Annotated in this window: 49 protein-coding genes and 1 riboswitch (1 of these 50 running past the window's edge); of the genes, 30 read left to right on the plus strand and 19 right to left on the minus strand. The window is 64.9% G+C overall.

Going from position 1 to position 57,671, the window contains the following annotated elements:
* The first annotated feature begins 580 nt into the window (after window positions 1–580).
* Complete coding sequence (locus ACSU1L_RS12980) at window positions 581–1,126, plus strand: hypothetical protein (RefSeq protein ID WP_439256082.1); 546 nt, start codon at window positions 581–583, stop codon at window positions 1,124–1,126.
* A gap of 210 nt (window positions 1,127–1,336) precedes the next feature.
* Here ACSU1L_RS12980 and ACSU1L_RS12985 read toward each other — a convergent pair whose 3' ends face one another.
* The 4 genes from ACSU1L_RS12985 to ACSU1L_RS13000 form a co-directional block, all read right to left on the minus strand.
* The gene (locus ACSU1L_RS12985; RefSeq protein ID WP_438253689.1) at window positions 1,337–2,407 is read right to left on the minus strand and encodes an alkene reductase; all 1,071 of its coding nucleotides are present in this window, start codon (window positions 2,405–2,407) and stop codon (window positions 1,337–1,339) included.
* A 719-nt stretch (window positions 2,408–3,126) separates the two neighbouring features.
* Window positions 3,127–3,348 (minus strand): sortase domain-containing protein, encoded by a 222-nt coding sequence (locus tag ACSU1L_RS12990; protein ID WP_439256083.1) that lies wholly within the window; start codon window positions 3,346–3,348, stop codon window positions 3,127–3,129.
* Window positions 3,349–3,522: 174 nt separating this feature from the next.
* Entirely contained in the window at window positions 3,523–4,029 is a 507-nt protein-coding gene (locus ACSU1L_RS12995; RefSeq protein WP_439256084.1) for a GNAT family N-acetyltransferase, read from the minus strand.
* 255 nt (window positions 4,030–4,284) lie between these two features.
* Window positions 4,285–5,055 (minus strand): helix-turn-helix domain-containing protein, encoded by a 771-nt coding sequence (locus tag ACSU1L_RS13000; protein WP_439256085.1) that lies wholly within the window; start codon window positions 5,053–5,055, stop codon window positions 4,285–4,287.
* 89 nt (window positions 5,056–5,144) lie between these two features.
* Here ACSU1L_RS13000 and ACSU1L_RS13005 point away from each other — a divergent pair, with 89 nt between their 5' ends.
* The 5 genes from ACSU1L_RS13005 (at window position 5,145) to ACSU1L_RS13025 (ending at window position 8,838) form a co-directional block, all read left to right on the plus strand.
* Complete coding sequence (locus ACSU1L_RS13005; RefSeq protein WP_438253245.1) at window positions 5,145–5,651, plus strand: VOC family protein; 507 nt, start codon at window positions 5,145–5,147, stop codon at window positions 5,649–5,651.
* Window positions 5,652–5,703: 52 nt separating this feature from the next.
* Window positions 5,704–6,666, plus strand: coding sequence for an ATP-binding cassette domain-containing protein (locus tag ACSU1L_RS13010; protein WP_438253244.1), 963 nt, complete (start codon window positions 5,704–5,706; stop codon window positions 6,664–6,666).
* Window positions 6,663–7,544 carry a hypothetical protein gene (locus ACSU1L_RS13015; protein WP_438253243.1) on the plus strand — a complete coding sequence of 294 codons (882 nt, stop codon included), beginning with the start codon at window positions 6,663–6,665 and terminating at the stop codon, window positions 7,542–7,544. Before ACSU1L_RS13010 ends, ACSU1L_RS13015 begins: the two co-directional genes overlap by 4 nt.
* Window positions 7,545–7,801: 257 nt before the next feature.
* The gene (locus ACSU1L_RS13020) at window positions 7,802–8,413 is read left to right on the plus strand and encodes a LysE family translocator (protein ID WP_438253242.1); all 612 of its coding nucleotides are present in this window, start codon (window positions 7,802–7,804) and stop codon (window positions 8,411–8,413) included.
* A 215-nt stretch (window positions 8,414–8,628) separates the two neighbouring features.
* Window positions 8,629–8,838, plus strand: a complete 210-nt coding sequence (locus tag ACSU1L_RS13025) for a hypothetical protein (RefSeq protein ID WP_438253241.1) — start codon at window positions 8,629–8,631, stop codon at window positions 8,836–8,838.
* Window positions 8,839–8,993: 155 nt separating this feature from the next.
* Here the strand turns inward: ACSU1L_RS13025 and ACSU1L_RS13030 are convergent, their stop codons facing one another.
* The gene (locus ACSU1L_RS13030; RefSeq protein WP_438253240.1) at window positions 8,994–9,893 is read right to left on the minus strand and encodes a DMT family transporter; all 900 of its coding nucleotides are present in this window, start codon (window positions 9,891–9,893) and stop codon (window positions 8,994–8,996) included.
* A gap of 45 nt (window positions 9,894–9,938) precedes the next feature.
* Between ACSU1L_RS13030 and ACSU1L_RS13035 the strand changes: the two genes are divergently transcribed.
* The 3 genes from ACSU1L_RS13035 to ACSU1L_RS13045 all read left to right on the plus strand — a co-directional run bounded on the left by ACSU1L_RS13035 (window position 9,939) and on the right by ACSU1L_RS13045 (window position 11,746).
* Window positions 9,939–10,418 (plus strand): MarR family winged helix-turn-helix transcriptional regulator, encoded by a 480-nt coding sequence (locus tag ACSU1L_RS13035; RefSeq protein WP_439256086.1) that lies wholly within the window; start codon window positions 9,939–9,941, stop codon window positions 10,416–10,418.
* Window positions 10,419–10,489: 71 nt separating this feature from the next.
* Window positions 10,490–10,984 carry a VOC family protein gene (locus ACSU1L_RS13040; RefSeq protein WP_438253238.1) on the plus strand — a complete coding sequence of 165 codons (495 nt, stop codon included), beginning with the start codon at window positions 10,490–10,492 and terminating at the stop codon, window positions 10,982–10,984.
* Window positions 10,985–11,020: 36 nt separating this feature from the next.
* Window positions 11,021–11,746 (plus strand): MerR family transcriptional regulator, encoded by a 726-nt coding sequence (locus ACSU1L_RS13045; RefSeq protein ID WP_439256238.1) that lies wholly within the window; start codon window positions 11,021–11,023, stop codon window positions 11,744–11,746.
* 51 nt (window positions 11,747–11,797) lie between these two features.
* Here the strand turns inward: ACSU1L_RS13045 and ACSU1L_RS13050 are convergent, their stop codons facing one another.
* Window positions 11,798–13,663 (minus strand): FAD-dependent monooxygenase, encoded by a 1,866-nt coding sequence (locus tag ACSU1L_RS13050; protein WP_439256087.1) that lies wholly within the window; start codon window positions 13,661–13,663, stop codon window positions 11,798–11,800.
* 129 nt (window positions 13,664–13,792) lie between these two features.
* Between ACSU1L_RS13050 and ACSU1L_RS13055 the strand changes: the two genes are divergently transcribed.
* The 6 genes from ACSU1L_RS13055 (at window position 13,793) to ACSU1L_RS13080 (ending at window position 20,335) form a co-directional block, all read left to right on the plus strand.
* Entirely contained in the window at window positions 13,793–15,244 is a 1,452-nt protein-coding gene (locus ACSU1L_RS13055) for a fumarylacetoacetate hydrolase family protein (protein WP_438253235.1), read from the plus strand.
* A complete protein-coding gene (locus ACSU1L_RS13060) occupies window positions 15,241–15,918 on the plus strand; it encodes a GntR family transcriptional regulator (protein WP_438253234.1) in 678 nt (225 codons plus the stop codon). The genes ACSU1L_RS13055 and ACSU1L_RS13060 overlap by 4 nt, the downstream gene beginning before the upstream one ends.
* A 13-nt stretch (window positions 15,919–15,931) precedes the next feature.
* A complete protein-coding gene (hpaE, locus tag ACSU1L_RS13065; RefSeq protein ID WP_439256088.1) occupies window positions 15,932–17,428 on the plus strand; it encodes a 5-carboxymethyl-2-hydroxymuconate semialdehyde dehydrogenase in 1,497 nt (498 codons plus the stop codon).
* Between the two features lie 144 nt (window positions 17,429–17,572).
* A complete protein-coding gene (gene hpaD, locus ACSU1L_RS13070) occupies window positions 17,573–18,739 on the plus strand; it encodes a 3,4-dihydroxyphenylacetate 2,3-dioxygenase (protein WP_439256089.1) in 1,167 nt (388 codons plus the stop codon).
* A gap of 16 nt (window positions 18,740–18,755) precedes the next feature.
* The gene (locus tag ACSU1L_RS13075; RefSeq protein ID WP_439256090.1) at window positions 18,756–19,541 is read left to right on the plus strand and encodes a 2-keto-4-pentenoate hydratase; all 786 of its coding nucleotides are present in this window, start codon (window positions 18,756–18,758) and stop codon (window positions 19,539–19,541) included.
* Complete coding sequence (locus ACSU1L_RS13080; protein ID WP_439256091.1) at window positions 19,526–20,335, plus strand: HpcH/HpaI aldolase family protein; 810 nt, start codon at window positions 19,526–19,528, stop codon at window positions 20,333–20,335. Before ACSU1L_RS13075 ends, ACSU1L_RS13080 begins: the two co-directional genes overlap by 16 nt.
* Before the next feature lie 136 nt (window positions 20,336–20,471).
* Here ACSU1L_RS13080 and ACSU1L_RS13085 read toward each other — a convergent pair whose 3' ends face one another.
* On the minus strand, window positions 20,472–21,836 hold the full coding sequence (locus tag ACSU1L_RS13085; RefSeq protein ID WP_439256092.1) for a short-chain fatty acid transporter: 1,365 nt from the start codon (window positions 21,834–21,836) through the stop codon (window positions 20,472–20,474).
* Window positions 21,837–22,040: 204 nt separating this feature from the next.
* Here ACSU1L_RS13085 and ACSU1L_RS13090 point away from each other — a divergent pair, with 204 nt between their 5' ends.
* Together ACSU1L_RS13090 and ACSU1L_RS13095 are read left to right on the plus strand one after the other, a co-directional pair.
* Window positions 22,041–23,090 (plus strand): M24 family metallopeptidase, encoded by a 1,050-nt coding sequence (locus tag ACSU1L_RS13090; protein WP_438253228.1) that lies wholly within the window; start codon window positions 22,041–22,043, stop codon window positions 23,088–23,090.
* A complete protein-coding gene (locus ACSU1L_RS13095) occupies window positions 23,087–23,989 on the plus strand; it encodes a glycoside hydrolase family 43 protein (protein ID WP_438253227.1) in 903 nt (300 codons plus the stop codon). The genes ACSU1L_RS13090 and ACSU1L_RS13095 overlap by 4 nt, the downstream gene beginning before the upstream one ends.
* On the opposite strand, the gene ACSU1L_RS13100 is transcribed toward ACSU1L_RS13095, so the two are convergent.
* The 3 genes from ACSU1L_RS13100 to ACSU1L_RS13110 form a co-directional block, all read right to left on the minus strand.
* Window positions 23,970–25,607 carry an MGH1-like glycoside hydrolase domain-containing protein gene (locus ACSU1L_RS13100; protein ID WP_438253226.1) on the minus strand — a complete coding sequence of 546 codons (1,638 nt, stop codon included), beginning with the start codon at window positions 25,605–25,607 and terminating at the stop codon, window positions 23,970–23,972. The genes ACSU1L_RS13095 and ACSU1L_RS13100 overlap by 20 nt on opposite strands.
* A gap of 67 nt (window positions 25,608–25,674) precedes the next feature.
* Window positions 25,675–26,997, minus strand: a complete 1,323-nt coding sequence (locus ACSU1L_RS13105) for an ABC transporter substrate-binding protein (RefSeq protein ID WP_438253225.1) — start codon at window positions 26,995–26,997, stop codon at window positions 25,675–25,677.
* Between the two features lie 244 nt (window positions 26,998–27,241).
* On the minus strand, window positions 27,242–28,255 hold the full coding sequence (locus tag ACSU1L_RS13110) for a LacI family DNA-binding transcriptional regulator (RefSeq protein ID WP_438253224.1): 1,014 nt from the start codon (window positions 28,253–28,255) through the stop codon (window positions 27,242–27,244).
* Between the two features lie 165 nt (window positions 28,256–28,420).
* Here ACSU1L_RS13110 and ACSU1L_RS13115 point away from each other — a divergent pair, with 165 nt between their 5' ends.
* The 7 genes from ACSU1L_RS13115 to ACSU1L_RS13145 are packed head-to-tail and all read left to right on the plus strand — an operon-like array spanning window position 28,421 to window position 36,054.
* On the plus strand, window positions 28,421–29,362 hold the full coding sequence (locus tag ACSU1L_RS13115; protein WP_438253223.1) for a carbohydrate ABC transporter permease: 942 nt from the start codon (window positions 28,421–28,423) through the stop codon (window positions 29,360–29,362).
* Entirely contained in the window at window positions 29,352–30,263 is a 912-nt protein-coding gene (locus ACSU1L_RS13120) for a carbohydrate ABC transporter permease (RefSeq protein ID WP_438253222.1), read from the plus strand. Before ACSU1L_RS13115 ends, ACSU1L_RS13120 begins: the two co-directional genes overlap by 11 nt.
* Before the next feature lie 16 nt (window positions 30,264–30,279).
* Window positions 30,280–31,629, plus strand: a complete 1,350-nt coding sequence (locus ACSU1L_RS13125) for a Gfo/Idh/MocA family protein (protein WP_438253221.1) — start codon at window positions 30,280–30,282, stop codon at window positions 31,627–31,629.
* Window positions 31,630–31,637: 8 nt separating this feature from the next.
* Window positions 31,638–32,612, plus strand: a complete 975-nt coding sequence (locus ACSU1L_RS13130) for an NAD-dependent epimerase/dehydratase family protein (protein ID WP_438253220.1) — start codon at window positions 31,638–31,640, stop codon at window positions 32,610–32,612.
* Window positions 32,605–33,516: a 5-dehydro-4-deoxyglucarate dehydratase gene (locus tag ACSU1L_RS13135; RefSeq protein ID WP_438253219.1), complete on the plus strand. Its 912-nt coding sequence runs from the start codon at window positions 32,605–32,607 to the stop codon at window positions 33,514–33,516. The genes ACSU1L_RS13130 and ACSU1L_RS13135 overlap by 8 nt, the downstream gene beginning before the upstream one ends.
* Window positions 33,513–34,586: a mandelate racemase/muconate lactonizing enzyme family protein gene (locus ACSU1L_RS13140; RefSeq protein ID WP_438253218.1), complete on the plus strand. Its 1,074-nt coding sequence runs from the start codon at window positions 33,513–33,515 to the stop codon at window positions 34,584–34,586. Before ACSU1L_RS13135 ends, ACSU1L_RS13140 begins: the two co-directional genes overlap by 4 nt.
* Window positions 34,587–34,599: 13 nt before the next feature.
* Window positions 34,600–36,054 (plus strand): aldehyde dehydrogenase (NADP(+)), encoded by a 1,455-nt coding sequence (locus tag ACSU1L_RS13145; RefSeq protein ID WP_438253688.1) that lies wholly within the window; start codon window positions 34,600–34,602, stop codon window positions 36,052–36,054.
* 213 nt (window positions 36,055–36,267) lie between these two features.
* On the opposite strand, the gene ACSU1L_RS13150 is transcribed toward ACSU1L_RS13145, so the two are convergent.
* The 6 genes from ACSU1L_RS13150 to ACSU1L_RS13175 all read right to left on the minus strand — a co-directional run bounded on the left by ACSU1L_RS13150 (window position 36,268) and on the right by ACSU1L_RS13175 (window position 44,649).
* Window positions 36,268–37,431, minus strand: coding sequence for an ROK family protein (locus ACSU1L_RS13150; protein ID WP_438253217.1), 1,164 nt, complete (start codon window positions 37,429–37,431; stop codon window positions 36,268–36,270).
* A gap of 73 nt (window positions 37,432–37,504) precedes the next feature.
* Entirely contained in the window at window positions 37,505–39,061 is a 1,557-nt protein-coding gene (locus tag ACSU1L_RS13155) for a family 43 glycosylhydrolase (RefSeq protein WP_438253216.1), read from the minus strand.
* Complete coding sequence (locus ACSU1L_RS13160) at window positions 39,061–41,394, minus strand: beta-glucosidase (RefSeq protein WP_439256093.1); 2,334 nt, start codon at window positions 41,392–41,394, stop codon at window positions 39,061–39,063. Before ACSU1L_RS13160 ends, ACSU1L_RS13155 begins: the two co-directional genes overlap by 1 nt.
* Before the next feature lie 50 nt (window positions 41,395–41,444).
* The gene (locus tag ACSU1L_RS13165; RefSeq protein WP_438253214.1) at window positions 41,445–42,335 is read right to left on the minus strand and encodes a carbohydrate ABC transporter permease; all 891 of its coding nucleotides are present in this window, start codon (window positions 42,333–42,335) and stop codon (window positions 41,445–41,447) included.
* The gene (locus ACSU1L_RS13170; protein WP_438253213.1) at window positions 42,332–43,342 is read right to left on the minus strand and encodes a carbohydrate ABC transporter permease; all 1,011 of its coding nucleotides are present in this window, start codon (window positions 43,340–43,342) and stop codon (window positions 42,332–42,334) included. Before ACSU1L_RS13170 ends, ACSU1L_RS13165 begins: the two co-directional genes overlap by 4 nt.
* Window positions 43,343–43,350: 8 nt before the next feature.
* Window positions 43,351–44,649 carry an ABC transporter substrate-binding protein gene (locus tag ACSU1L_RS13175; RefSeq protein ID WP_438253212.1) on the minus strand — a complete coding sequence of 433 codons (1,299 nt, stop codon included), beginning with the start codon at window positions 44,647–44,649 and terminating at the stop codon, window positions 43,351–43,353.
* Between the two features lie 162 nt (window positions 44,650–44,811).
* Here ACSU1L_RS13175 and ACSU1L_RS13180 point away from each other — a divergent pair, with 162 nt between their 5' ends.
* Entirely contained in the window at window positions 44,812–45,846 is a 1,035-nt protein-coding gene (locus tag ACSU1L_RS13180; protein ID WP_438253211.1) for a LacI family DNA-binding transcriptional regulator, read from the plus strand.
* A 21-nt stretch (window positions 45,847–45,867) separates the two neighbouring features.
* Here the strand turns inward: ACSU1L_RS13180 and ACSU1L_RS13185 are convergent, their stop codons facing one another.
* A complete protein-coding gene (locus tag ACSU1L_RS13185; RefSeq protein ID WP_439256096.1) occupies window positions 45,868–50,136 on the minus strand; it encodes an endo-1,4-beta-xylanase in 4,269 nt (1,422 codons plus the stop codon).
* A 230-nt stretch (window positions 50,137–50,366) separates the two neighbouring features.
* On the opposite strand from ACSU1L_RS13185, the gene xylA reads away from it, so the two are divergent.
* Genes xylA through ACSU1L_RS13205 form a run of 4 tightly spaced genes read left to right on the plus strand, consistent with a single transcriptional unit; the run spans window position 50,367 to window position 54,318 of the window.
* On the plus strand, window positions 50,367–51,554 hold the full coding sequence (xylA, locus tag ACSU1L_RS13190; RefSeq protein WP_439256097.1) for a xylose isomerase: 1,188 nt from the start codon (window positions 50,367–50,369) through the stop codon (window positions 51,552–51,554).
* Between the two features lie 2 nt (window positions 51,555–51,556).
* The gene (gene xylB / locus ACSU1L_RS13195) at window positions 51,557–53,008 is read left to right on the plus strand and encodes a xylulokinase (RefSeq protein WP_439256098.1); all 1,452 of its coding nucleotides are present in this window, start codon (window positions 51,557–51,559) and stop codon (window positions 53,006–53,008) included.
* Entirely contained in the window at window positions 53,005–53,724 is a 720-nt protein-coding gene (locus tag ACSU1L_RS13200; protein WP_438253207.1) for a DUF6882 domain-containing protein, read from the plus strand. Before xylB ends, ACSU1L_RS13200 begins: the two co-directional genes overlap by 4 nt.
* A gap of 51 nt (window positions 53,725–53,775) precedes the next feature.
* Window positions 53,776–54,318 (plus strand): hypothetical protein, encoded by a 543-nt coding sequence (locus tag ACSU1L_RS13205; protein WP_438253206.1) that lies wholly within the window; start codon window positions 53,776–53,778, stop codon window positions 54,316–54,318.
* A 105-nt stretch (window positions 54,319–54,423) separates the two neighbouring features.
* On the opposite strand, the gene ACSU1L_RS13210 is transcribed toward ACSU1L_RS13205, so the two are convergent.
* The gene (locus tag ACSU1L_RS13210) at window positions 54,424–55,311 is read right to left on the minus strand and encodes a bifunctional methylenetetrahydrofolate dehydrogenase/methenyltetrahydrofolate cyclohydrolase (protein WP_439256099.1); all 888 of its coding nucleotides are present in this window, start codon (window positions 55,309–55,311) and stop codon (window positions 54,424–54,426) included.
* Window positions 55,308–56,582: a serine hydroxymethyltransferase gene (glyA, locus tag ACSU1L_RS13215; RefSeq protein WP_439256100.1), complete on the minus strand. Its 1,275-nt coding sequence runs from the start codon at window positions 56,580–56,582 to the stop codon at window positions 55,308–55,310. Before glyA ends, ACSU1L_RS13210 begins: the two co-directional genes overlap by 4 nt.
* A 62-nt stretch (window positions 56,583–56,644) precedes the next feature.
* A riboswitch (ZMP/ZTP riboswitch) is annotated at window positions 56,645–56,729 on the minus strand.
* 74 nt (window positions 56,730–56,803) lie between these two features.
* Here glyA and ACSU1L_RS13220 point away from each other — a divergent pair.
* On the plus strand, window positions 56,804–57,671 hold the 5' portion of the coding sequence (locus ACSU1L_RS13220) for a beta-N-acetylhexosaminidase (RefSeq protein WP_438253203.1). It continues 632 nt past the right edge of the window; only the first 868 of its 1,500 coding nucleotides appear in the window; the start codon lies at window positions 56,804–56,806; the stop codon falls past the right edge of the window.

Below are 57,671 nucleotides of genomic sequence, written 5' to 3' on the forward strand. Positions count from 1 at the left end.
ACGCCGCGACCACCACCCCGTATCTCCAGGGTCCGCTGAACCAGCCATCCCGACAAGGCACCAGACGCGCAAGCATCTGCGCGTCCTCAAGAAAACGCGCCGCAGGCGCGCGGGACCGCTCATAACCTCGGTGTCTCAGAACCCATGCGATACGAGACATGTCGGTGCACGTGTTTGGAGCGCTCGTGCACTCGTCGAGAGCGCACCTGCGTAGACGCTCTGGACGTCGGCGTGGGGGAATGGCATCGTGGACGGATGCGAACGTCTGAACGCGGAATTAAGATTGCCTGGGGCGGATTGATCTTCGCAAGCATCTTTGCCATTGTCTGTTTGGCGTTGCTCCTTCTCGGTGCAGTCGGGGGTGGTGTCTGGTTCACCTTCGCTGCCATGGTCTTGCTCGCTTTGTCTCACGCGACCACCCTCCTTCGGGATCGTCGTCAGCGACTGCGCGACTGACTGCCGCTTCGAGCACGCATGTCGCACTGATCACTCTCGTTGGTGGTCATCGTTCCCCGCTTCTTCGAGCAGATCCCGATAGATCCGCCAGTACGTGAGCGGAACCGACATGTATCGTGCTGCCATGGACGAAATGACGGACGCGACCTTGGTACCCAGTCCGGAATCGGTTATCGCGTTGATCGAACTGGTAACAACGTTGGGGTGGCCGGACAGGGATGCTGATCAGGGCAGCTACTTTCGTCAGCTGGGCTTCCATCAGGGAGAAGGGCAAGAAGGCTTTCACCGGGGATACGGGGGCGAGCTCGTCAGTACTGGCTTGCCCGTCCTTCATGCCTCTTGGGCGTCACACAAAGGTGAGCTGTTTTCGATAAATTTCTTCCTGTACGAGGGAATCAATGGCCAGGACAAGAGTGCGGCCCTCGGATACCGCTCCATCTTCTCCCGGCTTCGATCTGTGTATGGTCCACCCGCCGACATCACTGCCAGCGAATTCGACGAGGCATCTTCGGTCTGGGAAATCAACGGAACCACGATCGAGATGTATTGCTTCACTCGGCCCTCGCCTGTGCTGCAGCTCGGATTCAGCCATAAATCGCGGAACGCTGCCTTCGAAGCAAGTCTGACGAGTTTGAACCTTCCCCTGCCCGGTGCCCGGGACCGCTCATAACCCATGGGATGCGAGACGCTGGCTGTGATTCGGCTGACGTCACGGTCCACGCGTCGTCGAGGACTCCAGCGAAATCCTCGTCGTATGAACCCGCGGACCACGCCGTGGCGCTAGGACAGACCTCGGGCGTAACTCCGTCTGGCCTCCTGGCTGCGCATTCAGACTGCCTATGCTGGCACCGTAACCGTGTGGCTTCTGAGCGAGAATGTTTCAGTTAGTCACTGACATGTCAGACATCGTGGGGTAGTCGGTGTAGCCGACGGCGGGGTCTTTAGCACTGTCCGGGTAGAACGTCGAGGGAATCGGCGTGTTCAGAGCAGCGCCCACGGCGATACGCTCTGCGAGGTCTGGAGTGGCGATGTAGTCACGGCCGAATGCCACCGCGTCAGCACTCCCGCTCTCGATGTGGCGCGCGCCATCGTCGGCGGTCATCTCCTCGTTAGTGATCACCGGCCCGTCGAACAGTCGGCGAAGATCACCCACGAGGCTGTCCGAGCCTTCGGTCTCGCGGACGAACAGGAAGGCGATCCGGCGCTTTCCCAGTTCCTCAGCGACGTAACCGAACAGAGCACGGGGATCGCTGTCACCCATATCGTGCTCTTCACCGCGCGGACGCAAATGCACACCCACGCGATCCGGCCCCCAGACCTCCTTCACAGCATCGGTGATCTCCAGCAGGAACCGGGCGCGGTTCTCGACCGTGCCCCCGTACCTGTCGGAGCGGTGGTTCGTGCTGTCCTGCAGAAACTGGTCGATCAAATACCCGTTGGCCGCGTGGATCTCCACACCGTCGAAGCCGGCGCGCTTAGCGTTGTCCGCCCCGCGGCGGAAATCCTCAACGATGCCGGGGATCTCTCTGAGCTCAAGTGCGCGAGGCTGAGTGTACGCCCGCTTGGGACGCAAGCGACTAACCCGTCCCGCCGCGGCAACAGCGCTAGGAGCAACGGGGAGTTCGCCGCCTAGGAGTTCCGGATCAGAGATCCGCCCAACGTGCCACAGCTGGAGGACTATGCGCCCACCGGCCGCATGCACCGCCTGCGTGACCTTCTGCCACCCGGCGACCTGCTCGTCGTTCCAGATACCCGGCGTGCCGTAGTAGCCGACTGCCTGCGGGCTGACGGAGGTCGCTTCACTGATAATCAGACCCGCTCCGGCTCGCTGCGTGTAGTACTCGGCCGTGAGGTCGTCGGGGACACGCTGGTCACCGGCCCGCGCCCGGGTCAGGGGTGCCATTACGATCCGGTTAGGGATCGTAATGGAGCCAAGATCGAGCGGACTCATCAGTAGGGACACGCGGGTACTCCTTCACTCACGGCATGCATCAGACAGCACAGGACACTCTCAACCCGATCAGCAGACGACTCACGGCGAGCACCCCCAGAACCCAACCGGAAGAGGGGCGCGCGTATTCCACCAACGGGGTCAAGGTCACAGCCTCAGGCCGCAGTCCGCCGGTGGATCTCCGCCGCGCATGACCACGAACGAAGCGCCTAGAAGCGCCAGCCAAACCAGCAGACCGAAAACCCCAAAGGCAACCCCGATCCCGCTCTCCGACTCATCCCAGTAGATCCTCTTGAAGAAGCCACCTGACCAACCGAGGCCGGTCAGATTTAACCACCCTGCGCCGAACACCCCGCCTACCGTCGCCACGGCCCATAGCAGGATCCCGGTTATCTGACGCATGCAGCAGAGATGATCTGATCAGCGGCATCGTTGTGCGGCCGCGGATTTCGGAGCGAAGGGCCACCACATCTTGGTAAGCGTGGGCGATAGCTCTCGTGATTGAAGGCAAATTCCGGGCAGCCTGCTCGCAATCCAAACGATCGTCCCGGCGATGGTGACGGCAGCGACTAGTCCGGCAATGTGGCCGACAAGCGAGCCGATACCGCGTTCTGGGAGAAGGAATCCATAGGGCACCCAGCCATCTGTCACACCGCGAACAAGAACAACCGCGAGCCACACAGTCGGATACGGCAAGAGCAACCAGAGCCAGCGCCAACTCAGATGCGCTCGGCGAGCGAGCCCAATGGAGAACACGCAGTGAGGGTGATGTAACGATCATCGGTCTGCATCTCGGGCATTTGGGGTACATCGAGGAGTACGCCGATTTCGCTGGGTTTGACGTACTCAAGGTTGGGGAAGCGGTAGGTGTACCAGCCGTCTGGAGTCTCGACAACGATCGCGTCATTCAACTTCAACTGGTCGATATACCTGAATGGCATGCACACCCGCCGTCAGCAGCAATTCTCCGAGCACGCTGGCGAACGTCGCACGAGGGTGTCTATGACTGCGCTGACGTCTTGTCTCGGACACAGCACGCAGCGAGCCCGATCCGCAATGCAGTGCTGTTGCGTTCGACGTACGGCTAACGGGACGGGCCAAACGCAAGCAAATGACTACCCGGCATCAATCGACTCGTGGAGTCGCAGAAGCATGGTCAGTGACCCGCCCACCTCGTCCACCTTCCGGAAGCCCACGCGCTCGTACAGGTGCCTCGCGTAGTTGTCCGGCTCCACGCTCAGGCTTAACGCCGTCAGCCCTTGCTCGCGTGCGGCATCAATTAGCGCGTCGAGCAAGCGGAATCCGATCCCGCGTCCCCGCCAGGCCCGCACGACACCCATCGATAGCTCGGGTGTGGCGGCGTCCACGAAGCCGTAGCCACGGTCACTCTCGGACAACAATCGAACCCAGGCGGCTCCTATGGGCTGCTGTTCGTCCAGCGCGATGACACCAAGATCATCCGGGCGTTGCCAGCCCGTGATGTAGTGCGCGAGCTCCGGCTGGCTCAGAGCCTGTGCGACGCTGCCGTTCGGCCCGTCAGGTCGCCAGAAGGCCGCTGCAACGAGTATCTCGGCGAGAAAGGGGCCATCCGAAGCATCAGCACGGCGAATGATTAGAGACACCACACCATTGTGGCTGCTCACCGATCCATTGCGGACACCCCGAGCGGCCCCGCAAGGGTTCCGGTCAACGGAACGGTTTGTCTGGTCGGCTTGGGACCTGCGCAAATTTGCGGCCCTCTTCGGGGATGCGGGATGGCAGCACGTGGCGGGCTCGCGCGAGAGCGGCGCCCAGCACTTGGCATCGTTCTCGGGCGGTGCCAATGCCGGCATCTTCTCGGACCGGGCGTCGAAGGCCCAGCGCTATGTCATCCTCTCTCATTGCGAACGACTAGCGGTGCGATACTCCGATGCGGTCAGTCCAAGCACCGCGCGGAAGTCGTTTGCGAGGTGCGCCTGATCGGCGTAGCCGAGCTCGGCGGCGACATTCGCGAGCGACGCGTCGGCGTCATCGCGCATGCGCTGCGCCGCCTCCTGCAGCCGTCGGCGGCGAATGACAGCGGCCGGCGATACTCCCACGGTCCGGTGGGCGAGCCGCTGGAGGGTGCGTACTGAGACGTGCAGCCGCTCGGCCGCGTCTTCCACGCGCAGCATGGCGGCATCCGTCATGAGCAGATCTGCCATCTCGTTCGCAAGGCGGGATTCGTGGGTCGGCGGTCCCACCCGATCGACGAGCCAGGCCGCCATAGCGGCGACCGCGGCGTCGGCGTCGGGCATCGCGGCTGCGACGAGGCAGTGAACCTCGGGCGCATCGAGCGTCGTGAACGTGTCGACGAGCGTGCTGGGCGTGTCATAGAGCCGCGCGAATGCCGCTGGTCGCAGCAGGGCACCCACAGCCCACCCGCTTCCGCGGAGAACGCGTTCCGACACCCGCGTGGTGGCGCCCCACAGCGTCACACCGGTCGGCTCGACGACCAGATTCGCGGCGGGGTACGAGAGGATCGGCTGGCGCGACTCGACTCCTGCGGGCAGGTTCCACTGCGGGATCCAGAACCACGCCACGAGATCGGATGCCGCATCCGGTGGCGGCATCCGCGTGAACCGTGGAAGTCGATCCCGGTACAGCACCCCGCGGGTCGGGTCGGTCACGCACTCCAGTGTAGAACGTGGGGCCGACATCGCGCGGGTTGTCGCGAATCTCCAAGCCGCAGGCGCCCTTCACCCCACACGATGGGGTCATGACAACGACCAACCGCACCGGGGTGACCGGTGCCCACACCATTGACGGCCGCCCAAATGTCGCGACGACGCTCACCCCGTTCCTCGCGATCGCCGGGGCAAAGGTGGCTCTGGACTTCTACCGTGACGTCTTCGGAGCTCGGGTGACTGATATTACCGAGTTCGACGGGCTCGTCGTGCACGCCGGCCTCGACTTCGGACTGGGGCTGCTGCAGATCGGAGAGCCGAGTCCGGCCTACGGGACCGTGCGCGCGCCGGAGGGTGATGAGAACTGCTACTCGATCGGGATCTACGTTTCCGACGTCGACGCAGTCACCGCCCGCGCTGTGGCGGCCGGTGCCGCTGTGCGCGAGGAGCCGTCGACGTTCGTGTCGGGCGATCGGTTCGCCAGCATCCGAGATCCGTTCGGCGTCCGCTGGTCGGTGATGACACGCGTCGAGGACCTCTCCGAAGAGGAGAGTGCCGCGCACATCGCCGAGTGGGCGGCGTCGGTCGCCGCGGAGTGACGCGGGCGAGTCGACCGGCTTGTATATGTTGAAGCTCTGGAAAGGAGACAACATGAACCCTTGGGCGATCGAAGCAGATGCGATCACCAAGACCTACCCGCGCGGGATCCGGGCCGTTGACGGCGTGACACTGCGGGTGCGCCCCGGCGAGGTCTACGGTCTGGTCGGACCGAACGGCGCGGGAAAGACGACGCTCCTGCGGATGCTCACCGGGCTAGTATCCCCCACAAGCGGGAGCTTCCGAGTCCACGGCAGCACACTCGGTTCGCTCATCGAAGGACCGGCGTTTTACCCGTCGATGTCGGGGCACAGCAACCTCACCCTGCTCTGCGAGTACTGGGGGATGCCGCGCTCCGATGCCGACCATGCACTCGACCGGGTCGGGCTGAACACGTCGGATCGGCACCGCCCCTACCGGCAGTACTCGCTCGGCATGAAGCAGCGGCTCGGCGTCGCGGCCACACTGCTGGGTGACCCCCGCATCGTCGTGCTCGACGAGCCGACCAATGGCCTGGATCCGGAGTCGATCGTGGGTATGCGTCAGATCGTGCAGGAGTTGCGTGCAGACGGATGCGCGGTGATGCTGTCTAGCCACCTGCTCAGCGAGGTCGAGCTCGTCGCTGATCGGGTCGGTGTGCTTGCGGAGGGCCGACTGATCGCGGAGGGAGATGTGGACGACTTGAGGCGTCGACTTTCCGGGGGACGCTGGGTCAAGGTCGAGGTGGACTCACCCGACCGCGCTGTGGCCGTCGCCGAAGAGCTCGGGCTGACCTCATCCGAGGAGACGGCGATGCGCATCCAGGTTCGGCTCGACGACCGGGTCGAGCCCCACCTACTGAACAAGGCGTTGGTCGCCGCGGGTGTGGAGGTCAGTGCGCTCGTCGAGGTTCGGGAGTCGCTGGAGACAGCGTTCCTCGGACTCATCTCCGAACCGACCCGGGGCGAACTCGCTGAACAGGCTGGGCCCGACGCCCGCATCCAGACTCAGACCCAGTCCGCGAGGAGTCGGTCATGACCACAGGGCCTGTCACGCTCGTCGCAGTACCCCCGCGAGCGCCCCACTTCGGCAGCGCGCTTCGCGGTGAAGTCGTACTCACCGGGCGCCGCGTGGCGGTGTGGGTGTCGCTGGGCGTGTGGGCGGCATGCATTGTGGTGTTCGCCTACCTGGCGAGCTACCTCACCACGGTGGGTGCCGAGTGGTATACCGCCCAGCAACAGGAGCAGATCCTGCAGACGATGCTTCCGCGGGGTACCGCCTACTACCCGCTGGCATCTTTGCCGCTGTATGGTGCGCCCCAGTTCGCGATTCTCGGCGCGGTCCTGGGCGCTTCGGACTACGCACGTGGCACGATCCGCACGATCGTGTCCCGATTCCCGCGCCGTGCATCGCTTCTGGTGGCGCGACTGGTCAACGTGGCGCTCATCGCGGCGCTGGCCGCGGCCGTGACGTTGCTGACCAGCGTGCTCAGCAGCGTCGGAGTCGCCGTCGTCGCCGATCGCGGCATGGAGTTTCCGCCCGTCGGCGATCTCATCGTCGCGTTGCTTATGGTCTGGCTCACAGCCACCGCGTTCATCGCGCTGGGCTTCGCGATCGGCAGTCTCACCCGAAGCGTTCTGGCAGCCGTGGCGATCGCGGTCGGTTGGGTGCTGGGCGTGGAATCCCTGGCGATCGGCCTACTCGCGCCGGTCGTGCCTTTCTTGGAAACCGTGCAAGGGCTGTTGCCGGTCGGGGCAACGTCATCGCTGGCCGCCGGTCTCGTTCCGGACGGACAAATGGTCGCGGGCGTCACGGCGGTGACCACGCCAGGCGCCGCCATCGCGGTGCTCATCGGCTGGACCGTGATCGCCGGCGCCACCAGCTGGATCCTTTTCGCGCGCCGCGACCTCGGCTGACGTGTCATGTTCCGCCGGATCCCATAATGGCCCCGCATGCCGGGGGACTATCCCCGGCCAAGAGGATGGCTGACCCGGTGTCGTCGGGGAACGCGGGCGTCGAAGCGATCGGCGATTTGACGCCGCCGTTGACCTTGAGAGGAGGCTCACAATGGTAATTTCGCCGATCATCCTGCGTGGCTGTCATACATCGCCTCCCCATTCGCTCTGGCGCTGGTCGTCGTGGCCGCCACACTCAACGACTGAACGGACGATTGATGAGCATTGCATTCCTGCTGACCACGCTCGTGGTGGTCGCCACCCCCGGCACCGGTGCCGTGTACTCCATCGCCGCAGGCCTCTCCCGCGGCACCAAGGCCGGCATCGTCGCCGCGTTCGGCTGCACCCTCGGTGTCATCCCGCACATGGTCGCCGCAATCACCGGGCTCGCCACGATCCTGAACGCTTCCGCGATCGCGTTCCAAACCATCAAATGGCTCGGTGTGGCCTACCTGCTCTACCTGGCCTGGCAGACCCTTCGCGACAAGTCAATGATCGACGTCGACGCCTCCACCACTCCGGTATCGTTCTGGCGGGTCATCCGCACCGCGGTGCTCATCAACCTCCTCAACCCCAAACTGACGATCTTCTTCTTCGCATTCCTGCCCCAGTTCGTCCCCGCGCGCGCGGCCAACGGCACCTGGCACATGGTGTGGCTCAGCCTCGTATTCATGACCCTGACGTTCATCGTGTTCGCCCTGTACGGGGTGTTCGCGGCCACGATGCGCACCCACGTCATCACCCGTCCGAAGGTCATGGCGTGGTTGCGCCGCACCTTCGCCGCAACCTACGTCCTGCTCGCTGGCCGCCTCGCCCTCGAAACCCGATAGCCCGCCACGATCCAGCTACGGCCCGAAGCCGCTCGACGAATCCCCCCGGCTCGCCGTCACCACCACGGCGGCACCATTTCTCGAACGGGCATCCGCCCTGCTCGCGCAACGTCGGCCTCGTTCGGACTCCCCTCCCCGACGGCCGTACTGACAGAGTTCTGTCAGTACGGACACGGTCCTGTCATCATCGATGACCGTATGGAATGCTGACTGGGATGGCAGGCGCAGCAGAGGGGTTCGAGTTCACCGTCGTTGGTCCCCAGGTGGAGATCCGTCACCACGGGCGACACGCGGCAACGCTCCGCAACGCTGCCGCGCGAAAGTTCCTCGCCGACGTTGAGCGCCGTGACCCCCAGCAACTGATGGCACGAGTAACCGGGAACTACAAGCACGGCAACGAGCGATCCAATCACCATCGCCCGTAGTCAGCGCGTGCTGCCCACGAAAGGGATGCGAGATGGTCGTCACGCTCGCGATCGGCATCGATCGTCGAATGAGCTCACAGCCTCGGCTATCTCGCATCCATCACGCTCCGCACTTGACCCGTTTTTCATATCTCAGCTTCGCTGCGCAAAGACGATCAGGGACTTTTCCCGACGAGTTCTTCGTGCGGGACGGGACGGTTCGACTTCTTGGTGATGATCACGGAAGCGATCGACCCCAACACGAGAAATATTCCGAGCGCCTGCAGCGGAGTGAAGCTCTCCCCGGCTACTGCCCATCCAAGCGTTATGGCCATTACCGGGCTGAGCAGACCGAGGAATGCAGTGGTGCTCGCGGGAAGCCTGGAGATGCCTCGAAACCACATGACATATGCAAATGCAGTACCCACAAGGGAAAGGTAGACGTAACCACCCAGGTTTGACGGCGTTAGCGCGACGTTGGGGAGCCCCTCGGCCAAGACCATGACCCCGAGGAGAGTGAGTCCGCCAGTAACTAGCTGCCATGCGGTCGTTGTCAACGGTGGCGCGGGCTGCCCCCACCTCTTAGAAAGCACGATCCCTGTGGCCATGGAGAGCGTGCCGCCGAGGGCGGCCAGGACACCAATAACATCAAGGCGAGCTTGAGCTTGGAGCGTAATCATGCCAACTCCGAAAACGCCAATGAGGCCCGCCGTTATGACGCGGGCTGTCAACCGTTCGTGGAGAAGTCTGCTGGCCAGAACCGCGACGACAAGCGGTTGGATACCACCAACGATCGCGGCAACGCCACCAGGCAATCGGTACGCCGCGATGAAGAGCAACGCGAAGAACGCCCCGATATTGAGAACCCCGAGCACCCAGGACTTCCACCACCATGCGCCCCTCGGCAACTCGCGACAGACGGCCAGGAGCAACAGGCCAGCGGGAAGTGCGCGCAGCGTTGCTGCAAGTAGCGGGCGACCCTCGGGCAGAAACATGGTTGTCGTCAGGTAAGTAGTCCCCCACAGGATTGGCGCAAGGGCAGTGGTCAAGACCAGGAAACCTCGATTGCTAAGCACTTAGCTAGTGTAGCTAAGCGCTTAGCAAAAGCCTAGGCTCAACTTATGACAGATCAGGTAGAGCGCATTCTTGAACAGTGGCGAACGGAAAAGCCCGAGCTCGATGCCTCACCGATGGCCGTCATTGGCCGCTTGAGCCGCGCGGCTCTGGCTATCGAATCCCGACTGGCCGACACCTTCGCCCAACACGGCCTAGATGCGTCGTCCTTCGATGTGCTGGCCACGCTGCTGCGCAACGGCCCCCCTTACAGGCTTACCCCGGCAGAACTCGCGCGGGAATCAATGATCTCCACGAGCGCGGTAGCGCAGCGATTGAACAAGCTGGAGGCCCGCGGGCTCGTGGCGCGCGAGGCAAACCCAGACGACGGCCGCGGCACGCTCGTTGCACTTACCGACTCGGGGAAGGAAGTGATCGAGAAGGCGCTGCCGGACCATATTAGAACCGAACGAGCCATCCTGTCGTCGCTGAGCAGACAAGAGCAAACCACCTTGGCACTGCTTCTGAGCCGAATCGGCAATGCATAAGATTCCCACACTGCATCGGTTCGCCCATCCGGCTTGACTCTGCCGTAACGTCAACTGGAATGGTTGTGAATATGACAGAGAAAACAGGACCGATCATCGACCGTTCGATCTACCCCATGCCCATGTTCATCAACCTCGTAGTCAGCGACCTTGCTGCGGCGGAAGCACTATACGCCCAAGCGGGGTTCGTGACTCTCGCGACGATCCCCGGGCCCGGCGGCATCCCCTCGCTGGTTCACCTGCGACGCGAGAAGTATCAGGACATCTTGATGACACAAGGCGCTCCGGGAGGCGGCACAACGTCGGCGTCATTTGCTGCCGGTGACGTCGACCTAGACAGAGTTGCCGACAGCCTGCGAACGGCGGGTGCTGGGGTCTCCGGTCCGCTCAACACACCCTGGTTCACGACAGATGTGTCTTTCTCTGACGCAGATGGCAACACCGTGACCCTGACCGCGCCACGCGCGGCCGATCAGGCTCAGGCGCAGGTTTGGGCGAGTGATCAGATTTCCGGCGACTTCGACCTTCCCGACGGCTTTTCGTTCGGCTCAACGCCCCGGCAATAGGAGGGAATAGCTGTGCAGGAATGGCCGATCAAGGAAGTGGCCCGGGCAACTGGGCTCACCAGCCGAACCCTTCGACACTATGAGCAGATCGGCTTGCTCCACCCTTCACGGGTGGCGAGCAACGGCTATCGGTTCTACGGCGAAGCAGAGCTGTCTCGGCTGTACAGGATCCTCTCTCTGCGGGCACTCGAATTGCCGCTTGCCACGATCCAAATCGCCCTCGACGACGACAAGTCGCTCGCTGAGACGATCCAATCGCACCTCGCGCTCCTCGAAGAGCGCAGAGAACGAACCAACCAACAGATCACCGTCGTGAGGCAGACATTGAACGCGGTACAGAAAGGCCAACATATGAGCATCGAAGAGGTGTTTGCTGGCGTCGATCAGAGCCAGTACGAAACCGAAGTACGACAGCGCTGGGGCGATGACGCCTGGGAACGCAGTGCGAAGCGCCGCGACCAGATGACGGACGAAGCGCGTCGGGCTGACGATGAACGCAGCTTGGACGTGAACGCTGCGCTTCGCGAGGCGGCCGAGTCGAACGTGGACCCGACGTCGGATGTATTTCAGACTTTGGTCGGAGGCCACTACAAATGGGTCACGGAGTACTGGAACGGGCGAAAGCCCGACAGGGACGCGTACACCGGACTTTCTCACCTCTACGTCACTGACCCACGGTTCGCCGCTACCTACGGCGGTCAGGCCAACGCTGAACTCATCCGCACGGCAATCCAATCCTGGATCGAGACGAACCTCCCGTAGAGCCATCAGGCCCGGGAGCGATGCACCAAGCAGCGCGTCGCGGCAGCACGTTCAGGCTGGCAAGAACACACCATCAAAGAAGGCGCCGAGCTCCGATGTGGCTTCCAGCGGCAGCACGGCCGCGACGTACTGGTCGGGCCGCACGACCACCACAGCGCCGTCCCGCGCGAGCTCGCGCTCGACGAAGATGTCGGTGTCCGTCCACACGTTGGGTGTGGCGGCGTAGACCTTCTCCCAATCCGTAAGACCCAGCGGTCCCGTCTTCGGTAGGAACAAGTCCGGTGCCTCCAGCAGCGCGACATCCTCGAATGCCTCCTGATAGACGACCTTGGCATCGATGACGGCATCCTCATCAGCATCCGCCGAAGTCACCCGAGCGATCATCGGCGAGACCGCCGTTGCCCATTCCCGAAGGCGCACACCGCCCGCATCCGCGAACGCATAAACACGCCAGCGACCATCCGCCCTCGCATGGTGACCAAGATGCACGACGTTGCCGTCACACACCCGCACGACCTCGGCGGATTTGAACCGCTTCCCGATCGGGAACCCCGCCGCGAGCGCCTGATGGGCGGAACCGCCCGTGATCGCCGACGGCGGGTACTGCGTCATGAATCCCGAAGGGAACTCGGCGGTGGCGAGGTAGTAGTTCGCCAGCTCCTGCGGGTCGGAAATCTCCTCAGGTTTGCGTGCCATCAGACTTGACCACTCGCGGTCGAAATCGATCAGCTGCTGCGCAACCGGCTGCCGCTCTGCCGAATACGTCGCCAGGAGCGACTCGGGGCTGCGACCGGTGAGCACCGATCCGAGCTTCCAGCCCAGGTTGAATCCGTCCTGCATCGAAACGTTCATGCCTTGGCCAGCTTTCGCGCTGTGCGTGTGACAGGCATCTCCGGTCAAGAACACACGCGGAGCACGCGTGTCATCCAGAGCATCATCGAAACCGTCCGTGACGCGGTGGCCGACCTCGTAGACACTTGACCAGGCGACCTCCTTCACGTCGAGCGTGTACGGATGCAGAACCTCATTGGCCTTCTCGATGATCTGGTCAATCGGCGTCTGGCGCACCCGGTGGTTGTCGTCGGTCGCGACCGCGCCGAGGTCGACATACACACGGCTGAGATATCCACCCTCGCGGGGAATGTGCAGAATGTTCCCGGCCTTCGCGTTGATCGCGCATTTCGTACGCCAATCGGGGAAATCGGTGTTCACGAGCACATCCATGACTCCCCAGGCATGGGCTGAGAATTCGCCCACATGCTGACGTCCGATCGCCTCACGCACACCGCTTCGCGCCCCGTCGCATCCGACGACGTACTTCGCACGGATCGTGCGTTCCTCACCCGCGCGCTCCCCCGCCGTGTGCCGAATTCGCACCGCGACCGGATACTCACCTTCGCCATCGCGGGAAAGATCGAGGAACTCGATGCCGTAGTCGGGGATGATCCGGCCGGGCGCGAAGGCTGCCGCCTCGGCGAAGTAATCAAGCACGCGTGCTTGGTTGACGATCAGATGCGGGAACTCACTGATCTTCAGTCCATAATCCTCCGTACGCGTGGTGCGGATGATGTTGTCGGGGTTGTCCGGGTCCGGCCCCCAGAAGTTCATATAGGCGATGTTGTATGCCTCGGCAGTGATCCGTTCGGCGAATCCGAAGGCTTGGAAAGTCTCGACGCTGCGCGGCTGGATGCCATCGGCCTGGCCGAGCACGAGACGACCGTCGCGGCGCTCGATGATCCGTGTCGTGACATCGGGAAACTGCGACATCTGCGCAGCCAGCAGCATGCCGGCGGGTCCAGAGCCGACGATCAGCACATCCGTCTCATCCGGCAGGTCGATTGGGCGTTCGACACCCCAGCCCGCAGCCGGGACGACCCGTGGGTTCTCAGAAACGTAACCGTGGTGATGAAACTGCATCTTGATGCTCCTTGGTGACGTCGTTGTCTCGGGCTGGATGCAGAATGCTTGCGGCCCGATCTCAGGATGATATACGATTTCAAATACATCGCACAAGAGCGAGACTCACGACGCAAGGAGGCGCCCACTGTGACGGACTCGATTGCCCGCCCAGGCAAGATCATCGCAATCCACCTCAGCTATGCGTCCCGTGCTGATCAGCGCGGACGGCGCCCAGCCCACCCCTCCTACTTCTTCAAGGTCGCCAGTTCCGTTGCAGCATCCGGCGACACCGTCGAACGCCCCGCCGGCACCGAGCTGCTCGCCTTCGAGGGTGAGATCGCGCTCGTCATCGGCATCCCTGCACGCCGCGTCAGTCTGGAGGATGCCTGGTCGCATGTGGCATCCGTCACCGCCGCCAACGACCTCGGCCTCTACGACCTACGAGCCAACGACAAGGGCTCGAACGTCCGCTCCAAGGGCGGAGACGGCTACACACCTCTCGGCCCGAATCTCATCGATGCCCGCACGATCGATCCATCCGGCATCCGGGTGCGCACCTGGGTCAATGGCGAGCTTCGTCAAGATGACACGTCTGCGGGACTGATCTTCCCGCTCGCGCAGTTCGTCGCCGATCTCTCGCAGCACTTCACGCTCGAGACCGGGGATGTCATCCTCACGGGGACGCCGGCCGGATCGTCCGTAATCGTTCCCGGCGACGTCGTCGAGGTGGAGGTGGATGCCCCGAACGCACCAGGCGCACCGTCATCTGGCCGGCTCGTCACCACCGTCACGCAGGGCTCGGCCGCGTTCGACGAATCGCTCGGGTCGCTCCCTGCTGTCGATGACAAGCAGCGTGCGGATGCCTGGGGAACGGCCCCGACCGAAGATCGTCCGTCTCGTTCAACGACCGGGTTGAGCGTCGAACTCCGCGCGAAGCTCGAGGCCGCTCCCACCGCTGGGCTCTCCGCCCAGCTGCGCAAGCGCGGACACCACTCCTGCTTCATCGACGGCGTCGCCGTCAACATCGCCGGCACGAAGATCGTCGGCACCGCGCGAACGCTGCGCTTCATCCCCGCCCGCGAGGATCTATTCGCCAGCCACGGCGGAGGCTACAACGCTCAGAAACGTCTGTTCGACGCTGTCGAAGAGGGCGAGATCATCGTCATCGAGGCGCGCGGGGATGCCACCACCGGCACTCTCGGCGACATCCTCGCCCTGCGCGCCCACGCCCGCGGCGCTGCCGGGGTCGTCACCGACGGCGGTGTGCGCGACTTCGATGAGGTCGCGCGCATCGGTCTGCCCGTGTTCTCGCAGGGCGCCCACCCGTCGGTACTCGGTCGCAAGCATGTGCCGTGGGACCTCGATGTGACCGTCGCCTGCGGCGGTGCCGCCGTCCAGCCGGGAGACATCATCGTCGGAGATGGAGACGGCGTTGTTGTGATCCCTCCGTCACTCGTCGAAGAGGTCGTCGAAGCAACACTGGCCCAGGAACAGGAGGACGCCTGGATCGCCGCACAGGTCGAGGCAGGGCATCCGGTCGATGGGTTGTTTCCGATGAATGCCCAGTGGCGTGCGAAGTACGAGGCGGAACGCGCATGACCAAGACCCTCAGCAAATCGCAACGCGCGTACGACTGGCTCAAGGAGCGCATCGCCGGGCAGACCTACACCCCCGGCTACCGACTCGTGCTCGGCACGATCGCAGGGGAACTCGACATGAGCGTGGTGCCGGTGCGCGAGGCGATCCGGCAACTCGAAGCCGAAGGACTCGTCCACTTCGAGCACAACGTGGGCGCGAGAGTGGCGATGGTCGATGATGCCCAATATCGGCACAGCATGGAGACCCTCAGCATCCTCGAGGGCAGCGCGACAGCGCTTGCGGCGCGGCACCTCACCGCTGATGATCTGAAGCTCGCGCGGGCAATCAATGCACAGATGATCGAAACGCTGGAAAATTTCAATCCTTCCGCGTTCACGCAGCTGAACCAGCGCTTCCACGCGGCGCTCATCGCACCGTGCCCGAACCCGCGCCTGCACGAACTCGTCACGCTGGAGATGTCGCGACTCAATCGCCTGCGCGACTCGACCTTCAGCTTCGTGCCCGGTCGCGCGCACGACTCGGTGCGCGAACACGAGCAGATCGTGGCGCTGATCGAGAACAGTGCACCGATCACAGAGATCGAGCGTGCAGCCCGGCTGCACCATGCATCCACTCTTGACGCCTATCTGACCCAGACGCAACCCGACGAGGCCGTCGGCACGCATGTGCACTGACACCGGAGGAACAATGACTGATTCACGTATCCCCGCAGATCTCCCCGCTCGCATCCAGCATTACATCGATGGCTCCTTCGTCGATTCGGTCGACGGCGACACCTTCGACGTGCTCGATCCGGTGACGAACGAGAACTACACCACTGCCGCGGCCGGCAAGAAGGCAGACATCGATCTCGCTGTCGCCGCTGCCAAACGTGCTTTCGAGGACGGGCCGTGGCCGAAGATGCTTCCGCGCGAGCGCTCGCGCGTGCTGCACAAGATCGCCGATCTCGTCGAGTCTCGCGATCAGCGCCTCGCGGAACTGGAGTCATTCGACTCCGGCCTACCCATCACGCAGGCGCTCGGTCAGGCCCGGCGCGCTGCGGAGAACTTCCGTTTCTTCGCCGATCTGATCGTCGCGCAGGCGGATGACACGTACAAGGTACCGGGGCGTCAGATCAACTACGTCAATCGCAAGCCGATCGGGGTCGCAGGCCTGATCACCCCGTGGAATACGCCGTTCATGCTCGAGTCCTGGAAGCTGGGCCCAGCCCTCGCCACCGGCAACACGGTCGTCCTCAAGCCCGCCGAGTTCACTCCGCTTTCGGCATCTCTGTGGGCTGACATCTTCGAGGAGGCTGGGCTCCCGCAGGGCGTGTTCAACCTCGTCAACGGTCTCGGAGAGGATGCCGGTGACGCACTTGTGAAGCATCCCGATGTTCCGCTGATCTCGTTCACCGGCGAGAGCTCCACCGGCCAGCTGATCTTCGCCAGCGCGGCCCCGTACCTGAAGGGTCTGTCGATGGAGCTCGGCGGAAAGTCCCCCGCGATCGTCTTCGCCGACGCCGACCTCGAAGCCGCAGTCAACGCGACGATCTTCGGGGTGTTCTCCCTCAATGGCGAGCGCTGCACGGCAGGCAGTCGCATCCTCGTCGAAGACTCGATCTACGACGAGTTCGTCGAGAAATATGCAGCTCAGGCGAAGCGCGTGAAGGTCGGTCTGCCCAATGACCCGACTACCGAGGTCGGTGCGCTCGTGCACCCGGAGCACTACGACAAGGTGATGAGCTACGTGGAGATCGGCAAGAGCGAGGCGCGCCTGGTCGCCGGCGGCGGACGCCCCGAAGGTTTCGACACCGGCAACTACGTCGCACCGACGGTGTTCGCCGATGTCTACCCGGATGCCCGGATCTTCCAGGAGGAGATCTTCGGCCCGGTTGTCGCAATCACCCCGTTCACGGGCGATGAAGAGGCCCTCGCACTGGCGAACAACACCAAATACGGCCTCGCCGCGTACATCTGGACGAACGACCTCAAACGCGCACATAACTTCGCTGGCGACCTCGAGGCTGGCATGGTGTGGCTGAACAGCAACAACGTGCGGGACCTGCGCACCCCGTTCGGTGGCGTGAAGGCATCCGGTCTCGGGCACGAGGGCGGCTACCGCTCGATCGACTTCTACACCGATCAGCAGGCCGTGCACATCAACCTCGGCGAAGTCCACAATCCCGTCTTCGGAAAGAACTGACCCTTCCCGCCTTCCCGCACTCCCGCTTTCCCGCACTCCCGCCTTCCCGCCTTCCCGCTCAGGTCGCATTTCCTGCTGTTAAAACCGCCGCAAAGCGACACGAAGTGCGACCGGAGCACGAGAATCTCAAGCAAGGACGCTGATATGACCAATCGTGAAGACATGACCCTGACTTCCTCGGGCTACTACGTGAGCGCGGAAGCTCCGATCCACTCAGACAACGCCGTCGCGACCCCGGTCGCCACTCCCCCGGATATCCTCCGCTGCGCATATATGGACCTCGTCGTCACTGACCTCGCGGCATCCCGTCAGTTCTATGTCGACGTGCTCGGGCTCTACGTGACCGAGGAGGACGACGATGCGATCTACCTGCGCTCGACCGAGGAGTTCATCCACCACAACCTGGTGCTGCGGAAGGGACCGATCGCTGCGGTCGCGGCATTCTCGTACCGGGTGCGCAGCGCGGAGGACCTTGGCCGTGCCGTCGAGTTCTACACCGAACTCGGATGCCGCGTCGAACGACGCCCGGATGGCTTCGTTAGAGGCATCGGAGACTCGGTGCGTGTCGAGGACCCCCTCGGCTTCCCCTATGAGTTCTTCTTCGAGACGACCCATGTCGAGCGACTGTCCTGGCGCTATGACCTGCACACTCCGGGCGAGCTGGTTCGTCTCGATCACTTCAACCAGGTCACCCCGGACGTTCCCCGCGCCGTGCGCCACTACCAAGACCTTGGATTCCGCGTCACCGAAGATATCCAAGATGAGCACGGCACCGTCTATGCCGCATGGATGCGCCGCAAGCCCACGGTGCACGACACCGCTGCCACCGGCGGTGACGGCCCACGCATGCATCACGTCGCATTCGCTACGCATGAGAAGCACAACATCCTGGCCATCTGCGACAAGCTCGGAGCGCTGCGCCGGTCGGATGCGATCGAACGCGGCCCCGGCCGCCACGGTGTCTCGAACGCCTTCTACCTGTACCTGCGCGACCCCGATGGGCACCGCATCGAGATCTACACCCAGGACTACTACACCGGCGACCCGGACAACCCGGTCATCACCTGGGACGTGCACGACAATCAGCGGCGTGACTGGTGGGGCAACCCGGTGGTGCCGAGCTGGTACACCGACGCCTCGCTCGTGCTCGACCTCGACGGCAACCCGCAACCGGTCATCACGCGTACTGACGACAGCGAGATGGCTGTCACCATCGGAGCGGACGGTTTCTCGTACACGCGTAAAAACGAGGGCGAGGACTCGATGCCCGAATATAAGCAGGGCGAGTACAAGCTCGGCCACCAGCTCTAGAAGAAAGGCGCACCGGATGCTGACTCCTGAGGTGATCGAGCAGATTGCAGATGAACTCGCTGAGGCCGACCGCACGCACGGCGTGATCCCCCGCATCACCGCGCGGTTCCCGGATGCCACGATCGACGACGCCTATGCCATTCAAGGCATATGGCGGGACAAGAACCTCGCTTCCGGGCGTACGCTGGTCGGCCGCAAGATCGGTCTGACCTCGAAAGCGATGCAACAGGCGACCGGGATCACGGAGCCCGACTACGGCGTGATGTTCGACGACACCGTGTACCGCTCTGGTGCCGACATCCCCTTCGATGACTTCTCGAATGTGCGGATCGAGGTCGAGCTCGCTTTTGTCCTCAAGCATCCGCTCGAGGGCCCGAACTGCACTCTCGAGGATGCTCTCGGCGCAATCGACTACGCCGTCCCTGCTCTCGAAGTGCTGAACTCACATATCGAACTCGAAGGCCGAACGATCGTCGACACCATCAGCGATAATGCCGCGTACGGAGCGATGGTTCTCGGCGACGTGCATTTGCGTCCGGATGAGATCGACCTGCGCTGGATTCCCGGCGTGCTCTCGCGCAACGGCGAGATCGAGGAGACCGGCGTCGCAGCAGGAGTCCTCGGCCATCCCGCCACAGGGGTGGCGTGGCTGGCGAACAAGTTCCATCAGCATGGTGCACGGCTTGAAGCCGGCGAGATCATCCTCGCCGGATCCTTCACCCGACCGATGTGGGTACACAAGGGAGACGAGGTACGGTGCGACTACCGAGAGATGGGAACCATCACATGTCGTTTCGTTTAGAGCCTGCACCGTCGTTCCGGGAGCGTCTGGCGAGCGCCGAGCGCCCACTGATCGGAGCCTGGATCTGCTCCGGCAGCCCGATCGCGGCGGAGATCGTGGCGGGTTCCGGACTGGATTGGACACTGATCGACGGCGAGCACAGTCCGATCGGCCTCGAATCCACGCTTGCGCTGCTGCAGGCGGCCGCGCCGTATCCGATCGCCCCGCTGGTGCGGGTGCCGAGCAACAACGCGGTGCTGATCAAGCAGTTCCTCGACGTCGGCGCGCAGAACCTTCTGGTGCCTATGGTCAACAGCGTGTCGGATGCCGAAGCCGCCGTCGCTGCGACCCGCTACCCGCCGCGCGGCATCCGGGGCGTCGGCAGCGCGCTTGCTCGCGCCGGACAGTGGGGCCGCACCGAGAAATATCTGCAGCGAGCGCACGAGATCACCTCGCTCTCGGTGCAGATCGAGACGGATGCTGCGGTGCAGAGCGCCCGCGCAATCGCTGCGGTCGATGGTGTGGACAGCGTCTTTATCGGGCCGAGCGATCTGGCGGCATCCATGGGGCTGCTCGGCCAGCAGGAGCATCCTGATGTCATCGCTGCCGTCGAGCACACGATCACCGAAGTGCTCGCTGCTGGCAAGCCGGTCGGTGTGAACGCCTTCGTGCCGGCAACCGCGCGTCGCTACCTCGACGCCGGGGCCTCCTTCGCCCTTGTCGCCGCCGACGTGTCGATTCTCGCGCGGGCCACCGAGAAGCTCGCCGCGGACTGGATCCCCACTGCCGACACCGCCGAGCGCGAAAGTTACTGAGAGCTGCTCCTTCGCGTTGCGGCTCCTGCGGTTGTTACCACCCCCTGCTCCGGTTGCAATTGGTGTTGCTCTGAAGCCGTTTTAACAGCATCAATTGCGACCGGAACGGCGGTGTGGTGTGGTGTGGTGTGGTGGGCTAGAGACTGACGAAGAGCAGCACTGCCGCCATCACGACGCCGGAGCCCAGCATCGTCACGAACGTGTAGCCGAGGATGTCGCGCATCTTCAGTCCGGCGATCGCGAGCACCGGTAGTGCCCAGAACGGCTGGATCATGTTGGTCCACTGGTCACCGTAGGCAACTGCCATCACGGCGATCGAGGGGTCGACTCCGAGCTGGTTCGCGGCATCCAGCATGATCGGACCCTGCACGGCGAACTGTCCGCCGCCCGAAGGTACGAAGAAGTTCACGATGCCGGCGGAAAGCAGCGCCAGCACACCGAATGTCATCGGCGTCGCGATCGAGACGAAGGCATCCGAGAACAGTTGGATAAGGCCAGAGCTCGCCATGATCCCGAGAATGCCGGCGTATAGCGGGAACTGCAGCAAGATCTCGCCGACGTTGGATGCCGCTTTCTTGGTGAGGTGGATGAGCTCGAACGGGTTGCGCACCAGCAACAGGATGAGTGCCAAGAACGACCAGTTCACTATGTCGAGGGTGAGAGTTCCGCCCTGTACGAAGTGCACGATGAGGTACGCGACGAGCCCCAGACCGACAACCAGCGTGAGGATGCGCGAGGCATCAATGCGGTCGGCGGGTGTGACAACCTCGTCGTCGTACTCGTCGGTTTCCTCCGAGCCGACATGCTCGGGAAGCTCGTAGATCGGGTCGTTGCCCTTCGGCCGGATGAAGTACATCAGCGCTCCGACGACGATGATCACGCCGAGCGCCGCGAGCATGTTCCACGTGGAGAACGTGGTCTGGGTGATCGGCAGCACTTCGCCGCCCAGGCTCGGCGCGAGGAAGGAATCCGGAGTCGCCGCCGTCAGCGGGCCAGACCCCGAATACCCCATGTGCCAGACGACGAAGCCCGAGTAGCCGGAGGCGACCAGTAGCGGGAAATGCACCTTCATGCCGCGCTTGCGCGCTTCGACGGCGATCTCGCGTGCCAGCAACGTTCCGACGATGAGTCCGAGGCCCCAGGTGATGAGGCTCGCGATCGCGGCGATGACGAAGACGAAGACGTAGGCGAAGCCGGCGTTGCTGGGAACACGGGCAAGCCAGCGCAGCAGCTTCTGCACGGGGCGGGTGTTCGCCAGCATGTAGCCGAGCAGCAGGATCAGACACATCTGCGTCATGAAGGCCAGCAGGCCCGACAAGCCGTCGCCCCAACCCTTCACGACATCGACCGGACTGGTCTGCGTCAACGTCATCGCCAAGACCGCGACGATCAACGTCAGTACGATCGCGAACGTCAGCGCGGAGGGGATCCACCGTTCAAGAAAGCGGTTGATCGGACGCATGACACCCCGCTTTTGGCGGGCCTGCTGTGTCTGAGACATGGTGAACTCCTTCGTTCAAAACTGAATCTGCTTTCACCGTAGCAACGGATCAACGCTGAACCGGTCAGCCAACCCGTTGATCTTCGCGCCCAGCCTATTCCGGTCGCAATTGGTGTTGCTCTGAAGCCGTTTTAACAGCATCAATTGCGACCGGAGCGGGATTGAGTGCGCTCGTGAAAGCGGTTTCTCCGATAGTCTTCGTGCATGCCCCGCGTCAGCACAGACCGCCCGCACAAGCACGCCCGCGTCAGCGCGATCCTCGATGCGCACGGCGCCGATGAGCTGCTGCTGACCACGCCGGAGAATCTCGCGTGGTACTTCGACGGAGCCCGCGTGCAGGTGCCTTTCGGGGGCGCAGCCGTGTGCTCGGCCCTCATCCATCGCGACGGATCGGCGGTTATCACCGCACTGGAGAACGAGGCGGACCGGCTCGCCGCAGAAGAGATCGCTGGCGCCGAGTTCCGCAGCATCCCGTGGTTCGCCTCCCTCACCGAAGCAGCCCCGGACACGCTTGTCGACACGGCCGTCGCCGATGAGCTGCGCGCTGCGCGTGCGGCGCTGCTGCCCCAGGAACGCCAGCGGTACGCAGCGCTGGGCGCGGATTCCGCCGCCGCAGTGACCGCGGTCCTGCGCCATGCCCGTCCAGATATGACCGAGCATGCTCTCGCCGCCGAGCTCGGCCGTGCCGTGCTGGCTATCGGCGCGACACCGAACGTCATCCTCGTCGCCGGCTCGTCACGCGGAGGCGTCCAGCATCCGCTGCCCACCGATGCGGTGCTCGGCGATCAGTTCCTCGCGGTCGTCACGGCGGTCCGTCACGGCCTGCACGCCAGTTTCAGTCGCTGGGTGCGCTTCCGCGGCAGCGAAACGACCGATGAACGGGCCCTCCGCCTCGTCGAGGCAGATATCTTCGCCGCAACCCGGCCGGACCGCGCACTGAGCGAAATACTCAGCGATATCGGCTCCGCCTACGTCCGCCACGGCTTCGGCAACGAGGGCTCCCCCGCCTGGCGCGCACACCACCAGGGCGGCCCCACCGGCTACGTCGGCCGTGATCCCAAGGCTTCGCCGACCAGCACCCAGCGGGTGGTCTCCGGTGGAGCGTTCGCGTGGAACCCCTGGGTTCCGGGCGCGAAGCTCGAAGACACCGTGATCGCAGACCATACCGGCGTCACCACACTCACCACCGATCCCCTGTGGCCGACGGTGAACGTCAACGGCCTGGCCCGCCCCGACACATTGGACCTGTCATGACTTCAGACAACAGCGTGCGCCTCGACGAGATTCAGATCCGCGATCCTTTCGTGCTCCTCGACGAGAGCACCGGCCGATACTGGCTGTTCGGCAGCACCGACCAGAACATCTGGGACGGTCCCGCGACCGGCTTCGACACCTATCACAGCGACGATCTGCAGACCTGGCACGGACCGATCCCCGCCTTCCGCCCGGCCGCCGACTTCTGGTCGCACACCCAGTACTGGGCGCCCGAAGTGCACGCCTATGACAACGCCTTCTACCTTTTCGCGACGTTCACCGCGGAGGGGCATCGCCGCGGTACCCAGATCCTGCGCGCCGATCACCCCGAGGGGCCGTACGAGCCTTGGTCCGACGGCCCGCTCACGCCCCGCGCCTGGGAGTGCCTCGACGGCACGTTGCACGTCGAGAATGGCATCCCCTACCTTGTGTTCTGCCACGAGTGGAAGGACGTCGGCGACGGTGAGATCCACGCAATAGAGCTCGCCGCAGACCTTCGCAGCACGATCGGCGAGCCTCGACTGCTGTTTCGGGCATCCGAAGCGCCGTGGGCACGCAGCATCCCGCGTCCCGAGTTTGCAGAGGTGTTCGTCACCGACGGTCCTTCGATGCACCGAACGGCGGATGGCCGACTGCTGATGGTGTGGTCAAGCTTCGGAGATTCCGGCTATGCGATGGGCGTAGCAACATCAGCTTCCGGTGGGATCGCCGGCCCGTGGATCCAGTCTGAAGCACCGCTGTGGCCGGCTGACGGCGGGCATGGGATGGTCTTCACCACCACCGAGGGGACGCTGCTGCTCACACTGCACAGCCCGAACCGCACGCCCGATGAGCGCGCGCACTTCTTCGAGTTGCAGGAGACTCCGGCGGGGCTGCAGCTCAGAACACCGGCGGGATGAATTCGACGGCCGCGCGATCGGCTTCGTGCTGATCGACGATCGTGACCCTCTCATTCGGCGCGATCGTCATAGCCAGCTCCGCACCGGCAAGCACGAGCACCCCGGCCACGGGCTGGGCGGCCAGTCCGACGACGGCGACGACCTCACCCGCCGCATCCGTCTCAACGCGCCACCCGCGCGGGAACGAGAACTCCGGCTGTCCGTCGCGGTACACCTGAACCAGTTCGTCATCCGCGACCAGCTCCCACGCGACCGAACCCACGGTTCGGGCGTGACCGATCGCCTCCGCGGCCGTTCCGCGCTCCAGCCGCGTCGGGGCGAGACCGGAGAACCACAGCGTGCCGTCCGCGCGCTCGAGCACGCCGGAATGCCGCTCGAGTGCGTCCAAGAACCACAGGATCGAGGGCGAGTACACCTCGGTGTACCCGGCATCTCCCGACCACGGGTCCACGCACTGCGGGAACCGGTCAGCTGCGACGAGCGCGGCAAGCAGGGGCTGTGCGGTCAGCGCCAGCTCTGCGACGTGGCCGTGGCGTTCAAAGGCTTCCGGTGCGCGCAGTTGCGCAAGCATGTTCACCGGGCCGCCCCAGGAATTGCGTGAGGCGTCATGATCGAACCGGGGGTCGTCCATCGCGATCGTCGTGAACCCGTAGTGCGCGAGGAACTTCCGGGTGTTCATCAGGTGCCGCCGGAGCGCGTCGGCGAAGAACGGCTCATCCCCCACCTCACAGGCCAGCACTCGCAACAGCACGTCCGACGCGATCCGCACGGGCATTCCTGACCGGTCCCGGTCGTAGAACAGCCCGTCGTCTTCATCGAAGCACTGCGCCCAGAGCGCATCGAGAGAGGCCTCGGCCCGTTCTCGCCACGGCGCACCGTCCTCGCCCAACTCGTCGGCGATCGCCCCGAGGTAGACCCGCTGACATGCCACGTTCGCCGTCAGATCGGGTGCGATGTACGGCACGGCGGTGGCGGCGGGGTCGACGTATCGGGCATCCGCACCAAATGCGCGATCCGGCGCGAACCAGAACCGGGGCGAGAGATCATGCCCGGTGTCGAAGGCGCAGAATGCTTCGACCGCCCCCGTCTCGGCGGTGTCGCGATAGCGCGCGAGCCAGGCGTCGTAGCGGGCCATCGCGGCGTACATCACCTGCAGGAACTGCCGATCGCCGGTGCGCTGATAGTGCCGCCACACGACGCGCGCCAAAGGTGTGACGATCTGAATCTGACTGAACCCGGGCCCTGCCGGAGTCACCTTGTACGGGATCATCCCGTCGACGCGCTGATGCGCGGCGAACTGCAGCAGCGTGTCTGTGCCGATGCCGGGTGCGAAGCGATCGAGGACCTCGACATTGATCGTTCCGGTGCTCTCCAGCCAGCATCCGTCATAGACGCCGCCTTCGTTCAGCACGGGCGGGCCATCGATGGAGCGGATGCACCGGTCAAGCTCGGCGAGCGCATCATGCCAGCGCTGCTCGAGCGGTCCCCCGACCGCGACGAAGCGGACCCCGGATGCTTCGAGCTCGGCGCCCAGCGGCGAGCCAACAAGTCCGGCACGCGGGATCGGCTTCGCCGCCCGCAGACGTTCCAGTGCCTCGGCACGAACGGTCGCAGTCATCTTCTGTCTCCCTCAGACGCCAGTGGGGCGCCGGCACCGTCGGCGCCCACGCCCCACTGTTCGTGAATTACTGCAGAGCTGCGCCGAGCTCATCGATCCAACGCTGCGCGGCTTCCTCCGGTGTCGCACGCTCGAAGAGAACCTCCGACTCCATGCGCTGGGAGAGCTCGTTGAGAATCGACCCACCGGCAGGCTGCGGCGGAGCCACAACGCCTTCCTCCAGCACGACATTCACATAGTCTGCCGCGACCTGGCCGGGCCCGCTCAGCAGCGGGGAAACCACCGCGAGCGTGTCTGGGTTGAAGGGCACGCCTCGCGTGTCAAGGATGAGCTCGGCTGCCGCAGGCTCATTGAGGAACCAGTTCATGAGCAGGGCCGCGGCCTCGGGGTGAGCGCTGGCCGCGTTGATCGACCAGAACGCGGAGGGCAGCAGCGCCACACCGGAAATGTCGGTTGAGGTCGGCGGCAGGACCATCTGAACGTTCTCGCCGGCACCGGCGTACACGCCCATCAGGTTGCTGTAGCCGAAGGTGACTGCCGCTTGGCCGAGTGTGAACGGCTGCTGGTCCGGCGGCAGCGCCCAGTTCGCCGTGACGACGGATGGGTCTGGCAGTGCACCGCCTTCGAGTAGCTGCTTCTCGATCTCGTACCAGCTGGCGATGTCGTCGACGTCTACACCGAGCTGACCATCCCAGTCGTAGATGCCCACCTCGCTGAGCTGTCCGGCATATGTGCCCATGATGTCTTGCACGCGCAGATCGATGCCGTGGACAGGCTTTCCGTCCGCCGTGGTGAGACCGGCGCTACCGATCTCGTTCGTGACTGCGACCAGGTCATCCCACGTCCAGCCATCCGCGGGCACATCGACGCCAGCCTGGGCAAAGATGTCGGCGTTGATGAAGGCCGCTGTCGCGTTACCGCCGGTGGGCAGGCCATAGAGCTGGTCATCGACGAGGGCGCTGGTGAGCGAGAAGTCCGGATACTTGCTCGCGTCGAGCTGCTCAGAAACCGTCGACAAGTCCAGCAGCGCACCCAGCGCACCGTATTCCTGGGGCTTTGCCCCACCCAGAGCGAACACGTCCGGGGCCGTGTCGCCACCGGCAGCGAAGTCGGTCGCAAGACGATTGAACAGGTCATCGGGAGAGCCGACCGGCGTCTCGACCACAGTGATGTTCGGGTACTCGTCCTCGAACAGGTCGATGACTTCGCCGAACAGTGTCGCCCGGTTGTCATCTCCCCACCAGGAGATCTCCAGTTCGATTTCCTCTTCGGGATCGAACTCACCGCCGCCGTCTGCGGTTCCTGTTCCTGCGGAGCAGCTGGTCAAGACCAGCGCGCTGGCCACCATCGCGGAGCCGACGGCTATGCGAGAGCGTGTCGTACGCATCATTGCGCCTCTTTCGGGTTGGGGCCGCTGCCATGGCGGCCGAACGTCTGTCGGGTTTTTGGAGCGGATTTTCGCTTCGATGAACTCGGAGGAGAAACCGCTTTCTCGAGTGAAGCTAGCATCCACCGAGAGGGGTGTCAATCGATTCTGCGGAGTGGACAACAAATCGTTGCACAGCACAACATCAGACCTGCCACGCCGCCCTCACTCGCCAGCAGGCCGCACGGGAGGCCGCCCCCAAGATCGCTCAGGGCGCCGGGTCCGAGACCGCTCCCGAAGAGTCCCGCACCTCGACACGCGGCTGGAACACGACGTTCTGCCCCGGGCTCCCACCCTCAATGAGGTCGTGCATCCGCCCCCAGGCGAGCACGCCCAGATCGGCGTGAGACACCGACGCCGTCGTCAACGCGGGGGCGAGGTACTGCGCCAGCGGAATGTCGTCGAAGCCGGTCACCGAAATATCTTCAGGCACGCTCAGACCGAGCGTTCGCAGCCCACCAATCAGCCCGATCGCGACGAGATCGTTGAACGCCAGCGCAGCGGTGGCTCGACTGTCATGCACAGCGACGGCCGCCTCGCGACCGTCATCCGAGCTCGCACCGGCGGGGATCCGCGCGATGGTCACATCGGGGTGAGCACGCTGGAAATCGTCGAGCCCCAGCTCGCGGCGGGCGTTCGAGGCGCTGAGCTCTGGACCGAAAACATACGCGAAGGAGCGGTGCCCGAGCCCGTAGAGGTGCTGGGCAAGGTCAGCGATCCCGGCACGGTAATCGATTGACAACGAAGGAGCGGAGACCCCCGACACAGAACGGTTGATCAACACCAGCGGATGCAACTGCGCGGCCAGCGCCGTGAGCTCAGCCTCGGGCATCCGTGGTGCACACAGCACGATCGCGTCCGTGCGCCGCCTGATCTCGAGCGCGAGCGCCGCTTCATCTTCAGGAGACTCGGCAGAGTCTGCCACCAGCACCCGATAGCCATCCAGCGCCGCCGTCTTGCTCAACCCGGCCAGCACCGACTGAAAAGCCGGGTTTGCAAGGTCAGGGACGACGAAAGCGACCGCGTGCGTCCGCCCGAGGGCGAGGCTTCGAGCCAGCGGACTCGGCGCATAGGCCAAGTCGCTCGCCGCCTGGCGAACCCGATCGGCAACACTGCTGTCACCGGCGAACCGGCCATTCATCACCCGAGAAACCGTGGCTGGAGAAACGCCGGCATGGCGCGCCACATCGGCGATCGTGACACTTCCACGCTGAGCGGTCATCGATTCCTCTTCCATCCCGATCCGGCTTCGGACAGTGCCACTGTACTGTCTCGGCTTGACGAATCGACGTGGACACGTCAATAATCAGAACACTCGTGAAACCGCTTTCTCGAAGGTGAGCCCGTCGGCTGCCATCGACAGGCACGGATCAGACAAGGAGGTCACGTGAGCAGTCTCGGAGAACTACGCACGATAACGCGTTCACGTCGCGCCACGGGGGCGCGCGTCAAAGAGAAATACCCGGATGGCAAGGCGGCATGGGTCTTCATGCTCCCCTGGCTGATCGGCATGCTGTGCCTGACCATCGGTCCGATCGTTGCGTCACTGTACCTGTCGTTCACCGACTACAACCTGCTGCAGCCGCCCATCTGGTCAGGCCTGAACAACATCGTCGAGATGTTCAACGACCCGCGCTTCTGGAACTCGTTCCGCGTGACCGTCGTCTACGTCTTCGTCAGCGTTCCCCTGCTGCTCGCACTCGCACTGGGGCTGGCCGTTCTGCTCGATAAGGGCCTGCGAGGCTTGTCGTTCTACCGCTCGATCTTCTACCTTCCCTCGCTGCTGGGCGGCTCCGTCGCGGTCGCAATCCTGTGGCGTCAGGTGTTCGGCAAGGACGGCATCGTCAACGGGTTCCTCGCCTGGTTCGGCATCGACGGTCCCGGCTGGATCGGCCACCCCGACTTTGCTCTCGGCACGCTGATCGTGCTGAACATCTGGACTTTCGGCTCCCCCATGGTGATCTTCCTCGCCGGGCTCCGCCAGATTCCGGAGATGTACTACGAGGCGGCGTCGATGGACGGTGCCGGCAGAATCCGCCAGTTCTTCGCCATCACGTTCCCGCTGCTGACCCCGGTGATCTTCTTCAACCTGGTGTTGCAGATCATCTTCTCCTTCCAGTCCTTCACACAGGCCTATGTCGTCTCCGGCGGCACCGGTGGGCCGAGTGATTCGACGATGTTCTTCACGCTTCTGCTGTACAAGGAAGCCTTCACCGAGCTCAACATGGGATACGCCTCGGCGATGTCCTGGTTCCTGCTCGTGGTGATCGCAGCCTTCACAGCGTTCAACTTCTGGCTCTCGAAGTATTGGGTGTTCTATGACGACTGAAACCGAGACCCTGCTGCGCCCGCCCTCTTCGTCACGCCGGCGACGCGAGACGGCAGGCCGACGCCGAGCCGGCGGCCGCTCACTTCGCGCGCTCGGCAAGCACGCGATGCTCATCATCATCTCGGTGGTGATGCTCTACCCGCTGATCTGGCTGGTGGTGTCGAGCCTCAAACCCAATGACCAGATCTTCCGTGATCTGAGCATCTTCACCGCCGATCTGACGTTCGAGAACTACCAGAACGGCTGGACCGACCTCCAGCATCCATTCGGGGTATTCCTGATCAACTCCTCGATCATCGCCTTCGGCGCGATCCTGGGAAACCTGCTGTCCTGCTCGATGGCCGCCTACGCCTTCGCGAGACTGCGCTTCCGCGGCCGAAACTTCGCCTTTGTGCTGATGCTCGGCTCGATCATGCTCCCGTTCCAGGTGCTGCTGGTGCCCCAGTTCGTGATCTTCAAAGAGCTCGGCTGGCTGAATACGTTCCTTCCGCTGATCGCGCCGAAGTTCCTGGCGACCGAGGCCTTCTTCATCTTCTTGATGGTGCAGTTCATCCGCGGACTTCCCAAGGAGCTGTTCGAAGCTGCCCGTGTCGACGGGGCCGGCCACTTCCGCAGCTATTTCCAGATCACGCTTCCCCTGATCGTGCCCTCGTTGGCGACCACCGCCATCTTCACGTTCATCTGGACGTGGGGCGACTTCTTCGGTCCGCTGATCTATGTGCGACTGCCAGAGCTATTCCCGGCTTCGCTCGCCCTGAAGGGCTTCCTCGATGCCCAATCAAGCTCGGACTACGGCTCGATGTTCGCCATGAGTGTCGTCTCACTGATCCCCCTGTTCCTCATCTTCCTGTTCGGCCAGCGGTTCCTCATCAAGGGCGCCGCGACCTCAGGCATCAAGTGATCGAAAGGATCAGAAGATGACCCGCCTCCGCTATGCACTCGTCGGCTCCGGCTCACGCGCGCAGATGTACCTCGACGCGCTCGCAACCACACACGCGGACGTAGCCGAGCTCGTCGCTTGGACCGACACCAACCCCGGACGCCAGGACTGGTCGCTGGCGCAGCATCCGGAATTGGGCACACCAGCGCGCTTTGCGCCGGATGCTCTCGCCGATGCCGTCCGCGAGCATCGCATCGACCGCGTGATCATCAGCTCCCCCGATTTCACGCACGCGGATCACATCGTGACAGCGCTGGATGCCGGTGCCGATGTCGTGGTTGAGAAGCCGCTCACGATCGATGAAGCGGGCGTGCGGCGTATCGCCGAGGCCGCAGAGCGAACCGGACGTGAGGTGACAATCACCTTCAACTACCGCTATTCACCGCGCAACAGTGCACTGAAGCAGCTGATCGATTCCGGTGAGATCGGGGCGGTCACCAGCGTGCACTTCGAGTGGGTGCTGGACACCGCGCACGGCGCCGACTACTTCCGGCGCTGGCACCGCGAGAAGGACCGCTCCGGCGGGCTTCTGATCCACAAGGCCAGCCACCACTTCGACCTGGTGAACTGGTGGATCAACGACACCCCCACGCGCGTGTTCGCCTCCGGTGGGCTGCGGTTCTACGGCGCCGAGAACGCCCAGAAACGCGGGCTGGGTCCGCGTCCTGAGCGCGGGACGACCGATTCGCCGTTGCGCGATCAGTTCAGCCTCGACCTGCGCACGGACCCCACGTGGAGCGGGCTCTACCTCGAGCAAGAGCAGCACGACGGCTACCTGCGCGATCGCGACGTCTTCGACGCCGGCATCACCATCGAGGACAACCTCTCACTCGTCGTCGACTACGCCGGCGGCAGCACGATGTCGTACTCCCTGAACGCCCACGCCCCCTGGGAGGGGTACACGGTCGCCGTCAATGGAACCCGTGGCCGTGCGGAGCTGACCGTCATCGAACGCGGCTCCGTGCTCGTCGACGAGCAGGGCCGCACCGTCGTTGACCCGAGTGCACGTCCCGACCTCGTGCGCGACGATTCGGCGCGCCCGGTATCGGAACGGCTCGTCGTGCAGCGGCACTTCGAGACCGCTCGCGAAGTGCCTATCGCGGAGGCCGAGGGCGGACACGGTGGTGGCGATGCGATGCTGCTGCGCGATGTGTTCCTCGGCGCGCAGCCGGACCCGCTGGGACGCACCGCGGATTGGACTGACGGGGTACGCAGCATGGTCGTGGGTCTTGCCGGTAACCGGTCCCTCGCTGACGAGCGCGCTGTGCGCATCAGCGACCTGGAACTGGGCAGCGCCGGTGCCGCTGCCGCAGGCATCCAAGAATGAGCTCTGCCATGAATACGGAACTGCATCCCGGCCTGCATCCTGGCGCGCGCGTGCTCGTCACCGGCGGCGCCGGGCGACTCGGCCGCAGCGTTGTCCGCGAACTCGCCGCAGCGGGGTACGACGTGGTGAGCGTCGACCGCACGCGCAGTGATGCGCTGGAGACGCCGCAGATCGCCATCGATCTGCTGGACGCGGTGGCCACGCACGATACGTTCGTCGAGATCGCGCCGGATGCTGTGGTGCATCTTGCCGCGATCGCCGTTCCCGGCTCACTCCCGGACGCCGAGGTGTTCCAAATCAACACGCGCCTCGCCTGGAACGTGCTGGAAGCGACGATCGCCGCCCAGGCGAAGGCGCTGCTGGTCGCATCGAGTCCGACCGTGATCGGCTACGGATCCCCCGAGGGCTGGCGTCCGTCGTACCTTCCGCTCGACGAGGATCATCCCCTCGCCCCCTGGAACGGCTATGCCGTATCGAAGGTGGCCATCGAGCAGATCGTACAGATGGCGGTGCGCCGCTACGGCCGCAGTGTCCGCTTCGGCGTGTTCCGACCGTGTTACGTGATCGCCCCCGAGGAATGGCAGGGCGAGCGCACCCAGCAGGGCCACACGGTCGCCGAGCGGCTGGCCGACCCAGGACTGTCGGCCGTCGCCCTGTTCAACTACGTGGATGCCCGAGACGCCGGTGACTTCGTGGGTGCCTGGTTGCAGCACACCGACGGGGTGCCCAACGGCGAGGTGTTCTTCGTGACCGCTTCGGATGCCCTCGTGCAGAACCCGACAGCGCCATCGCTGGCGCAGTTAATTCCGGAGACAGCGGATGCCGCAGCATCCGTCTCCGGACGCGCCGGAGTCTTCTCCGGAGCCCGCGCAAAGCAGCTGCTCGGCTGGACCGCCCGCCGCACGTGGCGAAGCGAACTCCGCCAACCCGAACTATCCACGCCGCAATCTCTCCCCGACGACCAGGAGGCCTCTCATGTCTGAGCTGACCATTCCCGACCGCGTTCTCTTCTTCCCCGTCACCGCGTTCGACGACGACGATCGAGTGGATGCCGATCTCGTCGAGCAGCATGTTTCCGAGCGGGTCGACCACATGCCCGGTGCGGTGTTCTCCGCGTGCGGGACGGGCGAATTCCACGCCCTCTCCGCATCTGAATATGCCGTTACGGTCGCGGCGGCCGTCCGAGGTGCTGCCGGCCGGGTTCCGGTGCTCGCCGGCAGTGGTGGTGCCCTCGGCCATGCCCTGGAGTGCGCGCGCAGTGCGCAGGAAGCCGGCGCTGAGGGTCTGCTCGTCATGCCGCCGTACCTCGTGCAGGGTCCACAGGCAGGACTGGTCGCCTACGTCGAGCGGATCGCCGCGGAAACCGACCTGCCGCTGATCGTCTACCACCGCGGTGCGGCGCAGTTCACTCCGGCATCCATCACCACCCTGCTGGGCAATGACCGGGTGATCGGCGTCAAGGATGGCGTCGGTGATCTGGCGCTCGCGCAGCGCTTCGTGCGCGATGCCGCATCCCTGGCCGATGAGCCGCTGTTCTTCAACGGACTGCTGACCGCGGAGATGACGCAGGCCGCCTACAGCGCGATCGGCGTTCCGCTGTACTCGTCTGCCGTATTCGCGATGGCACCTGATATCTCGGTCGCCTTCTTCCAGGCCCTGCGCGGTGATGATCTTCAGATGCAGCAGGCACTGCTCGACGGGTTCTTCGCCCCGCTGATCGAACTGCGCGATGAGACGCCGGGCTTTGCGGTGGCGCTGGTCAAGGCCGGGGTCCGGTTGGGCGGTCTGCCGGTGGGATCGGTACGCGCTCCGCTCGTTGATCCGACGGCGGAGCAGGTCGGCCGGCTCGAGCGCCTACTCGAAACTGGGCGTGAGTTGATCGCATGATCGGCGGCGACACCACTGTCGAACGTGTCGAGACGCGTTCGCTACGCATCGCGTTGCAGCGACCGTGGGGATCAGACGTCACCGAGATCCGAGTGATCGTCGTCACGGTGCACACCATCGACGGGCGGACCGGTCACGGGTTCTCGTGGACTCCCTCCATCGGCAGCAGTGCGGTTCGAGCCATGATCGACGACGACCTCGCCCCGTTCCTCATCGGACGGCCCGCGTCACCTGCGGTGTGGGATCAGGCGTGGGCGCATCTGCATGAAGCGGGTGGTGGCGGAATCACCACGATCGCGCTGGCCGGGGTCGACCTTGCGCTGTGGGATCTGCAGGCTCGGAGCAGTGGATGCTCCGTCACCACGCTGCTCGGACGCCGGCATGACCGGCTCGCCGCCTACGGCAGCGGCGTGAATCTGCACTACCCGATCGATGAACTCGTCGCCCAGGTGCGGCGCTGGGTTGACCGCGGCTATTCGGCGGTAAAGATCAAGGTCGGAAAGCCCGACCTTGCGGACGACCTCGAGCGCGTAGCGGCGGTGCGCGAGGTACTCGGCCCCCACCGCCAGTTGTTCATCGATGCGAACCAGCGTTGGGATCTCGACAGCGCCAGTCGCGCGATCGTCGCCCTGCAGGCCCATGACATCGGCTGGATCGAAGAGCCCCTGCGCGCAGACGACCTCGCCGCGCACATCGAGCTGCGCAAGCGAATCGACGTGCCCATCGCTGTCGGCGAGAATCTACACACCGTGCACCGGTTCCGTGATTTTCTGGATGCCGGCGTCGTGGACATCGCGCAGCCGAACATCATCCGCGTCGGAGGCATCACCCCGTTCCTGCGCATCGCTGAGCTCGTGCGCGAATACGATGCCCAGCTCGCTCCGCACCTGCTGCCGGAGCTGTCGGCACAGGTCGCGTTCACGCTCCCCGAGACGTGCTGGATCGAGGATGTCGAGGATGCCGGCTTCGCCGACCTCGGCGTCCTCACGGCTCCGAGCGGGATTCAGGTGCACGACGGGTGGGCCACGGGGGAAGCATCCGTCGGCCTGGGAATGAACTTCAAGAGATAGGGCGATCACGATGATGACGAATCCGCAGAATTTGACCGACGACACCACCCTCGACGAGGTGCAGCACGCCGCGGAAGCCGCGGCGAGCGCCTTCGCTGTCATGTCACGCTCTGACGAGCCGACCCGTGCCACATGGCTGCGGGCGATCGCGGACCGGCTCGATGCTGAAGCGGATGAACTCACGGCGATTGCGAACGAGGAAACGGCGCTCGGGCTCCCCCGTCTCACCGGAGAGTTCGCCCGCACCACCGCACAGCTGCGGCTGTTCGCGTCGGTCGTGGAAGAGGGGTCCTATCTCGAAGCGGCAATCGATCATCCGAATCCGACGGCGACGCCGCCCATTCCGGACCTGCGCCGAATCCTGCGCCCCATCGGGCCGGTCGCTGTGTTCGCAGCATCCAACTTCCCGTTTGCGTTCTCCGTCGCCGGCGGCGACACGGCATCGAGCCTCGCTGTCGGATGCCCGGTTCTCTTAAAAGCGCATCCGGGGCATCCGCGCACATCCGTCGCCACCGCGGCGGCCGTCGCCGATGCGCTCGCCACAGCGGGAGCACCTGCCGGGGCGTTCTCGCTGATCACCGGCTTCGATGCCGGTCTCGCACTCGCCAGTCACCCGGCCGTGCGCGCAGTCGCCTTCACTGGATCAGTGCGCGGCGGTCGTGCTCTGCTCGATCACGTGACCGCCCGGCCGGAGCCAATCCCGTTCTACGGTGAGCTCGGAGCGGTGAACCCAGTCGTCATCACCGCTGCGGCAGCCGCGGCCCGCAGCGATGAACTGGCAGCAGGGCTCGCTGATTCCTTCCAACTGGGAGTCGGGCAGTTCTGCACGAAACCCGGGCTGGTCTTCGTGCCGGCGGGATCATCCCTCCCCCAGCAGCTCGCGGAACTCCTGCGTGCACAGCCGCGCATGCTCACCCCCACGATTGCTGAAGGCTTCGCCCACCGGCTAAGCAGCATCAGTGCTGTGCCCGGCGTGGACATCATCGCGTCTGACGCCAGCGGGCCGACCGTCGCGGTGACGGATGCGGCGACCCTTCTCGGGCACGCAGATCAACTGCTGGAAGAGGTCTTCGGCCCGTTCACCCTGCTGGTGCGCATCGACGAGAGTGATGACCTCACCGCGGTGCTGCGCGCACTGCCGGGAACACTTACGGCAACTGTGCATCACGAACCCGCCGAAGACGTCGAGGAGCTCGTCTCTGCACTGAGCGATATCGCCGGGCGAGTGCTGTTCAACGGCTGGCCCACCGGAGTGGCAGTGAGCTGGGCGCAGCACCACGGCGGGCCCTGGCCCTCGACGAACACGCAGTTCACGTCGGTCGGCGCAGCCGCGGTTCGTCGTTTTCAGCGACCGATCGTGTTCCAGAACGCTCCGGAGCAGGTACTGCCCCGTGCCCTGCACGAGCAGAATCCGCTGCGCATCCCCCGGCGCGTCGACGGTGTGCTCACGGTTGCCGACTCGGTGTAACTCGCGCTGGCCCTATCCGCCCGCGGTGCTGCCTGACCGCACTCCCGACACTGACCCCCACCCTGCGCCCCAACCACGCGCCCCGACACTGTTCCGGTCGCAATTGGTGCTGCTCTGAAGCCGTTTTAACAGCGTCATTTGCGACCGGAGCAGGGTCGGCGCGGGAGGTGGTGACCCGGCACGGGGAGGTGGTGACCCGCGCGGGCCGCGCGGTCACCCGAACGGGTCGGCCAGCAGCCTGGCGAACGCCGTTTCCGCGGCGCCGATCAGCAAACGGTCGGCGCCGAGGTCGGCGGAGTGGATCACGAGGCCCTCGGCCGGAGCAGCCAGTGCGCGCTCACGCACCGCGAGGTCGAATGCGTCAGGGTCGTGGTCGCGCAGCATCGGCAGGAATCCGCCGAGCACCACGATCGACGGGTTGAGCACGTTGACGGCATTGGCGAGGGTGACCGCAAGCACGCGTCGTTGCCTCTGCACCTCGGCGATGAGCTCGTCATCGTCCGATTCGGCGAGCGCTCGTGCGAGTTGGGTGTCATCAGCGGCGCTGAGACCGGCAGCATGCACGAGCCGTGCCCTGTTGACTTCGTCTTCGAGCACGCCGTCAACGCTGATCCGATCGGCTTCCGTGCCGATGCCGGGGTAAGTCTGCCCCCATTCCCCGGCGTAGCCGCCTGCCCCCGAGATGAGGGTTCCGTTCAGGATGAGCCCACCGCCGATGCCACTGGCACCGCCGTTGAGGTAGACGACATCGCGATGCTCACGTGCCGCGCCGAACAGCTTCTCGGCGCGAGCACCCAGCGAAGCGTCGTTGTCAACGATGACGGGCGCGTCGAGCGCTGCCGCCAGCGGTGTGGTGATGTCCTCATCGCGCCAGCCCAGGTGCGGGGCGAGCCCGACGACGCCATCGGATGCCCGCACGAGCCCGGGAACCGCAACGCCGATCCCGACCAGTCGGCAGCCCCGCAGAGAGTTCTGCTGCCACTCCTGTATGACCCGAACGGCGATGGCCACGGCATCCGCGGCACTGGGCACACTGTCCAGCGGCACGCGCGTGCGCTCCCGGAGCCCGCCGCCCAGGCTGACTGCTCCGATCTCGATCGCATCGACCTCCGGGTTGATGCCGATCGCTGTCACGTCGGGGTTGGCGCTGACGACGGGGCTCGGGCGCCCGACACGGCGAGTGGGATCAGGGTTCTGCTCCACCACCAGCCCCGCCGCAGCCAAGCCGGTGACGAGGTCGGCGACCGTCGAACGGTTGAGTCCGGTCTCTGCGGTGATTCGCGCCCGCGAGCGCGGACCCTCCTGATGGACGAGACGCAGCACCTCGCCGAGGTTCTTTCTGCGCACGCCTTCGATCCCGGATGCCCGATCCGCCATGTCTCTCCTCAACGCACGCGATTTGTTGTTCCTGTCACGATATCCGCAGGAACGTCGATCGGATGCCGGATGCTCAGCGCGGCGTGTATTCGAATCGACGCACGTTCAGCACTGTGCTCGTCATGGCCCCGTTGCTCGTGCCGTAGACACCGAACCACAGACCCAGAAATCCGCCCGTGGCCACGGTGTCGAGCGTGCGCCCGTCGGCAACGGCGACAGCCACCACTTCACCGCTGGGAACAGTCACCGCGAACGCATATTCCTGTTCCCGGACGCTCAGTGTCAGATCGAGTCCCGCTGAGGGCGAAGCATCCACGATCGTCTCACCAAGAAGCGTCTCCGCTCCCGCCTGGCGATGCATCACCGCGACGCGGGTGCCGTGCGCCACGGCGCTCAGTGACATTCGCACCTGGTCGTTCTCGGACTGCCGGACGATGAGCCCGACTTCTTCGCCGCCCCGAAGATCGGATGACAGCGTCGTCACGACATCGACATCACGATGCTGCTGACGCACACCGAGGAACGCTGAGACCGTGGCGTCGACGGGTGTCGAGGTGCGCAGTGGCAACTCCCACCCGTCGCCCTCCGGGTGCGCGATCTGCGCAGGCAGCGCCCTGGCCGATGTCCAGCGCGGGTCATCGGCGGCAACCACCCCGGAGGCGGCACCCTGCATCACGCCCCGCGTCTGCTCGGACGCGAACGGCACATCCACCGACCAGGGAACACGTCCCTGCCCCGGCGCGAACACCGGCCAACCGTCCTCCCACGACACCGGAACGAGAAAGCACTCCCGGCCGAGGTTGTAGTGATAGCCGCCGTAGGGGCGCATCGCCAGCAGAACCGACCACCAGCTGCCATCGATCGCCTGTACGAGATCCGCATGCCCGACGCCGACGATGTCAGAACCGCGCCCCAGGTGACGGTGCGTAAGCACGGGGTTGCCCCTGTTACCGATGTAGGGCCCGGTCACTGTCTCTGCCCGCGCAACCGACAGCGCGTGATGGAACTCAGTGCCCGCCTCAGAAGCCAACAGGTAGTAGGTCCCGTCGATCTTGTACAGGTGCGGCCCCTCCGCCCAGACGGCGCCGAGCACCGCGCCATGCCAGAGGATGTGTTCCTCACCGACCAGCGTCATGCTCTCGCGGTCCAGCTCGCGCAACCACACCTCAGTCTGGTGATGCCACTGAGGTTCAGCGGCGAGACGGGTACCGTGCATCCAGATCCGGCCATCATCATCGAAGAAGATCGAGGGATCGATACCGTCGACATCGAGCCAGACCGGATCCGACCAGGGGCCTGCGGGGTCGGTCGCCGTCACTACGAAGTTGCCGCCGGGCGAACCGTCGTTCTGGCCGACGAGCGTGCACACCAGCCAGAACAGACCGTCATGGAATCGCAGCGTCGGAGCGTACAGGCCGCCGGAGGATCTGACCCCATCCATGTCGAGCATTCCCGGACGGTCGATCACATGACCGATCAGCTCCCAGCTGACCAGGTCACGACTGCGCTGCACGGGAAGACCCGGCTGATATTCGAACGTCGAGGTGACGAGGAAGTACTCCTCCCCGACCCGGCAGATCGTCGGGTCGGGAAAGCACCCCGGCAGAATCGGATTCTGAACAATCGCCATCAACGCGCGAATTCGACGGCGGCGACGTGCACCTCGGCGGTGACAACCCGGCGATCGGACGGCGCGATCACGTGGGCATCGCCCGTGATTTTCAGCGTCGCCCTGGCAGTCGCCGTTCCCGCAGCCTCGCTCGCTGCCGCATCCGCGCCGACCCATACCTCGACCGCGCCCGGCTCGACGATACGCGTCATCGATCGGTCGCTGAAGGCGAACCGCTGCGTCGGCACCGAGAACGACACTGTCGCTGACTCCCCGGCTGCCAGCGTCACGCGCTGGAATCCGAGAAGCTGCACGACCGGCCTCGTCACCGATGCGGTGACATCGTGCCCGTAGAGCTGCACGATATGGTCGCCGACCCGAGTGCCGGTGTTCGTCACCGTCACGGCGGCGCCGAAGGCAGCACCCGCCGCCACTTCCTCGTCGATAGCCAAATCCCCGTAGGAGAACGCGCTGTACGACAGCCCGAATCCGAAGGGGCGCACGGGTGTGGGATCGGTAGAGGTGACTTCGGAGCGGCCACCGAGCGGCGGATGCAGGTAGGTGAACGGCTGTGCGCCGGCTGACCGCGGCAGCGAGATCGGCAGCCGGCCGGAGGGGTTGACGCGTCCAGCGATCACTCCGGCCAACGCGGATGCGCCTTCCTCGCCGGGGAAGAATGACTGCACGACGGCAGCCGGGCGCTTGTCACCGTCGAGTGCCCAGCCGATCGCATACGGGCGTCCGGTGAGCATGACCATGACCACCGGCGTACCCGTGGCCACAACCGCTTCGACGAGCTCGCGCTGCACGCCGGGCAGGTCCAGACTCTCCGAGTCGTTGCCTTCGCCGACCGTGCCGCGACCGAACAGGCCGGCCTGATCTCCCACGACGACAATTGCGACGTCAGCGCCGGCTGCGGCGGCCTCAGCAGCGGCGAAGCCCGACCGGTCATCGCCCTCCACTTCGGAACCCTGCGCATAGACGACGTCGGCATCCACTCCGAACTCTGCGGTAACGCCCTCGAGCACGGTGGGGATCTCGATCCCGATCGGGAACTCCGGGTGGTGGGCGAGCACATGGTTGGCGAAGGAATAGCAGCCCATTAGCGCTTCTGCGCGGTGGGCGTTGGGCCCGATGACGGCAACCCGCGATTTTCCGGCATCCGCACTCATCGGCAGAATGCCGTCATTCGAGAGCAGGACCACCGACTCCTCAGCGAGGCGCCGAGCGACGTCGCGGTGGCGCGGCGAATCCAGATCGATGTTCGTCGGAGCCTCATCCTCGAAGACATCCGGCTCCAGCAGCCCGAGCTCCTCCTTTTGCGCGAGCGCACGCAGCACGGCACGGTCAACGAGGGCCTCATCGAACTGGCCCGCACGGATGCGCTCCGCCAGCGGCGCGAGATACGCGTCACCGGTCGGCAGTTCGATATCGATGCCGGCGGTGAGAGCGGCAGCTGCAGCAGCCCCACGGTCGGCGGCGATGGCGTGCATCACCTCGAGGAACGCGACGGCAAAGTAGTCGGCGACGACGACGCCATCGAACCCCCAGCGCTCACGGAGCAGCTCGGTCAGATACTCCTCGCTCGACCCGAGCGGCACCCCGTCGATCTCCGCGTAGGAGTTCATCACCGAGCGTGCGCCGCCATCAAGCAGCGCCATCTCGAATGGCGGCAGGAAGACGTCTGCGATCTCGCGTGCACCGGCAGAGACAGGAGCATGGTTTCGGCCGGCGCGTGTAGCCGAGTAACCGACGAAGTGCTTCAGCGTCGCATGGATGCCGGTCGCCTGAAGCCCCTGCACGTAGGAGGTGCCCAGCACACCGACGACGTACGGATCCTCAGCGATACACTCATCCACCCGGCCCCAGCGCGGATCGCGAATGACGTCGAGCACCGGCGCGAGGCCCTGGTTGATGCCCAGCTCCCGCATCGATTCACCGATGACAACGGCCATCTCGTGCACGAGCTCCGGATCGAACGACGCTCCCCAGGCCAACGGCGTGGGGAAAGCGGCCGCCTTCCAGACAGCGAGACCTGTCAGGCACTCCTCGTGCACGAGCGCGGGGATCCCCAGACGCGTCTCGCGCTTGAGCCGGCGCTGCTCATCCCACAGCCATGCCGCGCGCTCGTCCGGATCCACCGGCCTCGTGCCATACACGCGGCTGTACTGGCCCAGCCCGTGCTTGGTCACCTCGGCGAGCTGGCCGGCGTCCTTCTGCCCGGCAGCCATCTCGGACTGCATGGGCGCTGCCATACCGTTCTGGTCGAGCCAGTACCCGACGATCTGCGCCAGCTTCTCGTCCAGAGTCATTCGCGCGTGCAGTGCACGGACGCGTTCGGAAACTGCAGGCATTGCGGGAACTCCCGCTGTCGTATTCGACACGGATCTCTCTTTCATTGTGCTCAGCCCTTGACTGCCCCGGTGAGTCCGCCGACGATACGGCGCTCGAACAGACTGAAGAACACCAGTGCGGGCACCATCGACAGCGACGTGTACGCGAGCACACGCGCGGTGTCGACGGAGTACTGCGAGGCGAAGTTCTGCACGCCCAGTGGGAGCGTGAACAGACTGGAGTCGTTGAGGATGAACAGCGGCAGCATGTAGCCATTCCACGAGCCGACGAAGGCCAGGATGCCGACGGTGACGACGCCGGGCAGACTCAGCGGGATCACCATTCGCCAGAAGAACCCGAGACGGGACGCGCCGTCAATGGATGCTGCCTCCTCGAGCTCCTTCGGGATCGCTCGCAGGAACGGTACGAGGATGATGATCGTCGTCGGCAGGGCGAAGGCGATCTGCGGCAGGATGATGCCGGCCAGACTGTTGACCAGTCCGAGGTTGCGGATCAGAAGATACAGCGGCGTGATCGCGACCGTGATCGGGAACATCAGACCCGCGGCGAACAGCGAGTACATCACGCCCCGGCCGCCGAAGTCGTAGCGGGCGATCACGTAACTGGCCATCAGGCCCAGCAACACCGCACCGAGGGTGGTTCCGACGGCGGCGATGGTCGAGTTGATCATCGCTGTCCAGAACTCCGAGCTGGCCAGCACGTCGCCATAGTTGGCGATCTGCCAGGGCGCCGGGAACCCGGACGGGTCCAGCGTGATCTGGGAGTTCGTGCGGAACCCGCCGACGATGATGTACAGCACCGGTGTGATGCAGATCGTGATCAGCACGATCGCGATCAGGTAGATGCCGGGGCTCCCCCAGCGGACCTTCGGCGACCGTCGCCGGCCGCGCGGTCCAGAGGGCTGGACGAGCACGGAAGTGGGCAAGCTCTCGGTGGTCATTTGCGCTTCCTTCCGCTTTCTCCGGTCACGGCGCCCTGTGTGTCACGACGCAGCACGAAGCGCTGGTAGACGAGGGCGATCACCAGGGAGATGAGGAACAGCATCACGGCGACGGCGTTTCCGTAGCCGTAGCTGCCAGCGAGGTGTCCGTTCTGGTACATGTATGTCGCCATCGTGGATGTGCCGGCGGTCGCAGCGATGTACTGGCCCCAGATGATGTTGACGAGGTCGAACAGCTGCAGCGAACCAATGATGGACAGGAACGCCCAGATGCGCAGGGTCGGCCCGAGCAGCGGCAGCGTGATGTGCCACTGGATTTTCCAGAAGCTGGCGCCGTCGATGGCCGCAGCCTCGTAGAGCTCCTCCGGGATCGACTGCATGCCGGCAAGCATCAGGATCACGGCGAAGCCGATGTACTTCCAGGTGATGATGACCATCAGCGTCCATATGGCAATGGACGGGTCTGCCAGCCAGGACTGCTGGAACTCGCCCAGACCCCACTTCTCCAGCAGGGAGTTCACAGCGCCCGCATCCTGCATCATCAGGCTCCACCCGATACCGACGATGACCTCAGAGATCACGTACGGCATGAAGATGAGCACGCGGATGATGGAGCGGCCGCGGATCTTCTGGTTCAGCAGCAGCGCGAACAGGATCGCAACCGGCCCCTGCATGATCAGCGAGAGAACCACGATGACGAAGTTGTGCGTCACCGCCTCGCGGAACGTGTCGTCCTGCCAGATCAGGATGTAGTTATCCAGTCCGACGAACTCGGTCGGCCAGCCGAAGCCGTTCCATTTGAAGAAGCCGTAGAACGCCGCCATCATCACCGGGAAGATGACGAAGCCGACGAAGACGATCAGAGCGGGGCCCGAGAGAAGCGCGATCTCGCCGCGCTTGCGCCAGTCGACGCGTCGCGGTCGACGCACTGGGGCCGACGAGTTGTCGGCCCCAGCACGAACGTTCTTCTCAGGCACGGCGACCGCCGCCACCTGGGTTTCGATCATCGCCCCGATCAGCCTCTCGCCGCAGCGGTGGTGATCTGCTCCACGAGCTTGTCGGGGGTGCCCTGACCGGCGAGCATCTCCACGACGCCGACGTTGAGCGCGTTGCCGACGTTCTGGCCCAGCGCGGTGTCCAGCCACAGCGAGACGTACGGCGCCTGCGCGTATGCCTCCATCAACGGCACCAGTGACGGGTCGGTGACGGCGCCCGTGGCGTCCTGGGAAGCGGGGATGGTCTGGAAGGCCACCGCGTACTTCTCCTGCCACTCGGTTGTCGAGACGAAGTTGAGGAACTCCTCGCACGCTGCGGGCGAGTCGGCTGAACACGAGTAGCCATCGACGCCACCCATCATCGCTCCGGCTCCGCCGTCGCCACCGCTCACCTCAGGGAACGGGAACCAGCCGAGGTCCGGCAGCGGCTGCTCGTCGGCAGTCAGACTCGCGATCACACCGACGTTCCAGGCGCCCATCAGTTCCATGGCTGCCTTGTGGTTCGCCAGCAGTCCGGCGGACGAGTTCGCGCCCTCCTGCGGGGACGTGGTCAAGAAGCCCTGGTTGAACGGCTCGATGCCGGCGAAGTCGGCGAGGTTCTCAGCGGCGGTCAGCCAGCACTCGTCAGTGAAATCGGGATTGGTGGCGAGGCTGGAGACGATGGCCTTGTCGCAGGCACGCAGCGCGAAGAAGTAGTACCAGTGTGCGGCGGGCCAGGCTGCCTTCGCACCGAGAGCGATCGGCGCGATGCCAGCACTCTTGAGCTTGTCGACAGCACCCTCGAGGTCATCCAGGGTCTTGGGCTCTTCGGTGATTCCGGCCTGTTCGAACAGGTCCTTGCTGTAGAAGATGCCGCCGGGGAGCACGGCGCTGGGCATGCCGTAGATCTTGTCGTCGACAGTGAATGCTGCGAACGGCGCTTCGCCGAATGCGGTCTTCACATCGGCGTCGATCAGTCCGGTGAGGTCTTTCACTTTGCCTGCGTCGACGATGTCGGCGAGTTTGCCGCCACCGCGAGCCATGAAGATGTCGGGCATGTCGCCCGAGTTCACGGCGGTCTGGAGTTTGCCGTCCATGTCTTCGTTCTGGATGGAGGTGACCTTGATGGTCACTTCGGGGTTCTCTTCTTTGAAGGCGGCCGCAGCATCGTCCCAGTACTGCTTGCCATCTCCGGTGGTGGAGTTGTGCCACATGGTGAGCGTGACGTCTCCGCCGTCGCTCCCCTGGTCGCCTCCGCCACCTGCACAGCCGGACAGCAGCATCGCAATGCCGGCCCCCAGCGCAACTGCTGTCGCGCCTCGCGTCTTGCGTGTCATCATCAGCCCTTTCGTCATCCTTGACAGATCGTGGGACCGCTCCCTGAGCGGTTCAATTCTTGACATTGCCAGACTCGGCACCGTTTAGTCAATCGATATCGATAACGTTTTCCAAACACCTCGTAAATCCACCCGATCGACCGCTCCGGCGGTTACGATCACGATGTGGACCTTAATATTCGCCCTAGTCGCGCAACGATCACCGATGTCGCACGGGTCGCGGGAGTCTCCGTCTCAACCGTGTCGAAGGTGATCAACGGCAAGGACGGCATCGCCGCCACCACTGCCGCGCACGTCCTCGCCGTCGTCGCGGACCTCGGATACGAGTCTTCCATCGTCGCAAGCAGCCTCCGCCGCGGACGCACTGGCGTCATCGGCGTGCTGCTGGCCGATTTCGAACCGTACTCCACCGAGCTGCTGAAGGGGATCTCTCGGGCAGCCGAGGCGACCGACTATGAACTCCTCGCTTACGCCGGCGGCAATGACAACGGCAAACGCACGAACTGGGAGCGGCGCTCACTGTCCCGCTTGGGCGGAACGCTCATCGACGGTGCGGTGGTCGTGGCACCAACTATGTCGATGACTAACGGCACCAGCATCCCTGTGGTTGCCATCGACCCGCATTCCGGAGCCGAGAGCGTACCGACTGTCGACGGCGACAACATCGGCGGCGCACGCGCGGCGACGGAGCTGCTGATCGGCCTTGGCCACCGTCGCATCGCCCACCTGGGCGGGCGGCCCGGACTCGAATCGTCCCGCTTGCGCCGCGAGGGGTACCTGCAGGCACTCGAGGCAGCAGGCATCCCGGTCCACCCCGCTCTCGACCGGGTCGGAGGCTACCGAGCCGATCTCACCGACGCTCCTGCCCACGAACTGCTGGGACTGCCCGCCGACCAACGCCCGACGGCCATCTTCGCCGCGAACGACCTCTCTGCCCTGCACGTCATGGAGGTCGCGCACGAGTTGGGTCTACGGGTGCCGCACGACCTCTCGATCATCGGATTCGATGACATTCCGGAATCATCGACCAGCTCCCCGCCTCTCACGACAGTGACCCAGCCCCTTCAGTTGATGGGCGCGGAGGCCCTGCGCATCCTCGTCTCCCTCCTCACCGGCGTCACGGTCGAGCAGCAGCATCGACGCCTGCCTGCCAGCCTCACCGTGCGGGAGAGCGTCGCCGCGCCCCCGAGCGTGCGCTGATTCCCCACCTCCGCCTCGGCGTCATCGACGCCCCAGCCGAGCCGGGCGCATGGCCACCAGCATCCCACCGATCACGAGCAGCAGGGCGGCCGCCAATGCGATGCCCCACGGTAGCTGCGCACCGGTGACGGCGAGTTGCCCGGGCGCAACGACCCTGACCTCCGCACTGATCGGTTCGAGCTCCCCGGACGCGATAACCAGGGTGTGTGCACCGAGTGGCAGATCCGCAGGGATCGACACGTCGAAGGCCACCCGACCTGAGGAATCAGCCGCGGAGATGCCGGCGATCTCGATCGGATCGCTGAACAGCGTCGCCGTGATCTGCTGACCGGGCTCCAGACCCGACACGGTCACAGGCAGGGCTCCACCCTGCTCCACGCTGCCGTCGCCGACGTCAACCGTCGCCCAGACGACCACTCCATCCTCGCCCGGATCCCCCGGCTCCGTCGGCGTACCGGGTTCCGTCGGTTCCGACGGTTCCGTCGGCTCCGTCGGCTCCGTCGGCTCCGTCGGCTCCGTCGGCTCGCCCGGCTCGCCCGGCTCGCCCGGCTCTTCGGCCGACACCAGGCGTGCGACGCCCCAGCGTGCGGTGTTCTGGTATCCGGTGCCGGTCGGCTCCGCCCAGGTGTGCACGGCGAAGCGGGCGCCGTCTCGTCCATCATTGACCTGGAAATCCAGTCCATGGAAGGTGTTGAGGCCGCCGAGTGGAACGTCGCTCTGACCGCCAGACTCGCCGACGAGGTCGATCGCGACCTCCACGACATATCCAGTTTCGGTCAGAGCCGTCGCGCTACTGGCCACACGTGCCTGCTGCAGCGCGGCATCGCCCGTGCCGAACGACAGGTCCCCGTCGGTCGTGATCCGGATCTGCGTGTCGTTCGGGCCGTACGTCCCAGCCTTCGTGTTGCCCAGATCGAGAAACACTTCAACGGAATCGCGGTTCCATGCATCACTGTTGCTGTTGTCGACGACCGGATCGGTCACCTCGTACAGCACGTAGAGCTGGTTCCCCTGCCAGAGCGTGCGCACCTGCGCCTGGGCGCCGCTCGCATCCCCCTCGACCGTCCTCGCCGTCTGCGCCACGGCGGCATCTGCCCACACCTCGTCGACGATGCCATCGACCGTCGGGGCAGGCAGCTCCGGGATCTCCAGGTAGGAGAGCGGCTCCAGGAATGTGAGCCGGCCCGTCTCACCGGGCGAATTCCATGCGCCGGCGACCGAGTCGTTGACGATGACACGCACATCGAATTTCGCCGAGGAGCCCTCGACGACCTCGCTGTGCGGCACGTGCACCGCAATGAGATGCTCACCCTCGACAACGGTCTCGATACCGGGGACGGAGTCCGGGGCATCCTTCTGGTAGACGAACTCTTGGTCGCCATAGGTGAACTCGACACGGTCTGGGGCGACCGTGCTACGAACCAGAACGGTCAGGTGGTCATCGCTCCAGCGCGATTGGAACCCACCCACGTCTCCGGTCAGCACGTTCTCTGGCAGGTTCTGCCATTCGATCGCGCCCGCGAATCCATCGGTCAGCGCGATGTCACCGGCGAACACGTTCGCGGTCGTGATCAGCGCCGGCAGGCCATCCGGATCATCGATGACTCCGTAATAGGCGGGCTTGGCCTGCAAACCGGCACCGAACACCAGTGGCTCCTGCTCAGATCGCCATGAGCGGTTGTCGGTGAGACCCCAGATAGTGGCGGCAAACACCTTCTCCGCATCCGGTGCCGCCGCGTCATAGTCACGCAGCAGCCGGAACACATCGCGGTAGAAGTATCCCTGCCGGATCCGGTTAGCCTCTGTGGCCGGGTTGATCGTGACGTCGAGCTCCGTGACTTCCTGCAGCAAGCCGAGGCCGGCGAATCGGTCGAGCGCACCCTGCAGCGACGCGATCGTGGTGTTGATTGAGACGTGGAACTGGTGGCCCACGCCGTCCAATGGCACTCCAGCTGCCAACAGTCTCTTCACGAGGGCCTCATACTGCGCGCCCTTACGATCTTGCTCGGTGTTGTAGTCGTTGATGAAGAGCATCACCGGGCGATCGGTGCCCGACGCTGCGTACGTATTGTTGAAGGCCTCCTCCGCGAGCTCGAAAGCGAGCGGGATGTACTCCTCGCCCAGCACTTGATACCAGCGGCTCGTGCGCAGCCCATCGTCAGTGCTCTGATCCGCCACCACCTCGTTGACGACGTCCCACGCGATAATCGGATTGGTCGATGAGCCGTACAGGCCGTAGTCATCAGAAATCGATCGGGCCACGTTGTCGATGTGGGTCGCAAGACGGTCGCGGAGGATCTGCTTGTCAGCATCGGTGTCGGTCAGTTCGCGTCCGGAGTCATCCTGGAAGAACCAGTCCGGCGTCTGCGAGTGCCACAGCAGCACGTGTCCATACATTCGCAGGTCATTCTGCTGCGAGAAGTCCAGCAGCGCCGTTGCCTCGGCGTTGCGCTGGAAGTCACCGTTCTCGTCGTACCAGGCTTCCACCTTCATGTGGTTCTCAGGCGTGATCTGGTCGAAGTGGTGCAGCAGCAGGTCGGCTGCGGCTCCGCTCGTCTCCCGAGAATCGATCGCGACACCGACCGGGAAGTCCACGGTGTCCTTGATCGGCACCAGGCTGGTGTCGACCGGGTTCGGCTCCGGTACGCTCACGCGCAGCTGATCGACCAGGAACGCCGAGGTATTGCCACTGTCGTAGCGAGCCTCGACATAGAGTTCGGCGGCCGTGTCGTAGGCGGGCACCGTGAACTCACCGGACACGGTGGTCCACACCTCGGCGCTGGCATCCTCGATCTGGAGCAGGTTGGCGTACGAGGCGGACTCGCCCGTGACGGTACGCATCGAGATACTCAGCCCCTGTCCGACGTCTGCGCCCTCGGCGAAGCGCACAGCAGCCTCGAGCAGGTAGGTATTTCCTGGCAGCAGCACGTCAACGACGTCGAACTGGATGCCGTCACCCTCGTGCGTGCGCTCGGAGACCTGTGCGGCGAATGCCGAGTCGTCGGCACCGCCTGGCACGACTGAGATGGTCGGTGCCGATTCGCCCGATCCGGAGCGGGCGAACCATCCATCCAACTCGCCATCGTCGAAGTTCGTGTCGATGAGTGCGCCCGTCTGCTGCGGGGCGGGAGTGCCGAGCGGGAGGGTGAAGACCCAGCCGTCGGCCAGCCGCTCGTCGACGACGGTCGCGACCGCCTGCAGCGACGGTTCGCGGTCACCGCCGCCGTCATGCACGAGCACGATCTCGCCGGGCTTCATCGCGGTGCGCAGATTCTCGGTGAGTACGGCCGGGTCGGTCTCTGCCCAGTCGTTAATCGTGTTGGTGACGGCCAGCGGCTGCATGCCGAGCGAGACAGCGACGGCGGCAGTGGCGCCCCAGCTGCCGTTGGGCGCGCGGAAGAACGGCACCTGTGCGTCAGGGTCGCCGAGCGCCTCGCGAATGATGCGCAGATTCTCGACGAGATCGGTGCGGATGCTGTCGGCATCCCAGGAACCCATGTCCGTGTAGCTCGTGGTGTGGTTACACAGTGTGTGCCCCTCGGCGACGGTGCGCCTGAGCAGATCGGCACCGCCGGGCGCGGTGATGTTCTGGCCGATGACGCAGAACACCGCGTGGATGTCGTTGGCCTTCAGATAATCCAGCAGCGCCGCGGTAGTGGCCCCGTTGGGTCCGTCATCGAAGGTGAGGGCAGAGACGTTCCCGCTGCCGGAGGCGAGACTGACCGGTGTGGTTGTCGGGTCGACGGCGCCGCCAGGGGCGACGTCGGAATCGCCTCCGCCGGGCGCGGGGGCACGCGTGATGAGCACATCGTCAAGATAGAACGATGATGTCGCCGGGTCCACCTCGATGTAGACCTGCGTGTCATCCGCGTCTGCGGTCAACGTGCCGGAGATCGTGGTCCACTCCCCCGCGGGGATCGCCTTGTCGGCGACCCAGTGATAGCCATCCTTGACGAGGAAGCGGGCCTGCGCGGCAGCATCCTGTACCAGCACTCGCGCCGAGAGCGTATACGTCACGCCCTCGGTGAATAGGCCCTCAGGGCTCTGCAGCGTGTGCCACGTCTCGGTGCGGTCGGCCACGCTCAGTACTTGACCCGCGCCTCCGTTCGGGTCGGCGGTGACGGTGAGGGTGGGGTCGCCGCTGGCGAACCAGTCGCCGGTCGTACCGTCCTCGAAATCGACGCTCGAGATGATCTCAGGATCTGCCGCAGCAGCGGAGATAGGGATAAGTGGGGCTGCGATGAGAGCAGTGGCGGCGGAGAATGCCAGCAGGGTTGATCGACGTTGCACGGGGCGCTCCTTTGCGCAGATGATTTGTCGTTGCCCCCAACATATGGAGTAAGCCCCCACCCGTGTCAACCCGTTACCAGAAAGTTACGCGCAGCCCGCCGATAGTTTCGACGGACACCATTGGACACCTTTCGAGCGCCGGAAGCGCTGGACGTGGGTGCCCATCCTGCTATAGGTTGTGAACAGCAACAATTTACGTACGCGACGACGCGTCGCAAGAAGGAGCCGTCATGGTCACCCCCACCCGCGAAGACAAGTTCTCCTTTGGTCTGTGGACCATCGATTACAACGGCACCGACCCGTTCGGCGGTCCGACCCGGCCGCGTCTCGACGTCGTACATGCAGTTGAGAAGCTCTCCGAACTCGGCGCCTACGGTCTCACCTTCCATGACGATGATCTGTTCGCCTTCGGCACGACCGATGCCGAGCGCCAGAAGCAGATCGATCGCCTGAAGGGCGCGCTGGCCGACACCGGCCTGGTCGTGCCGATGGTCACCACCAACCTGTTCAGCGCACCGGTCTTCAAGGATGGCGGCTTCACCTCGAACGACCGCGACGTGCGCCGCTTCGCCCTGCGCAAGGTTTTCCGCCAGCTCGACCTCGGTGCTGAGCTCGGCGCCAAGACGTTCGTAATGTGGGGCGGCCGCGAGGGCGCCGAGTACGACTCGGCCAAGGACGTCCGCTCGGCACTGGAGCGCTACCGCGAGGCCGTGAACCTCCTCGGCGACTACGTCACCGACAAGGGCTACGACATCCGTTTCGCCATCGAGCCCAAGCCCAACGAGCCCCGCGGCGACATCCTCCTGCCGACGCTTGGCCACGCGATCGCGTTCATCGGCTCGCTTGCACGCCCCGAGCTCTTCGGCGTCAACCCCGAGGTCGGCCACGAGCAGATGGCTGGGCTCAACTTCACCGCCGGCATCGCGCAGGCGCTGTACCACGACAAGCTCTTCCACATCGACCTCAACGGTCAGCGCGGCATCAAGTACGACCAGGACCTCGTGTTCGGTCACGGCGACCTGCACAACGCATTCTCACTGGTCGACCTGCTCGAAAACGGCGGCCCTGGCGGCGTCCCTGCCTACGACGGACCGCGCCACTTCGACTACAAGCCGTCGCGCACAGAAGACGAGACCGGCGTCTGGGACTCTGCCGCCGCCAACATGCGCACCTACCTGTTGCTGAAGGAGCGTGCTGCGGCCTTCCGCGCCGATCCCGAGGTGCAGGAGGCACTCGCCGCGGCCAAGGTCGACGAGCTGGCCAAGCCCACGCTGAACGACGGTGAGACATACGACGACTTCCTCGCCGACCGCAGCGCCTACGAAGACTTCGACGCCGACGCTTACCTCGGCGGCAAGGGCTTCGGGTTCGTTCGTCTGCAGCAGCTCGCTACCGAGCACCTGCTCGGCGCACGCTGATCGTGACGCTGGTCGCTGGCGTCGACTCGTCGACGCAGAGTTGCAAGGTCGTCATCCGTGATGTCGACTCCGGTGCTGTCATCCGGTCCGGCCGTGCCGGGCATCCGGAAGGCACCGAGGTCGATCCCGCCGCCTGGTGGAACGCGCTGCAGAGCGCGATCACGGATGCCGGTGGCCTTGACGACGTCGCCGCCATCGGCGTCGGCGGCCAGCAGCACGGCCTGGTGGCGCTTGACGCCGCCGGTCACGTCATCCGTCCGGCACTGCTGTGGAACGACACCCGTTCCGCAGACGCAGCAGCAGCCCTCGCCTCCGAAGTCGGAGCCGCCGAATACGCTCGGCGCACCGGCGTCGTGCCGGTCGCATCGTTCACGGCGAGCAAGGTGCGCTGGGTCGCTGATGCCGAACCCGAAAATGCCGCCCGCATCGCGGCGATCGCGCTCCCCCACGACTGGCTGACCTGGCGTCTGCGCGGCTACGGTCCCGCAGACCAATCACCGCTCGGCGCCGTGCTCAGCGAGCTCGTCACCGATCGATCGGATGCCAGCGGCACCGCATACTTCGATCCGGCCAGAAACGAATACGACCGGGAGCTGCTGTCGATCGCGCTGCGTCGCGATGCCGCTGACATCGTGCTCCCCCGGGTCCTCGGCCCCTCCGATCACGTCTCGGGGCACAACGGCATCCTCGTCACCGGTGGCGCTGGAGACAACGCCGCCGCAGCTCTCGGAATGGGCGCCGGCAGCGGAGATATCGGTGTCTCCATCGGCACCAGCGGCACCGTGTTCGCAGTGACTGATGTCGCTGTCACCGACGCCTCCGGTACCGTCGCCGGCTTTGCTGATGCCTCCGGTGGATTCCTTCCCCTGGTGGCGACGCTCAACGCGGCCCGTGTGCTGGATGCCACGGCATCCCTGCTCGGTGTCGATCACGATGAACTCGGCCGGCTGGCGCTGGCGGCAGAACCCGGTGCCGGCGGACTCGTCCTGCAGCCCTGGTTCGAGGGCGAACGCACACCGAATCTGCCGAATGCCACGGCGACCCTGTTCGGGATGACATTGGGCTCCACCAGTCGTGAGAACCTTGCCCGCGCTGCGATCGAGGGCGTGCTGTGCGGTCTGGCTGAGGGCCTTGACCGCATCCGCAGCCACGGTGTCAGTGCCGAGCGCATCCTGCTTGTGGGCGGGGCGGCGCAGAATGAGGCCGTTGCACGGATCGCGGCGCAGGTGTTCGACGCCCCCGTCGTGGTGCCCGCTCCCGGCGAGTACGTCGCGATGGGCGCTGCCATCCAGGCGGCCTGGGGCCTCACCGGCACCGTGCCGACCTGGTCGGTCGCGATCACCGTGCGTGTCGATGCGGAAACTCAGCCGATCATCCGCGAGCAGTACGCCGCGCGGCTCGAAGTGAGCAAAAGTGGCGAACTCATAGGCGGAGCCTCCACACTAGAAGCATGACCTTCGCAGCCCTGCAGCCTCTCGCCGATCGCGCCGCACTGTTCGTCGCTCTCCGACAGGAGGCGCTCACCGCCGCCGCCGAGCGACTCGGTGAGCACCGCTGGGATGCGGACATGACAGCGGGAACGCTCACCTTCACGTCCAATGCGAATCCGGAGCAGCAGCTGGTCAGCGCTGCACACCTGGTGGCGACGATCGCTCCGGGGCCACGATCGCTGCTGTGGGCGTGGGCGCACCCGCAGGGCGACCCGAACGGCATCGCCGGACAGTTGCGCGACTATGGCATCAAGTACGACATCGCAGCGCTGGCACAGTCCGAGCTGCTCTTCCCCGAAGACACCGGCGACGATCTCGATGAGTGGATGACGCAGGCCGCACACCAGGTCGGCAACGTCGCGGTGGAGATCACCGGACGCTCGCCGTACTACTCGGCTCCGATCGATGGCGGCACACGCGCGGTCTTCCTGCTGGATGCTCCCCTCGATCCGCTCACTGTGCGAGATGCCGTGATCGCCGCGCCCCGCTTGTTGGAAAGCCTCGCGCTGCGCGACGCCCGCTCGGCGGTGTGGGATGCCGCTCGCCTCGCCGGCTGGAACATGCAGTGGACGGACGAGCAGTTCTCGGGTGCCACTGTCAGCGACGCCAGCGGCGAAGCCACTTTCCGCTTCGACGAGCAGGCTCGAGTCATCGGTGTGGAAAGCACACTCGGAGCCTAAATCTCTTCGGTGTTCTCGCGCCGTCCGGTGCGAACGTGACATGCTGTGAACATGAAGAAGTGGCTGGTGCGGGCCGTCTCGCTGTATGTGTTCAACGTGGCAGCGCTGCTGTTGATCGGACTGATCATGCGCAGCGTGCAGGTCGGCTGGCATGCACTGTGGGCAGCGGTCGTCTTGACACTGGCAACGCTTGCGCTGAAGCCCCTGCTGCTGAAGTTGTTCCGCCAGTCAGCCGCGAAGTCGGCCAGCGCACGCACGAGGTTCGGCGAGAAGCTCGTGCAGTACGTGCTCGTGTTCGTCGTCGAACTGATCGTGTGGGTGCTGACCGTTATCTTCAGCGGTGTCGCGGTGCACGGATGGTTCTGGGGCTACGTTCTCCCGCCGGTCTACCTGCTCATCGCCTGGGTGATCTACGACCAGATAGACGATCGGATCGAAGCGAAGACCGGCGCCGTGATCGGGTCGGTGCGGTCGAAGATGACGGGTACGACGGCATCCGATTCGATGCCGCCGTCGCCTGCGGCATCCTCGGGGCGTGCCGAACTGAATGATGGTCTGACGCCCGAACAGCGGCGGATGCTGGACAACCTGTAGCCGGCGGGCCGCCGCGTTGTTGCATTCCGCGGAGCCTGTGACGAATGTCGGAGGTTCTCGCCGAATCTCTCCGACATGCGTCACAGGGTCCGACAGGTGTAACAGTCAGTCCGCGGCAGCAAGCCGTTCCGCGGCCTCGACCACGTTCGTCAGGAGCAAGGCGACGGTCATCGGACCGACACCACCGGGGTTCGGCGACAGGAAACCGGCGACCTCGGCGACATCAGGATGCACATCGCCGTAGACCTTGTTCTTGCCGGTCTCCGGGTTGCTTTCGCGCGTGACGCCGACGTCGAGAACAGCTGCCCCCGGCTTCACGTCTTCCGCACGGATGAGGTGCTTCACACCCGCACCGGCGACGATCACATCGGCCTGACGAAGGTACGGCGACATGTCGGGCGTGCCGGTGTGCACCTGGGTCACGGTCGCGTTGATGTCGCGGCGCGTCAGCAGCAGCCCCATCGGCCGCCCGATCGTCACCCCGCGTCCGACGACCACGACGTGCTTCCCCGCGAGGTCGTATCCATTTCGCTGCAGCAGCTCGATCACGCCGCGCGGTGTGCACGGCAGCGGCGTGTGGATCGGCGCGTTGACGTTGAGCACAAGCCGACCGAGGTTGGTCGGGTGCAGGCCGTCGGCGTCCTTGTCCGGGTCGATCCGCTCGAGAATCGCATCGGTGTCGATGTGCTTCGGCAGCGGCAGCTGCACAATGTAGCCGTGGCAGTCCGGGTCGGCGTTGAGCTCGTCGATCAGCGCTTCGACCTGCTCCTGTGTGGCATCCGCCGGTAGCTCACGCTGGATCGAGTTCATTCCGACCGCTTCGGACTGCCGATGCTTCATCCCGACATACAACTGGGATGCCGGATCGGCGCCAACGAGCACCGTCGCGATGCCGGGCGTGATGCCCTTCACCTTGAGTGCGGCGACGCGTTCGGTCAGTTCCGCTTTGATCTCCGCGGAGGCCGCTTTGCCGTCGAGGACGACAGCGGTCACTGCTGCAGCCCCGGGTAGAGCGGGAACGCACCGGTGAGAGCATCGACGCGCGCCTTGAGAGCCTCGACATCGGCGCCCGGCAGCAGCGCCAAGGCGATGACGTCGGCAGCCTCGGTGAACTCGGCGTCGCCGAAACCACGGGTCGCAAGCGCCGGGGTGCCGATGCGCAGGCCCGACGTCACCATCGGCGGACGCGGGTCGTTCGGCACAGCGTTGCGGTTGACCGTGATGTGAATGTCGTGCAGCAGATCCTCGGCCTGCTTGCCGTCGATCTCGGCGTCACGCAGGTCGACGAGCACGAGGTGCACGTCGGTTCCGCCAGAGCGTACGGCGATGCCGGCATCCTTCACATCCTGCTGGGTGAGTCGCTCGGCGAGGATTGCAGCCCCGCGGACGGTGCGCTCCTGGCGCTCCTTGAACTCCGGCGACGCCGCGATCTTGAACGCGGTCGCCTTGGCCGCGATCACATGCATGAGCGGTCCGCCCTGCTGGCCGGGGAAGACCGCCGAGTTGATCTTCTTCGCAAGGTCGGCGTCGTTGGTCAGAATGAAGCCCGAGCGCGGACCACCGATTGTCTTGTGCACGGTTGAGGAGACGACGTGCGCGTGCGGTACGGGGTTCGGGTGGATGCCGGCGGCGACGAGACCGGCGAAGTGAGCCATGTCGACCCAGAGCAAGGCACCGACCTCATCGGCGATCGCGCGGAACGCGGCGAAGTCGAGCTGGCGCGGATAGGCAGACCAGCCAGCGATGATGACCTTGGGCTTGTGCTCGATGGCCAGTCGGCGCACCTCGTCCATGTCGACGAGCGAGGTCTCCGGGTTCACGCCGTAGGCGACGATGTCGTAGAGGCGGCCGGAGAAGTTGATCTTCATGCCGTGCGTCAGGTGTCCGCCGTGGTCGAGCGACAGCCCGAGCAGCGTGTCACCGGGACGTGCGATGGCGTGCAGCACGGCGGCGTTCGCGGTCGCACCGGAGTGCGGCTGAACGTTCGCGAACTGGGCACCGAACAGGCTCTTGGCCCGCTCGATCGCGAGGGACTCGGCGACGTCGACCTCTTCGCAGCCACCGTAGTAGCGGCGACCGGGGTAGCCCTCGGCGTACTTGTTCGTCAGCACCGATCCCTGAGACTGCAGGATGGAGACGGGTACGAAGTTCTCGGATGCGATCATCTCGAGGTAGCCGCGCTGCCGGTTCAGCTCGCGCTCGAGAACCTCGGCGATCTCAGGATCAACCTCGGAAAGCGGGGCGTTGAAGTACGGGTCGGTCATGTCGTCCTCTTTTCGTCAGGATTCGGTCGTGTGAGCACATCCGCACAGCGGACGCGTCAAAACGCATCGGCCCAGGCGCGCGGTCGAATTTCCGTAACGGTCGCTCCCCGGTGGTGACCCACCCAGACGCCAGTCGCGACGGTTCGAGCATAGCGGAATTCCCGAGTCCCACAGTAGCCGTGAAGCCCCGCGGACACAGCGCCACAGGATAGATTTCGTTCATGGTCCTTCCTGTTGTTCCGCTCCCTGCTTCTCTCGTGGAATCCCCCGGCTCGCTCACGCTCACCCCCCGCACACGCATCGTCGCGAATGACGAGACGGATGCCGCGGCATCCATCCTCGCGAAGTCGATCGCCGAACGCACCGGGCTCACGCTCCCGGTCGTCGCAGAACCGGCCGCAGCCGGTGACCTCGTGCTGCGACACACGAAAGACACCGGCGAGGGGTACGCACTTCGCATCGACGACGCCGTCGAGCTCTCCGGATCAGCCGCTGGTCTCTTCTACGGCATCCAGACCATCCGTCAGCTGTTGACCGGCGCCGATGACGTCTGGACTCTCCCCCGCGTCGCGATCGACGACGCGCCGCGCTTCGGCTACCGCGGCGTGATGCTCGATGTCGTTCGCACCTTCTTCGATGTCGACACCGTCAAGGCGTTCATCGACCGGGCGGCGTCGCTGAAGTTCAACCGTCTGCACCTGCATCTCACCGACGATCAGGGTTGGCGTCTGCATATCGAGAGCCGCCCGCTGCTGACCGAACGCGCCGCCAGCACGGCTTCCCTCGGTCGCCCTGGCGGGTTCTACACGCACGACGACTTCCGCGAGATCGTCCGATATGCCGCTGAGCAGCACGTGATGGTGATTCCGGAGATTGATCTGCCCGGCCATACCCATGCGATCGGTCTCGCCTACCCCGAGCTCGTCGAGGATCCGGTGATGACCGACAACCTCCGCGCACAGGCTCGCGAACTCGGACAGCCCCTGCCCGTGGCGGGCGAACCGTACCGGGGCTGGGGTGTCGGACACTCGTCGGTGAAGATCCATGACGAGGCGACGTGGACGTTCCTCAGTGACGTGCTGACCGAGG

Source organism: Microbacterium sp. A94, from assembly GCF_051842855.1.
Classification (GTDB): domain Bacteria; phylum Actinomycetota; class Actinomycetes; order Actinomycetales; family Microbacteriaceae; genus Microbacterium.

Excerpts from the sequence above, each read along its gene's own strand:
- ACSU1L_RS13145 (WP_438253688.1), top strand. The coding sequence starts at position 34,600 with ATGACGAATCCGCAGAATTTGACCGACGACACCACCCTCGACGAGGTG.
- glyA (WP_439256100.1), bottom strand. The coding sequence starts at position 56,582 with ATGACCGACCCGTACTTCAACGCCCCGCTTTCCGAGGTTGATCCTGAG.
- ACSU1L_RS13130 (WP_438253220.1), top strand. The coding sequence starts at position 31,638 with ATGAATACGGAACTGCATCCCGGCCTGCATCCTGGCGCGCGCGTGCTC.
- ACSU1L_RS13160 (WP_439256093.1), bottom strand. The coding sequence starts at position 41,394 with ATGCCTGCAGTTTCCGAACGCGTCCGTGCACTGCACGCGCGAATGACT.
- ACSU1L_RS13060 (WP_438253234.1), top strand. The coding sequence starts at position 15,241 with ATGACCAAGACCCTCAGCAAATCGCAACGCGCGTACGACTGGCTCAAG.
- ACSU1L_RS13200 (WP_438253207.1), top strand. The coding sequence starts at position 53,005 with ATGACCTTCGCAGCCCTGCAGCCTCTCGCCGATCGCGCCGCACTGTTC.
- ACSU1L_RS13155 (WP_438253216.1), bottom strand. The coding sequence starts at position 39,061 with ATGGCGATTGTTCAGAATCCGATTCTGCCGGGGTGCTTTCCCGACCCG.
- ACSU1L_RS13015 (WP_438253243.1), top strand. The coding sequence starts at position 6,663 with ATGACCACAGGGCCTGTCACGCTCGTCGCAGTACCCCCGCGAGCGCCC.
- ACSU1L_RS12990 (WP_439256083.1), bottom strand. The coding sequence starts at position 3,348 with ATGCCATTCAGGTATATCGACCAGTTGAAGTTGAATGACGCGATCGTT.
- hpaD (WP_439256089.1), top strand. The coding sequence starts at position 17,573 with ATGACCAATCGTGAAGACATGACCCTGACTTCCTCGGGCTACTACGTG.
- ACSU1L_RS13165 (WP_438253214.1), bottom strand. The coding sequence starts at position 42,335 with ATGACCACCGAGAGCTTGCCCACTTCCGTGCTCGTCCAGCCCTCTGGA.
- ACSU1L_RS13005 (WP_438253245.1), top strand. The coding sequence starts at position 5,145 with ATGACAACGACCAACCGCACCGGGGTGACCGGTGCCCACACCATTGAC.
- ACSU1L_RS13135 (WP_438253219.1), top strand. The coding sequence starts at position 32,605 with ATGTCTGAGCTGACCATTCCCGACCGCGTTCTCTTCTTCCCCGTCACC.
- ACSU1L_RS13150 (WP_438253217.1), bottom strand. The coding sequence starts at position 37,431 with ATGGCGGATCGGGCATCCGGGATCGAAGGCGTGCGCAGAAAGAACCTC.
- ACSU1L_RS12985 (WP_438253689.1), bottom strand. The coding sequence starts at position 2,407 with ATGAGTCCGCTCGATCTTGGCTCCATTACGATCCCTAACCGGATCGTA.
- ACSU1L_RS13170 (WP_438253213.1), bottom strand. The coding sequence starts at position 43,342 with ATGATCGAAACCCAGGTGGCGGCGGTCGCCGTGCCTGAGAAGAACGTT.
- ACSU1L_RS13105 (WP_438253225.1), bottom strand. The coding sequence starts at position 26,997 with ATGATGCGTACGACACGCTCTCGCATAGCCGTCGGCTCCGCGATGGTG.
- ACSU1L_RS13120 (WP_438253222.1), top strand. The coding sequence starts at position 29,352 with ATGACGACTGAAACCGAGACCCTGCTGCGCCCGCCCTCTTCGTCACGC.
- ACSU1L_RS13010 (WP_438253244.1), top strand. The coding sequence starts at position 5,704 with ATGAACCCTTGGGCGATCGAAGCAGATGCGATCACCAAGACCTACCCG.
- ACSU1L_RS13080 (WP_439256091.1), top strand. The coding sequence starts at position 19,526 with ATGTCGTTTCGTTTAGAGCCTGCACCGTCGTTCCGGGAGCGTCTGGCG.
- ACSU1L_RS13095 (WP_438253227.1), top strand. The coding sequence starts at position 23,087 with ATGACTTCAGACAACAGCGTGCGCCTCGACGAGATTCAGATCCGCGAT.
- ACSU1L_RS13100 (WP_438253226.1), bottom strand. The coding sequence starts at position 25,607 with ATGACTGCGACCGTTCGTGCCGAGGCACTGGAACGTCTGCGGGCGGCG.
- xylA (WP_439256097.1), top strand. The coding sequence starts at position 50,367 with ATGGTCACCCCCACCCGCGAAGACAAGTTCTCCTTTGGTCTGTGGACC.
- ACSU1L_RS13175 (WP_438253212.1), bottom strand. The coding sequence starts at position 44,649 with ATGATGACACGCAAGACGCGAGGCGCGACAGCAGTTGCGCTGGGGGCC.
- ACSU1L_RS13085 (WP_439256092.1), bottom strand. The coding sequence starts at position 21,836 with ATGTCTCAGACACAGCAGGCCCGCCAAAAGCGGGGTGTCATGCGTCCG.
- ACSU1L_RS13050 (WP_439256087.1), bottom strand. The coding sequence starts at position 13,663 with ATGCAGTTTCATCACCACGGTTACGTTTCTGAGAACCCACGGGTCGTC.
- ACSU1L_RS13205 (WP_438253206.1), top strand. The coding sequence starts at position 53,776 with ATGAAGAAGTGGCTGGTGCGGGCCGTCTCGCTGTATGTGTTCAACGTG.
- ACSU1L_RS13110 (WP_438253224.1), bottom strand. The coding sequence starts at position 28,255 with ATGACCGCTCAGCGTGGAAGTGTCACGATCGCCGATGTGGCGCGCCAT.
- hpaE (WP_439256088.1), top strand. The coding sequence starts at position 15,932 with ATGACTGATTCACGTATCCCCGCAGATCTCCCCGCTCGCATCCAGCAT.
- ACSU1L_RS13140 (WP_438253218.1), top strand. The coding sequence starts at position 33,513 with ATGATCGGCGGCGACACCACTGTCGAACGTGTCGAGACGCGTTCGCTA.
- ACSU1L_RS13090 (WP_438253228.1), top strand. The coding sequence starts at position 22,041 with ATGCCCCGCGTCAGCACAGACCGCCCGCACAAGCACGCCCGCGTCAGC.
- ACSU1L_RS13040 (WP_438253238.1), top strand. The coding sequence starts at position 10,490 with ATGACAGAGAAAACAGGACCGATCATCGACCGTTCGATCTACCCCATG.
- ACSU1L_RS13035 (WP_439256086.1), top strand. The coding sequence starts at position 9,939 with ATGACAGATCAGGTAGAGCGCATTCTTGAACAGTGGCGAACGGAAAAG.
- ACSU1L_RS13020 (WP_438253242.1), top strand. The coding sequence starts at position 7,802 with ATGAGCATTGCATTCCTGCTGACCACGCTCGTGGTGGTCGCCACCCCC.
- ACSU1L_RS12980 (WP_439256082.1), top strand. The coding sequence starts at position 581 with ATGGACGAAATGACGGACGCGACCTTGGTACCCAGTCCGGAATCGGTT.
- ACSU1L_RS13025 (WP_438253241.1), top strand. The coding sequence starts at position 8,629 with ATGGCAGGCGCAGCAGAGGGGTTCGAGTTCACCGTCGTTGGTCCCCAG.
- ACSU1L_RS13125 (WP_438253221.1), top strand. The coding sequence starts at position 30,280 with ATGACCCGCCTCCGCTATGCACTCGTCGGCTCCGGCTCACGCGCGCAG.
- ACSU1L_RS13075 (WP_439256090.1), top strand. The coding sequence starts at position 18,756 with ATGCTGACTCCTGAGGTGATCGAGCAGATTGCAGATGAACTCGCTGAG.